The following is a 56,788-nucleotide window of genomic DNA, read 5'->3' as shown; positions in this document are numbered from 1 at the left end:
GCAGGCGGTCAGCGGCCTGTTCGTCAATCCGGCCGGGCAGCGCCGCAGCGCGTTCCAGCAAGCCTGCGCCCGCCTGTTCGAGTCCTTGCGCGTGGCCGATGGCGCCGAGCAGGCCCTTGCCATGCTGGCGCAGCAGCCGGCCGACGTGCTGGTGCTCGACCTCGAGTGCTTCGAGATCGACATCGACCTGCAGGCGCTCGGCCAGCTGGTGGCGCAGCGCGACGGCAGGCCCGTGCTGGTCCTGTGCCCCTTCGCCAATGCGCGCTGGCTGCCGGCCCTGCTGGCGCATGGCCCGCTGGCCTACGTGATCGGTCCCCTGGGCCCGGAGGAACTGTGCCGCGAAGTCGCCGCCCGCCTGCGCGCCGCGTTCCTGCCGCCCCCCGCGGCCGGTCCGGCCGAAGCGGAGCTGGCGGCGCTGCTGGCGGTGCGCAGCAGGGCGCAGGGGGCGCTGGCCGAGGCCGACGACAGCATCCGCTTCGGCGAACGCCTGTGCCTGGCCCTGCTGGACTGGCCCGGCGTGGTGCATGCCGCGATGTTCCAGCGCCACGAGGGCGGCGATTTGCGGCTGGAAGCGCAGCATGGGTGCGCTGGACTCGACCTGGCCGCCGTGCTGGGGCGCGGCGAGCGCCTGCTGCAGTCGCCGCTGCGCCATGCATTTCCGGGACTGCTGGCCGCTGCCAGCGGCGAGACCGTGCTGCTCGATGCCGTCGACAAGGCGGGCGAGCCGGTGCTCGCGCAGGCCCTGCGCGCCCAGGGCGTGCAGATGGTGCTCGGCGTGCCGGTTCCGGCATTGGGCCCGGGCGCGCCACGCGGCGCCCTCTGCCTGCTGTTCGGGGAGGCGCGCCCGCTCTCGGGCGCCCATTTGTCCGCCCTGGACGACCTGGCGCAGCTGGCCGCCTTCGGGCTGCGCATGGCGGAGCTGATGCGCGAGAGCGAGGAACTGCTCGGCCGGGTCACCCAGCTGGCGACCCTCGACGCCCTGACCGGCGTGGCGAATCGCCGCCATGGCGAATACCTGATGGAACAGGAGATCAAGCGCGCCCGCCGCTACCGCACGCCGCTGGCCCTGATCGCCTTCGACATCGACCGTTTCCGCAACGTCAACGACGCCTACGGCCACCCGGTGGGCGATATCGCGCTGCGCACCGTGGCCGACACCGCGCGCGCCCTGCTGCGCGCGAGCGACGTGCTGGTGCGTTCGGGCGGCGAGGAGTTCCAGGTGATCGCGCCGCACACCAGCGCCATCGACGGCCTGAAAATGGCCGAGAAGCTGCGCGCGGCGATCGAGGCTGCCGAGATCCCGGGCTGCGACCGCGTCACGGTCAGCCTGGGCGTGGCGCAGCTGGGCGAACTGGAAAACGGCGATTCGCTGGCGGTGCGCGTGAATGCCGCGCTGGCGCGCGCCAAGCGGGCAGGGCGCAACTGCGTCGAACTGGCGATGCAGTAAGCTGCATGATAGGCTAGCGGCTTTTCTGTCGGGCAATACCATATGCTTCAGTGGCTGCAGCACTACCGGCGTTCGATGCTGCCGGGCGACATCAGCGCCGGCATCGTCGTGGCGATGATGATGATCCCCCAGGGCATGGCCTATGCGCTGGTGGCCGGCCTGCCGCCGGTGGCCGGGATCTATGCCAGCATCGTGCCGCCGCTGCTGTACGCGCTGTTCGGCACCAGCAGCACCCAGTCGGTCGGCCCGATGGCGATCATTTCCTTGATGACCGCCTCCAGCCTGGCCCCGCTGGCGGCGCCCGGCAGCGCGCTGTACGGAGTGCTGGCCGCGCAATTGGCGCTGTTGTCCGGGGTCGTGCTGCTGGCCTGCGGCCTGCTGCGCATCGGCTTCCTGGCCAACTTCTTTTCCCGTCCCGTGATGAGCGGCTTCACGATCGGCTCGGCGCTCCTGATCGCCTGGGGCCAGGTGCGGCCGCTGCTGGGCGCCATGCCGCCCGCCGTAAACTGGCCGAGCGCGGCGCTGGGACTGGGCGCGCTGGCCGTGCTGGTCTGGGCGCGGCACTACATGGCCGGCAGCCTGCGCCGCACCGGGCTGTCGCCGGTGGCGGCCGACATCGGCGCCAAGCTGGCGCCCATGCTGGTGGTGATCGGGGCGACCGCGCTGGTGCCGCTGCTGAAGCTGGAGGCGCTCGGCGTGGCCACCACCGGCTCCGTGCCGGCCGGACTGCCGGGGCTGAACCTGGCGACGTCAAGCGGGCACTGGCAGGCCTTGCTGCAGCCGGCGCTCCTGATCGGCTTCATGATCTTCCTGATCAGCATGTCCGGCGCGCAGACGCTGGCGCTCAAGCGCGGCGAGAAGCTGGGCAGCAACCAGGAACTGGTGGGCCTGGGCGCGGCCAACATCGGCAGCGCCCTCAGCGGCGGCTTCCCGGTGACCGGCAGCATCTCGCGCTCGGCCGTGAACTTCGCGGCCGGCGCCAACACCCAGCTGGCCAGCATCATCACGGCCGCGCTGCTGGCGCTCGCCCTGGTGGCCCCGACCGGCTGGCTGGCGCTGCTGCCGCTGCCGGTGCTGGCCGCGACCATCATCGTCGCGGTGCTCGGCATGCTCGACCTGTCGACCTTGAGCACCTCCTGGCGCTACGACCGCGCCGACGCGGCGGCGCTGCTCGCCACCGGCGCCGGGGTGCTGGTGCTGGGCGTGGAAGCGGGCGTGGTGGTGGGCGTGGCCTTGTCGATGGGGGCGCTGATCTGGCGCGCCAGCCGTCCCCACATTGCCGTGCTGGGCCGTATCAATGGCACCGAGCACTTCCGCAACGTGGACCGCTATTCAGCCGAGACCGCACCGGGCCTCTTGATGCTGCGCGTGGACGCCGGACTGTTCTTCGGGAACGTCGAGGCGGTGAACGAACGCATCGAGGACGAACTGGCGGCGCGTCCCGACACGCGCCACCTGGTGCTGGTGCTGTCGGCGGTGAACGCCATCGACACCTCGGCCCTGTTCGGGCTCGGGGAGTTGAACACCTCGCTGCGCCAGCGCGGGGTGCTGCTGCACCTGGCCGAGGTGAAGGGGCCGGTGATGGACCGCCTCAAGCACAGCACGCTGCTGCAGGCGCTCAATGGGCGCCTGTTCCTGAGCGCCGCCATGGCCTGGGACGAACTGGCGCCCGGGCCGGTCTCATGACTAGTTCCTAAAAAGCAACGCTGTATTGACAGCGTGTCCACCGGTCATTAGGATTGATCAGGCGCAATATCAATCAGGGTGCGACAGGCTTGGGCCTGGATCGCACGCGCCGAACCGGATAAGGGCAGGGATGACCCGACATGAGACGCCGGCAACCAGCGTTGCCGTTCGCAGGACAGGCGCGGCGATTGCACTTGCCGCGCTGGCGGCCGGAGCGGTCCAGGCGGCCGAGGTCAAGGCCAGCGGCCGGCTCATGGCCGGCAACGTCTACCGGGTGCAGGACCGGAACCCTGATCTCCTCACGAATGTGAATGCCCCCGCCCTTGGCCTGATGGGCTACGGTAACGGGAGCAACGCCGACGACGGCAATACCAATTACGCCAAGGGCGAGGCCGCCTCGCGCGCGATCCATGCCTTGCTCGACATCGCGGCGGCGGACGGTAACTGGTCGGGGCTGGTGCGTATCAAGGCCTGGCACGACGCCGGGCTGGCGCGCGACGGCCGGCCCTGGGGCAACGTCGTCAACGGCTACGGCGCGGGCGCGCCGCTGTCGGACAGGGGCATGCCGCGGCGGTCGCGCTTTTCCGGTGTCGCGCTGCTCGACGCCTGGATCGAAGGCAGGGCTGTGCTGGCGGGGATGCCGGTACTGGGACGCATCGGACAACAATCGACGGCCTGGGGCGAGCGCTCGATGACGCCGGGCGGGCTCGAGGCGCTCAATCCGCGCGACCTGCCCGGGCTGCACCGCGCGGCTCCAATCGCGAACGAGGGCATCGTGCCGCGGCCGATGCTGTTCGGGCGCATCGAGCCAGGAGCGGGCCGCGGGTCCGGCCTTGCGCTGGAAGCCTATTACCAGAGCGCCTTCCGCCCGTCCGCGCTCGACGCCTGTGGCACGCTGTGGTCGATGAGCGACTACCTGGTGGAGGGGTGCGACCGTGTCATGAGCGGACAACCGCTGGTGAGCGACCGCGCTCGTACCGCGCTTGGCGTCTACCAGAAACGGCTGCCGACCTTGACGCCGAAAGCGAAGGAATTCGGTTTCGGCGCCATCTGGCGGCCCGACGAAGGGGTCGAACTCGGCCTGTACCATGCCCGCTATCATGCGCGCACCCCGCTGCCTGGCCTGCGCCGCAGCTCGCGCCCCGGTGGGCCGGCGCTGCGGCCCGGTGATCCGGACGGACGCAACATGGCGTATTTCACCGAGTATGCCGACGGCCTGCGCATCACGGCGGCGACCTTCTCGCGCAAGCGCGCCGGCACCAGCATCCACGGCGAAGTCTCGTACCGCCCCGCGCTGCCGTTCATGCTGGCGCCGGGCGACGTGCTGCCGCCTTTTCTGAGCGCCACGGCGCCAGCGCTGTTGCGGGCGCGCGCCGATGCGGTACCGCCGGGCGGCATCTTCCACGGTTACGACCTGTATGCGATGTGGCAGGCCCAGGCCGGCGTGCGCCGCGAATGGACCCTGGCCGCGATGGAACTGGCATTCGGCGCGGAGGTCGTGGGCAAGCGCGTGCGTGGTCTGCCCGATCCGTCGGTGCTGCGCTACGGGCGCGGGGACAGCTTCGGGGCCGGCGCCGTCAACGGCAGCTGCGCGGTGAGCACGCGGGATGCGGCGCGCCAGTGCAGCCTGCGCGGCTACGCGACGCCGCAGGCCTGGGGCTACCGGCTGCGCCTGGATGGGCGGCTGCCACGGCTGGCGCCCGGGCTGGCGGGCAGCGCCAGCCTGCTGTTCGTGCACGACGTGAAAGGATGGTCCGGCGACCTGCTGCTGAACGAGGGGCGCAAGTCCGCCAACCTCGCGCTGCGCTTCGAGTACCGGCAGCGCTATCTGGCGGAGCTGGGCTACCAGCCCTCGTGGGGCGGGGACTACAACGCGGCGGCGGACCGGGATACCGCCTCGGTGGCGCTCGGGCTGCGCTTTTAGGGATTCAAGCCCGGCGGCGTTGCGGCTCGGAGGGATCGCGCGGCGGCGCCAGCTTGATCGGCGCGGCCTGGTCGGGATAGAGCGCCTGGCGGCCCTCGTAGACGGCGGCGATGGCGGCCATGTCTTTCTCGGTGTCGCCGCTCAGCTTCAGGGTATGGACCACGCTGAGCACCTTGGCGCGGTAGTCGATGTAGACCAGCAGCAGGGGCACGTCGGCCGTCGTGGCCAGGTGGTAGAAACCGCTCTTCCAGTGCGGGCGGTAGCTGCGCGTGCCTTCCGGGGTGATGCCGATCCAGCACCAGGACGAGGCGAGCATGGTCTGGGCCAGCTGGCGGGTGGCGCCCATCGAGGCGCGCCGGTCGATGGCGATGCCGCCCCAGTAGCGCATGATGGCGCCCATCGGGCCGCGGAACAGCGAATCTTTGGCGACCCAGCGGAACTTCAGGCCGACCGCCCATTTTCCCAGCAGGCCGATAGGGAAATCCCAGTTCGAGGTGTGCGGATAGACCACGGCGATCCCGTGCGGTCCCGGCAGGGGCTTGAAGTGCACCTGCCAACCGGCCAGGTTCAGCAGGCGAAGCGCAGTGCGCTGGCCCCAGGTGGGAAGTGCTGCGGGGCGCAGCAGGTGTTCGCTCATCGATTCTCCGTCGCGGTTCAAACGCTTTTTTCCGAGCAGCTTTTGTGTTCTACCGGAAAAATAAGCGTCGAATTCTATAGCGAGCTGGAGCGAGGAACAAGCAAAAAAGCTGGTGGCAGACATGAGGTGTGGTTATGATGCCGCTAGTTTTTCGCCAATATTGAATTGTATTTAACAGATGGATATCACGATTTACCATAATCCGCGCTGTGGCACCTCGCGCAACACCCTGGCGGCGATCCGCGCAGCCGGCCATGAACCGCAGGTGGTCGAGTACCTGTCGGCGCCGCCCGCGCGCGAACAGTCGCGGCGATGATCGCCGCGGCCGGCCTGAGTCCGCGCGAGGCCGTGCGCAGCAAGGAAGCCCTGTTCGCTGAACTCGGCCTGGACCAGCCCGGCGTCGACGACGCCGCCTTGCTCGATGCGATGGCGGCGCATCCGGTCCTGATCAACCGTCCCTTCGTGGTCACGCCGAAGGGTGTGCGCCTGTGCCGCCCGTTCGACCTGGTGCAGGAGATTCTCTAAACCCGGACCTTACTGCGCCCCCGGCGCCGGCCCACCGGTCGGTTCCGAGTCGGTATACGGCACCGCGCCGATATCGATCGGCCGCCGCGGCCGCAGCGCGACCGCATCGCCGGCATCCGGCGGCAGGCCCTTGCCGATCGCAGGTGAGCCCGGCTGGAGCCGGAAGTCGGGCGTGGCGAGCGCCCGGCTGTAGTCGGCGAACAGCGGCGCCGCGGCCACGGTGCCGCTGTGCCGGCGTCCCGCCGAGAGCTTCCAGTCGCCGCCCGCGTTCTGGTACACCAGGTTGTTGCGGTAGCTGATGTTCTGGCCCGTCGCACCCTGTTCCATAATGCCGTGGCCGTTGTCGTAGACGATGTTGTTGGCCGTTTGCGTGTGGTCGTTGGGCCCCGTGCTGTGATAGAAGTCGCCGCCGCCGACCACGATGCCGGTGCCGCAGCCGACCACCGTGTTGCCGCGGATCGTCACGTTGCTGGCGTCGTGCCACAGGTGGATGCCGGCGCCCGATGTCCGGTAGATGATGTTGTCGCGCACGCTGGCCGTGGTGCTGACGTAGATGCCATGCATGTAGCGGCACTCGGGCGGGCCGATGTCGTGCACGTTGTTGCCGACCACTTCGGCGTCGCTGCCCTTGTAGTAGCTGTCGACGCCGATGCCGGCGCCGCCCTTGGCCTCGCAAGGCACGTCGTTGCCGATGTGGTGGATGTGGTTGTGGTGGATGCCGTTGTGCGAGCCGCCGTTGTAGATGCCGCTCAGCCACTTCATGCCGCTCTGGTACTGGCCGCCGTCGATTTCGAAGCCGATGATGTCGAGGTAGTTGGCGCGGTTGTCCCAGGCCGCAGGCTGGCGCGAGTCGAGCGGCGGCACCAGGCGCGCGCCGCCGCGCTCGCTTGATTCGAAAACGATGCGCGCTTCGGCCGTGCCATGGGTATTGGTGCGCACCCCGCCGAAGTAGGTGCCGGGCGCGACGTGGACCGTGGTGCCGGGGGTAACGGCCTGGGCGGCGCGGGTGAGCGTGCGGAAGGGTTCGTCGCGGGTGCCCGGGTTGCTGTCCGAGCCGGATGGCGCCACGTACAGGTGGGTGCGCACCAGTTCGGGAATTACGAGGTCTTCCTGGCCGGGCTCGCGCAGGCGACAACCGGACAGCACCGTGGCGCCGAACAGGATGAAGAGCAGGGCGGCCAGCAGCGGGCGTTTGGCGGGCCAGGCGGCGACGAACGGGTAGTGGCGCATCTCTCTCTCGTGGCAACGGACGTGACGGAGTCAGTTTGACCCAGCACAAGCGGGAGGGAGGCCGGTTGTCTCAAGGTCTACTTTGAGGACACTCAACACGCCGCATCGGCTCTTGGGCTGTCAAGAGGCCTGCGTGACCGCCGGCATGTAGGTGTCGAGGAACTCGGCCGGCATGCGGCGCGGGCGGCCGCTGCTGATCTCGATGCAGACCAGGTCCCAGCACCCGCGCAGGACGGTGGCGCCGTCGCTGTCGCGCACCAGCTGGAAGCGGCGCTGCATCGCAAGCTTGCCGTCGCCGGCGACCAGCCAGGTGGCCAGGGTCAGCGATTCGCCCAGCAGCGTGGGCAGCAGGTAGTCGTATTCTCCGCGCCGGATCGCCATCGCGCGGTCGAGGCGGCGGTAATCGTCCAGCGACAGGCCGAGCTGTTCGGAATGGGCCCAGCCGGCCTGCTCGCACCAGCGCACGTAGACGGCATTGTTGGTGTGGTTCAGGCCGTCGATGTCGCCGGCTTCGGGCGTGACGGGCAGGGTGTAGGGGCGCGGATAATCCCAGTCCAATGTGGCCTCGTGATGCAAGAACGGTTCGGGCGGCATGCGGCCGCGACACCGCCATTGTACGGCCCGGCGCGGTGCCGGGTGTCTTGACGGCTCACGCGTCCCAATCGAGCTCGACCAGCAGTGCCTGGTGATCCGAGCCCTGTTCGCTGGCGTCCACCCGCACGCGCCGCACGCGCTCGGCCAGGTCGGCGCTCGCGAACACGTAGTCGAAAGTAAAGGGAGCGCAGGCTTCCGGACTGGCGTCGTGCAGGCCGACGGTGGGCGCGTGGCGCCGTCCTGGCTGGGCCAGCTGCCAGCAGTCGCGCCAGGGATGGGCGCCGTCGCCGAACGGGGCCAGCAGGCGCTGGTGTTCGGGCGAGCCCGGCAGCATGTTGAAGTCGCCGGCCAGCAGGGCCGGCATGGCGCGCGGCGGCACCGCGAAGGGCCCGCGGCCCGGGGCCGGCGGATTGGCCGCATGCAGGCTGGCCTCGCGGTGCAGGTCGCGCAGGCGCTCGACCTGGGCCATGCGCTGGCGCTGCGAGAAGTATTCGAGGTGCACCGCGACGACGCGGAGCAGCCCGCCGGGCGCCGCCACCGTGAGCTCGAGCGCGGTGCGTGGCATGCTCATGACCTCGGGCTCGGAGGGCCAGGGCAGGGAGTGGCGCAGGGCCTGCAGGACCGGATGGCGCGAGAACACCATCATGCCGAAGCGGCGCCGCGCAGCATCGGCGGCGCCGACAGCGGCGGTGTCGCAGGCGATGGCCTCGAAGCCGGTATAGCCGGGCAGGCGCTCGCGCAGCATGGCGAACTGGTCTTCGGCGCCCGCGGTATAGCCACTCGAAACTTCTTGCACACAAAGCATGTCAAAACTGCAAAATCGGTCGAGGCATGCGATGATACGGTCGAGATCTGTCCTGCCGTCCGGGCTGCGGCCGGACTGGATATTCCAGGTGACGAGCTTGAACATGGTGGTCCTTTCTGTGGACCCACAGGCTAACTGTCGGGGCAGCGCGGGCGTTTGAAGAAGCGCAGGCGTGCGGGATACTGAAGGAGTGTGAATGTTTACGATGATCCTGCTGCTCTATCTGCAGCAGCACCGCGATGTGAGCCTGGAGAGCACCAGCCTGCGTGGAACTTTCCAGACGAAAAAGGCATGCGAGGCGGCCGCGGTGCGGGCGCGCGGGCCCTTGCCGACGCCGGATGGCTATGCGGCGGCCTGGCACGACGCGCTGTGCATCCCGATCAACCGCGGCGTCACCGTCAACGAGGGCAAGCCGGTCGACCTGGGCAAGCTGCTGCAGGGGCGCCCGCCCGTGGTGTGCGAAGGGACCGGGGCCTGGCGCCGGGTCCAGGAACTGTGCGCGCCCGCCGCGGGCGGCAACGGCGGCAAGCGCTGAGCGGGCAGGCCGGCGTCGTTTCAGTCGCGTTTCCAGTCGCCGTGGCTCGGACAGCGGATCAACCCCGCGGCGGCTCCGCCGCCGGCGCTGTCGAACTGGGTGGCGCCGCCGCCGTTCGCCCCGCCGATCTGCGGTCGTACGCTGCCGCCTGTGCGGCACCATACCTTGCCGCCCTGGCGGAAACGGTAGATGACCTGGCCGTCGGGCGCGGTATAGGTGTCGCTGACCAAGCCGCGACGGCTGTCCTTGTGGGCAGCTTCGAGCGCCTGCCTGAAGCGTCCCATCGGCGTGTCGGCGACTTCCGGCACGCCTGACTTCCCCTTGCGCATCTCGCGGTCGATGATGACGGCGTCGCGCTTCGCGCGCCCGAGCATCGCATCGAGTGCGGATTCCGATGGCGCGGATGGCGCGCTGATGGCGAAGGGATCGGCCACCGTTGCCGGTGTTTCCGGTGGCGGAGCAATGGGCTCCGGTTCGGGGGACGTGCCCGTCTCTGCAGCCCTGCTGCGCGCGCGGCGCTCCCTGGGCATGGCAGGGCTGGCAGGCGGCTCGGAACGCATCCGCGGCATCTCCGGTAATGGCGGCACGGTGATCAGGTCGATGACCCGATCCCGATGCAGCTCAGGCTGGCGCGGCGCCGGCGGATGCGCGATCCGCCAGCTCCAGGCCAGCAGCAGGTGGACGCCCAGCGTGGCCGCCAGGGGCCAGCCGGGCCTGCTGCGTGGGTAGGCCGTCACCAGCGCCGCTTACGCCTTCGGTGCGGTCAATGCCTTCTTGATCGCCACGCAGCGCTGGTCTTCCTGCAGCGTGTCGAGCAGCGAACGGCGGGTGCCGGCCGACAGGTCCTTCATGGTGTCGGCGGCGCGCTGCAGGCGCTCGACGCTTTGCGGCGTGCAGCCGGCCGGGATCATGGTGCCCGCGTAGGTGCGCATGAAGACCGGGCCGGCCGCCTTGTCGATCGCCGGCAGCTTGGCCAGGCGCTCGCTCGCGGTCTGTTCGGCCAGCTTGTGCTGCTCGACCGGATACATGGCGCCCATCGCGGTACGGATGCGCGAGAACGGCAGCTTGGTCTTCAGGTCTTCCACCGTGCCCAGCCACTCGCTCTTGACCTTCGGATCCGGACGCACCACGGTCGCGGCCAGCGCGGCGCCCTGGCCGGTGTCGGACTTGTCGCGCGCCTGCTCCGCTTCGACCAGGCCGGCCGCGCCCGGGACGTTGAAGCGGTTGAGGCGGTTGATGATGGCCCAGCGCTGGTCCTGGCTGATGTTCAGGCCTTCGGTGCCCTTACCTTCGAGCATGCCGGCCAGGCGCGCCAGTGCTTCCGGACTGCTCGCCAGGCCCATGTAGGTGCCGAACCAGCGGCGCTGGAAGGCGTCGTTGCCCTTGTTGGCCAGCACGCCCTGCCAGGCCATGTCTTCCAGCGCCTTGCCGGTCTTGTTCGCGTAGGCGCGCTGTGGACCATCCTTGAGGCCCATGGCGTCGAGGTAGTACTTCGAGTAGCCGACCTTGCCCAGCACGTCGCCCAGCAGCGTGTAATCCTTCTCTTGCGGCGCGTTGGCGAGCGCCACGTCGATGAATTCGTTGAGCGGCAGCTTGGCGTCGCGCACGCCGTCCCACAGGGCCTGCCACAGCATGGCGCGCAGCAGCGGGTCTTCCACGCCGCCCAGGGTGCTGCGGGCGGTCTCGAAGGAGCGCTTGTCGAGGTTGACCTTCACGAAGCCCCAGTCCTGGTAGTTCGGATACACCAGGTCGGGGCAGGCGCTGCCGACCATGCCGGCGACATTGGTCTTCGCGCTGGAGTACGTCACCGGCACGTTCTTGGCAAGCACCAGCTTGCCGTTCTCGCGCTTGAAGGCGCCTACCTGCACGCGCTGCTCGCGCAGGGTCGGCAGGGCGCGGCTTGCAGCGGTCTGGGCCAGCGAGAAGTTGCTGATTTTTCCGTTCGAGCAGCTGTAGTTGGCGGTGATGGTGTTCACGCCGGCCTGGTACAGCCATTCCTGGCTCCACTTGGACAGGTCGCGGCCGGCGGCTTCGCCCAGGCTCTTGATGAAGTCGTCGAGCGTGGCGTTCTGCCAGGAGTATTTCACCAGGTAGTTGTGCACGCCCTTGCGGAAGGTTTCCTCGCCCAGCATGTGGCGCAGCTGCTTCAGGGTCGAGGCGCCTTTCGAATAGGTGATGGCGTCGATGTTGTCGAAGGCGTTGGCCGAGGAGGGCACCGGCACCTCGATCGGATGGGTTGAGACCTTCTGGTCCATGGTGTAGGCGCCCTGCTTGTCTTCCTGGTAGAAGGCCTGCCAGGCATCCTTGAATTCCGTGGCTTCGGCGGTGGCCAGGGTCGCCATGAAGGAAGCGAAGCTCTCGTTCAGCCACAGGCCGTTCCACCACTTCATGGTGACCAGGTCGCCGAACCACTGGTGCGCCATCTCGTGCATGATGACTTCGGCCAGGCGCATCTTCTGCGCCGGGGTCATCTCGGCCTTGTACAGGAAGCCGGCTTCGGCGAAGGTGATCGCGGCGGCGTTCTCCATGGCGCCGTACAGGAAGTCGGGCACCAGCAGCTGGTCGTATTTCTCGAACTGGTAAGGGATGCCGTAGTAGTTGTCGAAGAACTCCAGGCCGGCCTTGGTGTAGCGGAACCAGTCGGCCGGGGTCACCTGCTTGGCCACCGACTGGCGCGCGAACAGGCGCATCGGGTACTTGCCGCTCTTGTCTTCCCACACCTGGTAGGGACCGGCGTGCAGCGAGAAGTTGTAGGGGCTGAGCTTCCTGGTCTTGGGGAAGGTCCAGCGCTTGCCGCCGGTCGCTTCCGCGATGTTGGATTCACGGGTGGTGGTGACCACGTGCCAGTCGGCCGGGGCATTCACGGTGACGGTGTAGGTGGCCTTCAGGTCCGGCTGGTCGAACACGGCGAACATCTGGTGCGCGGCGGCCGGCTCGAAGTGCGAATAAGTATAGACCCGGTTATCGACAGGGTCGACCATGCGGTGCAGGCCTTCGCCGTTGGTGCTGTGCGGACGCTCGTAGCTGATGGTGACGCTGTTGCGGCCCTTGGCCAGGTGTTCCGGCGCCAGGGTGACGAACCAGTTGTTGTAGCGGGTCGGGACCTGCTTGCCGTTGATGCTGACGGATTTGACGGTCGCCTTGTCGAGGTCGATGGTCAGGGCCGAGTCGGTATCCTTGAGGTCGAAGGTGACGGTGGTGGTGCCGGCGAAGTTTTCCTTGCCGGTGAGCGTGAAGTCGAGCACGTAGTCCACGTTCGACACGCGGCTTGACCTGGCCATGGCGTCGGCTTCCGACAGGTAGGCGTTCTCGGCGCGCGCAGGGGCTGGAGCAGCGTTGGCGGCGTTGAAGACGAAAGCGGAAGCGATGGCGAATGCCATGGCGCGGGGGGCGAAGTGTTTCACGTGGTCTCCTGGACAGCGCAGGCTCGGTGCGCGATAAGAATAATCGCGCAAGAATAGCATGAGCGGGGTGTCGTTTACACCACATACATATACGAAAATAGAACGTACGTACGGGCGCTGGGCGGAGTGTCCTGCACGTAGAACCGGGTTCCCGCGAAAGGGAACCCGGTTTGGCGGACTAGGGCGGGATCAGTTCAGCGCCGGGTAGTCGATGTAGCCTTCCGGTCCCGAGCCGTAGAACAGTTCCGGCCGCGGCTGGTTCAGCGGCGCATCCTGTTTCAGGCGCTTGGGCAGGTCCGGGTTGGCGATGAACCACACGCCAAAGGCCACCGCATCGGCCTCGCCCGACTTGATCAGCTCCTCCGCGCTCTCCTTGGTCAGCTTTTCGTTGGCGATGTAGACGCCCCCGAATTCCTTCTTGAGGTAGGCGCGCAGGCTGTCGTCGCCAACGGCTTCGCGGGCGCAGATGAAGGCAATGCCGCGCTTGCCGAGTTCGCGCGCCACATAGCCGAAGGTCTCGCGCGGATTCGAGTCGCCCATGTCGTGCGAGTCGCGGCGCGGCGCCAGGTGCATGCCGACGCGGTCCGCGCCCCACACCTCGATGCAGGCATCGGTCACTTCCAGCATCAGGCGGGCGCGGTTCTCGACCGAGCCGCCGTACTGGTCGCTGCGCTGGTTGGTGGAATCCTGCAGGAACTGGTCGAGCAGGTAGCCGTTGGCGCCGTGGATCTCGACGCCGTCGAAGCCGGCCCTCTTTGCGTTCTCGGCGCCCTTGCGGTAGGCGGCGACGATGGCCGGGATCTCATGCGTTTCCAGCGCGCGCGGGGTGGCGTAGTCGCGCATCGGACGCAGCAGGCTCACGTGGCCTTTCGGCTGGATCGCGGACGGCGCGACCGGGAGCTGGCCGTCGAGGAAGTGCGGGTCCGAGATGCGGCCCACGTGCCACAGCTGCAGGACGATGCGTCCGCCGGCCTTGTGCACGGCGTCGGTGACGATCTTCCAGCCTTCCACCTGTTCGTCCGACCAGATACCGGGGGTGTCGGCATAGCCCACGCCCATCGGGGTGACGGCGGTGGCTTCCGACAGGATCAGACCGGCGTCGGCGCGCTGCACGTAGTATTCGGCCATCATCGCGTTCGGCACGCGGCCCGCTCCGACGGCGCGCGCGCGGGTCAGCGGGGCCATGATGATGCGGTTCGGCAGTTCGAGTGCGCCTACCTTGATCGGGTCAAACATTGTTGCCATCGTTGGGGTACTCCTAAAGTCCGTCGTTCAGTTGATCGAGGAAGGCCTGAATGACTTCCTCGTTACGCTGGAAGAAGATGAACTGTCCGACGCGCCGCGTGCTCACCAGCCCTGCCTTGTGCAGGGTCGCCAGGTGCGCCGAGACCGTCGATTGCGACAGCTTGGCGCGCTGGTCGATCAGCTTGCAGCACACGCCCATGTCGAGCGGGTGCTCCTGCTCGGCGAAATGCTGCTGCGGATCCTTCAGCCAATGCAGGATCTGGCGCCGCACCGGATTGGCCAGGGCCTTGTGGATCGCGTCGATGTCCATGAGCTCTTCCTTGTATCGGGTTCTTTCGATCCGAATATCGTCATCTTACGATATATCGGAAAACCCTGCTGGCGGCGGCTTCAGCAGGGTCTTGCTTATTCTCGGCCGAAGCGCGGGTTCGGGCGGGTCAGGTAGTACCACTCGGAGTTGGCATTGGCCTTCGCATCCGGGAACAGGATGCGGCCGCTGAACTCGGCGACCACTTTGCTGCCGTCGGCGCGCACGCCGATCTCGTCGCCTTCGGCCACCGGGTCGAAACTCGCCCACTGGCGGCTGAAGGCGTCGCCGGCGTGCAGCTTGTCGTGCACCACGACCATCGACAGGGCTTCCATCTCGTCGAAGGGCACCGGCTCCGGATCGGGCGCCGCGATCAGCTTCAGGTGCGCCAGCGTGTTCATGATGGCGCGGTAGGCCACTTCCGGCGCGGCCGGATCGACATGCTGGCCGCATTCGAGCGTGAGCGCATAGCCGCCCGTGGTGCGCATGTACTCGGTGGTGCCGACGCCGTAGCGCAGCACGGTTTCCAGCTCGTCGGCATTGCGGCTGCGGCGCTTGACGCCGTCGCCGTAGGCGGCCAGCCAGCCGTCCACGAAGCGCTTCACGCCCAGGCGGCGCGCCCAGGCGCGTTCTTTCTCCGCGTGCTGGAAGGGCTGCAGCGTGCCGTCGTTGTTCAGCGGGCCGACCATCACGAAAGGCTGGCCGCCGGTCGCATTGAAGGAGTGCAGGTCGAGCAGCACGTCATGCCGGGCGAGCAGGGGGCACAGCCAGTTGGCGATCTGGTCCTCGAAGTCCTGTGGGTCTTCCTTGGGGAACAGGTTGCGGTTCAGGTTGCGGTCGCCGTTGCGGGTGTTCTGCTCGTAGGCTTTAGGATTCACGATCGGCACGAAGGTCACGCTGCCGGCCGCGATGTGCAGCTTGCCGGAATCGATTTCTTCCATCACGCGGCGGATGGCGATGGTGCCGCAGACTTCGTTGCCATGGGTGGCGCCCATGATGATGACGCGCGGGCCCGGCTGGAGGCCGGTGTAGTTGACGGACTTGAATTGATACTGGCTCTGGGGATTCATGCGGTGCTGATCCAGGGGAAAGGGTTGGAATGATTCGGGAGCCGACATTTTATCGGCAAACAGTGGCGGATGCCGAAGGGCCGTGGCATGATCCGCCACTTCCCAACCAGAACGGCCAGCATGTCCACCATCTCCACCCGCATCCACGGCCTCGACACGCTGCGCGCGCTCGCCGTGACGCTGGTCGTCCTGCACCATTACGTGCTGTTCGTGAGCGATGCGCCGACCTTCGGCTGGGTGGGCGAGATCGGCTGGGTCGGGGTCGACCTGTTCTTCGCGCTGTCCGGCTACCTGATCGGCAACCAGATCTTTGCAAGCTTGAAAAGCCCGGGCGGCTTCTCGCTGAAGCACTTCTATGCGCGCCGCCTGCTGCGCACCTTGCCGAACTACTGGCTGGTGCTGGCGCTGTACTTCCTGTGGCCGGCCTTCCGCGGCGGCGCGCCCTTGCTGCCGCTATGGGAATATGCCGCCTTCATCCAGAACTTCGCACTGGAGCCGGGCAGCGCCTTTTCGCACTCCTGGTCGCTGGCGATCGAGGAACAGTTTTATATGCTGCTGCCGGCCGTGGCCTTGCTGGGCATCCTGTTTGGCGGGTCACTGCGTCTGGCCTGGACGGGAATTGCGCTCGCCTTCATCGCCGGCATGCTGATCCGCGCCGAGCTGTGGCAGGAGATGGCGGGGCAGAACTATAAGCTTTACTTCTATTTCAAGTACATTTATTACTCAAGCTTATGCAGGTACGACGAGCTGCTGGCCGGCGTGGCGCTGGCGCTGCTGCGCAACCACCACGTCGGACTCTGGGCGCGCCTGACCCGGCACGGCAACCTGATGGGCGTGCTGGGCCTGCTTTCATGTGGGGTGGCGTTCTGGTTCTTCCTCGACGACCGCTACGGCTTCGGCATCACCGTGTTTGGTTTTCCATTGATGGCGCTCGGCTTCTCGCTGCTGATCGTCTCTGCGGTGTCGGAGCATTCGCTGCTGCGCAGCCTGCGCGTGCCAGGCGCCGGTGCGCTGGCGCTGTGGTCCTACGCGATCTACCTGCTGCACAAGCCGGCGTGCGTGATGGCGGCGAAGTGGATGAAGACACAAGGTTTCGGCGCGGAGCATCCGCTGACGATCATGGTGCTGCTGGTGCTGTCGGTCTTGAGCGGCTGGCTGCTCTACAAGCTGGTGGAGACGCCCTTCATGCTGCTGCGCGAGCGCTACGTGCCGAGCAATGCGGCACGGCCGGGCATGCTCAGCCCCGCGCCTCGATGACGCCAAACGCCGCCGGCGCATCCGCCAGGTAGGCCAGGATGGCATTGGCCTGCACCTGCGGCTCGTAGCCCGAGGTGTCGCGAATCGCCTGGCGCAGCCCCGGCACGGTCTCCACCGTATGCGGGCTGCGGTAGGCCGCCACCAGGAGCGCCGCCAGGTCGACGGGCGCCCCCTGGCCGCGGCGCAGGCGCCCCTCGATGATGCCCAGCAGGGTGCGCTGCATGCGCGGCGTGGGATTGAGGATTTCCCCGAACAGGGAAGGGGTGTTGACGATGGCCTCGCACATGCGCTGCTCGATCGCGTCGGGTTTCAGGTCCGAGGGGATGTCGAAGTAGGCCTTGTTCCAGCGGGTGCGCGCGTAGGCATGGCCGGGCGGGAAGGAATCGGCCGTCTCGAAGCCGAGCGCGCGGCTGGCGCGTGCGAGCAGGTCGGCAACGGTGTCGATCAGGGGCATAAAAAAACGGGATGAACGTGCGTCATCCCGTCAGTGTAGCAGGCGGCAATGGCGGGCTGCAAAGCCTCAGGCTGCAAACCGCCCCGCCCGGAAATCGTCGAAGGCCTGGTACAGCTCTTCGGTGGTGTTCATCACGAATGGGCCGTGCTGCGCGATCGGCTCGTTCAGCGGACGCCCCGCCAGCAGGATCAGCCGGGTCGGCTCGATCGCCTTGATGCGCACGCCGTCGGCGCCCGCGGCATTGTCCAGCACCGCCATGCGCGTCTTGCCCACGCCCTTGCCCTCGACCACCGCTTCGCCCCGGTACACGTAGAGAAAAGCGTTGTGCCCCTGCGGGATCGGCTGCTCGAAGATGACGCCGGCCGGGATCTCGATGTCGAGGTACAGCGGCAGGGTATGCTCGCGCTGCACCGCGCCCTTCACGCCGTGGGTCTCGCCGGCGATCACCTGCACGGTCACGCCGGCATCAACGGTGAAGCACGGCACTTCCTCGGTCGGGATGTCGCGATACCACGGGTCCATCATCTTGTCCTTGGCGGGCAGGTTGAGCCACAGCTGGAAGCCTTCCATCAGGCCCTCGTCCTGCTCCGGCATCTCGGAGTGGATCACGCCTCGGCCGGCCGTCATCCACTGCACGCCGCCATTGGTCACCAGGCCCTCGTTGCCGGCGCTGTCGCGGTGGCGCATGCGGCCGTTGAGCATGTAGGTGACGGTCTCGAAGCCGCGGTGCGGGTGCTCCGGAAAGCCGGCAATGTAGTCGCCCGCCTTGTCGCTGCCGAAGGCGTCCAGCATCAGGAAGGGGTCGAGGCGGCGCTGCAGGGAACCGGTCAGCACGCGGTTGATCTTCACGCCCGCGCCGTCCATCACGAACTGGCCCTGGATCAGGCGTTCGACCCCGCGCGATTTCACGATTGCTGCGGTGTTGGTCAACTCGGTCATGCTGTTCTCCTCGTGTGTCGATCGGTTGCGCGCCGCCTCCCGGCGGCGCGATTCTACGTCATGGGTTACGCCAGCGCCGCTTCCACAGCCTCGTTGGCTGCCTGCTGGCCCTTGGCCGCCGCCTCAGGACCCATGTTCAGGCCCGACGAGTAGATGAAGGTGTGGTCGGTCATGCCCAGGAAGTTCAGCAGCATGCGGATGTGCGGCACCTGCGGATCGGCTTCCACCGGGTACACGCCGCCCCTAGCGGTGGCCACGTAGACCTTCTTGTTCTTCAGCAGGCCTTCCGGACCGGTCTCGGTATAGCGGAAGGTCACGCCGGAGCGGGCGATCGCGTCGAACCAGTTCTTCAGCTGCACCGGCATGCCGAAGTTGTACATCGGGGCGCCGATCACGATCACGTCGGCGGCCTGGGCTTCGGCGATGAGGGCGTCGTCCAGGGCCACGCGGGCGGCCTGTTCGGCGCTGCGCTGGTCCGCCGGGGTGAACAGGGCGCCGACCGCGGCGCCGTCCAGCAGCGGGTGCGGCTGGGCGCCGACATCGCGGCGCACCACCTTGGCGTCCGGATTGCCGGAGACCAGCTTGTTCACGATGAGATCGGTAACGCGGGTCGATTCCGAATCGTTGCCGCGGACGCTGGAGGTGATTTGCAGGATGTTCATGTTATGTGTCCCTTCGTTCCAAGAAAGTTTGTCGATGGAGACACTTTAGCGGTTCCAAAATCGTTGCGGAAGACAGTAGAATGGATAACATTATCCTACTGGTGGAACAATCATGGAAGTCGAACCGAATGACCTTCTGCTCTTTGCCCGGATCGTCGAGGCCGGCAGCTTCAGCCGCGCCGCCGAGCGCGTGCAGCTGCCCAAATCGACCGTCTCGCGCCGCATTGCATTGCTGGAGCAGAAGCTGGGCGAGCGCCTCCTGCAGCGCACCACGCGCAAGCTGGTGGTGACGGAATTCGGCGCCAGCCTGCTCGAGCACGCGCGCAAGGTGGCGGAAGAGGTGGAGGCGGCCGGCGCGCTGGCCCAGCACCGCCAGCAGGAACCGAGCGGCAAGCTGCGCATGTCCCTGCCGGGCGACTTCGCCAATATCGGCCTGCAAGAGGTGATCGCGCGCTTCATCGCGCGCTATCCCGAGGTGTCGCTGGAGATGGACCTGTCGCCGCGCCGGGTCGACCTGATCGCCGAGGGTTACGACATCGCGATCCGCATGGGCGAGCTGCCGGACGACGCGTCGCTGAACGCGCGCCCGATCAACCTGGAACACTGGGGACTGTATGCCTCGCCCGCGTACGTGGCCCGGCACGGCTTGCCCGAGCATCCCGACGACCTGCTGCAGCACGACCTGCTGTGCATGCTGAGCCGCTACGGAGGTGCGACGCCCTGGGTGCTCACCCGCGGCAAGCTGCGCTGGGAACGGCAGGTGCCTGCGCGCCTCACCGCCAATTCGCCCGAGCTGCTGGCGCGGCTGGCGTCGCGCGGCGCCGGCATCGCGGCCAGCTCGCTGACCTTCGCCGGTCCTTACCTGCAGACGGGGGAGCTGGTGCGGGTGCTGCCGGAGTGGGAACCGCCGACCACCCAGGGCTGGGCGGTCTTTCCGGGCCGCCGCCTGATGCCGGCCAAGACCCGGGCCTTTCTGGACCTGATGGAAGAGAAATGTACGGAAGTCGGCGACCGAACGCCGATCGTGATCAGCGAGGATGGTTCCCCATCACCTCGCCCAGGCGCACCGAGCGCTCCGGCGCCCATTCGCCGTTGAAGGAGATCGTCCCCTTCTTGAAGAGCATGACGACGGTGGAGCCGAGCAGGAAGCGGCCCATCTCTTCGCCCTTCTTCAGCACCACCGGGTGCGAATCGTAATTCCATTCGCAGATGCGCGGCATGCGCGGCGGATTGACCACGCCGTGCCAGCTGGTGGCCATGCTGCCGACGATGGTGGCGCCCACCAGGGTCATCACGAAGGGGCCATGTTGTTCCGACTCGAAGACGCACACGACGCGCTCGTTGCGGGCGAACAGGCCCGGCACGCCGCGCGCCGTGGTCGGGTTCACCGAGAACAGCTTGCCCGGCACGTAGATCATGCGCGTCAGGCGGCCGTCGCAGGGCATGTGGATGCGGTGGTAGTCCTTCGGGCTCAGGTAGAGGTTGGCGAAGTGGCCGTGCTGGAAATGGGCTGCCAGCGTCTCGTCGCCGCCCACCAGCTCCGCGCTGGTGAATTTATGTCCCTTGGCCTGGAAGATGTGGTGGTCGTCGATGTCGCCGAACTGGCTGATCGCGCCGTCCACCGGGCACACGAAATCGGCATTCGCCAGCGGCCGCGCATCGCTGCGCAGCGGGCGGGTGAAGAACTCGTTGAAGCTGCTGTAGCTCGCGATGTCCGGGTTCGCCGCCTCGTCCATGTTGACGCCGTACTTGCCGACGAACCAGCGGATCAGGCGCGTGGTCATGGCGCCACCCTTGGCACCGGCGACGCGGCCGGCGAAGTTGGTCAGCGCCGTCTTCGGCATCACATATTGGGGCAGGACTTTTAGACGGGACACTTGGATGGGCCTCTCGGTTTGAAAACGATCGCGCATTATACGGGCTTCACATACGGGAATGCATGTTTATCGCCTGCCAACAGTGTACTCCAGTGCTCGTATGGACGGCGTATGCGAGAAAAATAGTTGCAGCATGCATATTCGATTCTTGGAGACAGGCTGAGTTGCTTCTGGGACAATTGCAGTTCCTATCACTTTCGAAGTATTCAATGTCCCCCGTATCCCGTCCCTTCCGTTTGACCGTGCTCGCCGCCGCGATCAGCCTGTGCCTCCCGGCCCTCGGCGTCTCCGCGCAAGATGCCAAGACCCCGGCGCCAGCCGCTGCGACCAAGGCGGAGCCGGCCAAGAAGATCACCCAGGTCGAGGTGAAGGGCACGGCCGACAGCTATGACCCGCGCCGCGACGACACCGCCACCAAGGTCGTGGTCAGCAGCGAAGAGATCACCAAGTACGGCGACACCAATGTGCTGGACGTGCTCAAGCGCGTGCCCGGCATTACCGTCAATTCTTCCAACGGCCGCGGCGGCGAGATCCGCATGCGCGGCCTGGGTGCGGGCTATACCCAGATCCTGGTCAACGGCGAACGCGCGCCGGCCGGCTTCTCGATGGACTCGCTGGCGCCGGACTCGATCGAGCGCATCGAGGTGCTGCGCGCCGCCAGCGCCGAGTTCTCGACCCAGTCGGTGGCCGGCACCATCAACATCATCCTGAAACGCTCGGTGAAGAACCGCCTGCGTGAACTGAAACTGGCGGCCCAGGGATCGAGCAATGGCTACGGGCCGAATGCCAACCTGCAGATGTCGGACCGCGAGGGCGGCTTCTCGTACTCGATCTCGGCCAACGCGATGAAGGACCGCTTCGAGTTCGAGTCCACCGGCGAGGAACGCGGCGTGGCGCCCAACGGCGAAGTCACCATGCTGCGCACCATGGTGCTGCCGCAGAAGGGCGAGATGAGCGTCATTAACCTGAGCCCGCGCCTGAACTGGACGCTCGGCCAGGACAATACCCTGACCTCGCAAACCTTCATCAACCAGCACCGCTTCAAGAACCGCTTCAGCCAGCCGACCACGACCCTCATCGGCCCGCCGCCGCCGTTCCCGACCCTGGCCAATGCCTTCGAGGCGAAGAACGGGTTCCTGCGCTCGGACCTCTCCTGGGCGCGCAAGTTCGAGTCCGGCGCCAAGCTCGACCTGAAGGTGGGGGCTCAGGCCATGGAGAACGACAGCATCTCGCACCGTACGGCCGCCACCAGCGCCGGCGTGCCGCTGCTGGACACCACCAGCCTGCTCGAAGGCCGTGATCGCGGCTTCAACTCTACCGGCAAGTACAGCCGCAGCATCGAGAAGGGCCACACCTTCGCCTTCGGCTGGGACGGCGGCGTCGACACCCGCGACGACGAGCGCAACGACATCAACCGCGTGCGCGTGAGCGGCAACGTGCCGGCCTACGAAGTCTCGGAAGCGCGCGTCAAGCGCCTGGCCATGTTCGCGCAGGACGAATGGAACATCACCCCGGCCTGGTCGATGTACCTGGGCGCGCGCTGGGAAGGCATCCGCACCCGCGTCACGGGCAATACCTTCGAGCGCGGCGAATCGAGCTCCAACGTGTGGAGCCCGATCATGCAGACGCTGTACAAGATTCCGGGCAAGAAGGGCGACCAGGTGCGCCTGGCCCTGACCCGCACCTATAAAGCGCCGGGCGTGGGCAGCCTGACCCCGCGCCGCCAGGTCAGCGAGAACAACAGCTCGACCGAACCGGATTACCGCGGCAACCCGAACCTGAAGCCGGAGCTGGCCTTCGGCATCGACGCGGCCTGGGAGCACTACTGGGCCGAAGGCGCGCTGCTGTCGGTGAGCGTGTCGCAGCGCCGCATCAGCGATTTCACCCGCAACCTGACCTATTTCGACGGCGAGCGCTGGATCCAGACCCCGAGTAACCAGGACAGCGCTACGACGCGCTCGCTGGAAATCGAGACCAAGTTCCCGCTCAAAGCGGTCATGAAGGACGCGCCGGCGGTCGACCTGCGCGCCAGCGTCAACCGCAACTGGTCGCGGGTGGAATCGGTGCCGGGCCCGAACAACCGCCTCGACCAGCAGACCCCGCTGACGGTCAACCTGGGCGCCGACTACAAGGTGGGCGCCCTGACCACCGGCGGCAGCTTTGCCTACCGCCGCGGCGGTCCGGTGCGGGTGTCGACCAACCAGCGCGCCTACGTGATCCCGCGCCGCGAGCTCGACATGTACGCGTTGTGGAAGTTCGACGCCCAGCGCCAGCTGCGCTTCGCGGTCAGCAACATGACGGGCCAGGACTTCATCAACGAGAATACCTACGAGGACGCACGCTTCGGTTCGCAGACCCGCAGGTTCGTGTTCCCGCAGGGCGTGCGCTACCGCTTGACCTATGAACTGAAGTTCTGACGAGCACTTGTTCTGTTCCAAACCCGGTCCCTGCGCCGGGTTTTTCTTTTCCATGGAAATTTGAAGTGCTATGTAATAGCAATCAAATGTTCTGTGTGTCGTTTACATGTTGCCACCCTATGGAATATAGTTCTTCACATTAATTGAACAACTATTTCTGGAGACTGGAATGACATTGCTGCGCCCCCGTTACCTGGTAGTCCTCGTCGCCGGGCTCTGTGCCCAGGCAGCCGCCCAAGAAAGCACTGCAGACGGCGCCATCCAGCAGGTTGAAGTGAAAGGAACCGGCTACGACGCCCGCCGCGACGACACCGCCGCCCGCATCGTCGTCAAGCGCGAGGAGGTGGTCCGCTACGGCGACACCAATGTCGCCGAGGTCCTCAAGCGCATTCCCGGCGTGACCGTGACCACCGGCGCCGGACGCAGCACGCAGATCAGGATGCGCGGGCTGGGCGGGGGCTATACCCAGATCCTGGTGAACGGCGAGCGCACGCCGAGCGGCTTCGCGCTCGACACCCTGTCGCCCGACATGATCGAGCGCATCGAGGTGCTGCGCGTGGCGACCGCCGAGTTTTCAAGCGAGTCGGTGGCCGGCACCATCAACATCGTGCTGCGCAAGCAGACCAACGGGCGCCAGCGCGAGGCCAAGCTGGGCTACCTGCTGTCGAACGACTTCCGCGGCCCGACCTTCAGCACCCAGCTGGGCGACCGGGGCGAGAAATCGTCCTGGTCGGTCTCGACCAGCGGCAACCACGACAGCCTGGATCGGGAGTGGGGCGGCTTCGAGGAAAACACGCGGCCTGACGGCAGGGTCGACATGTACCGTACGGTGCACGCGCCGGAACGAGGACACATGAACCGCCTGAACCTGAGTCCGCGCCTGAACTGGACCCTCGACAACGGTGACACGCTGGCGTGGGAAACCATTGCCACCAGCTCGAGCTTTCGCAACTGGGCCCATCCGGTCGTCACCACGCTGATCGGTCGGCCGCCGCAGACGCCGGACCTGCAGACCTTCGGCGAGATGGACGACCGGATGCTGAAGTCGGACCTGAGCTGGACCCGTAGCCTGGAATCCGGCCTGAAGCTCGACGCAAAGCTGGGCGCCGAATGGTCGTCGCGCAAGATGTTCTTCCGTCGCAGCGGCCTGGACGCCCGTGGCCTGCCCGAAACCGAGGGGAGCACGCTGTCCGACACCCATGCCCGCGGCCTGAACACCACCGGCAAGGCCAGCCGCACGATGGACGGCGGCCATCTGCTGGCGCTGGGCTGGGACCTGCGCGTCAACGAAAGCACCGATATCCGCGCCGAGCGCGACACGGTCCGGGTGTTCGCACCAGGGCAGCTGCTGGACGAGGACTTCCGCGCCCAGGTCAGCCGCGCCGCCTTCTACGTGCAGGACGAATGGACCATCGATCCGCGCTGGTCGGTCTACCTGGGCGCCCGCTGGGAAGGCGTGCGCACACGCGTGTCGGGCAATGCCGTCGAATCGACGCGCGTTCGTTCGAGCGTTCTGAGCCCGATCCTGCAAACCCTGTACAAGTTCCCGGCCAAGGAGGGCAAGGAGGCGGATCAGGTCCGTTTCGCGCTCAGCCGCACCTACAAGGCGCCCGACCTGGACAGCATCGTGCCGCGCCGCTCGGCATGGGAAAACAACAGCGCTACCGAGGCTGATTTCCAGGGCAACCCGAACCTGAAGCCGGAGCTGGCCTGGGGCCTGGATGCCGCCTGGGAGCACTACTGGGCCGAGGGCGCCATGCTGTCGGTGAGCGGCGCGCTGCGCCGCATCGACGACTACACCAGCAACCACATCTACTTCGACGGCCTGCGCTGGATCTTCACGCCCGTGAACGACGACCGCGCCACCCTGCGCAGCCTCGAGATCGAGACCAAGTTCCCGCTCAAGTTGCTGTACGCGGGCGCGCCTGCGATCGACCTGCGCGCCAGCGTCAGCCGCAACTGGTCGCGGGTCGACTCGGTGCCGGGGCCGCACAACCGGATGGAGCAGCAGACGCCGCTCACGGCCAACCTCGGCGTCGACTACAAGTCGGGCGCGCTGGCGCTCGGGGCCAGCGTGGCGCACCGGCGCGGCGGCTACGTGCAGGTTGCGGCGAACCGCGGCTTCTACCGGATCGGCCGCACCGACCTCGACACGTATGCGGCCTGGACCTTCAACCCGAAAACCGTGCTGCGCATTGCGCTGTCGAACCTGCTGGAAGAAGGCAACTCCTTCGAGCCGAGCTACGACGATCCGGTCGGCGGCCTGGAGAAGCGCCGCTGGAATTATCCGAACGGGATCAAGCTGCGCACCACGCTGGAACTGAAGTTCTGACCGATCAGGCCCGCATCTCTTCCTTGCCCTGGCGCTCGCCATGGCTGTCGTGCACGCGGTGGATGCGGAAGTAGCGCCAGGCCACCAGGATCGCCACCGTCTGCATGCCCGCGCACAGCAGGAAATGGCTGCCGATGCGCCAGTCGCCCGGCGGCAGGTGGCTGACGGTGGCCAGGATGGCGGTGCCGATGATCGGCGTGATGATCACCCCCAGGCTGCTGATCGACTGCAGCGAGCCCATGAGCTCACCCTGCTGGTTGGCGGGGGTGGCCTTGGAGACGATCGCCTGCAGCGCCGGCGTGGCGGCGAAGCCCAGCACGTTGCACAGGATGAGCGCATACATCATCCAGCCCTGGGTCGCCAGGCCATAGCCGAGCAGGGTCACGGCGCCCGAGGTGATCCCCATCAGCGACAGGCGCACCTCGCCGAAGCGCCGGATCAGGATCGCCAGCAGCCAGGCCTGGACCACGGCCGACACCAGGCCGACGCAGAACATGGCGATGCCGTTGTCGCGCGGGGTCCAGTCGAAGCGGAAGGTGGTGTACAGCACCCAGGTCGACTGCAGCATCATCTGGCCGAAGGTGACCAGGGTGATGGCGACGATCAGCCCGCGGATGTCGGTGCGCCGCCCCAGGCGCAGCAGGGCGGCCAGGGGATTCAGGCGCGCCCAGGAGAAGGGCGGGCGCTGGCCGGCGGGGAGCGACTCCGGCACCATGAAGTAGCCGTAGACGAGGTTGGCCGCGCCCAGCAGCGCCGCCACGTAGAAGGGCAGGCGCAGGTCGTTGTTGCCGAGCAGGCCGCCGAGCATGGGGCCGCAGATGAAGCCCAGGCCGAAGGCGGCGCCGATCTTGCCGAAGCTCTTCGCGCGGTTTTCCTTGGTCGAGATGTCCGAGGCGTAGGCTGCGGCCACCGACATGCTGGCCGAGGACATGCCGCCGATCATGCGCCCAACGAACAGCCAGAGCAGGCTCGGCGACCAGGCCGTGACCAGGAAGTTGACGCACATGCCCGCCATCGAATACAGCAGCACCGGGCGGCGCCCGATCCGGTCGCTCAGGGCGCCAAGTGCCGGCATGAACAGGAACTGCAGCACCCCGAAGGTCGCGGCCAGCACCCCGAACCACAGAGCCTGGTCGTCGCGCGCCGGAACAAACTGCCCGACCAGCAGCGGCATCACCGGGACGATCAGCCCGATGCCGAGCATGTCGATGAAGATGCAGACCAGGACGAAATTCAGCTTGCCCTTGCTGGATGTCTCAGGGTCGGATTGCGGCGCGGTCGAGCTGCTCATGAATGCCTCGGACGGGTGACGTGCCCTTATCTTAACATCGGGCAAGCCGCCTTCCGACGCGGCGACAGCGCGGTGTCGAAAAATTGACAGTCGAGCGCCAAACAGCCTCAACTTTCGGTAGATAGCCCCTCGGCAATATATTGGCACACATTTTGCATCCCCGTTCGCGCCACTTTCGGCAGCCAAAAAATAGGGAAAACATGAGCTACCTGAAAAAGATTGCCTGCGCCTGCGGCGTTGCGGCCTTGTTCGCCACGGGAAGCGTCGCTGCTGCGCCGATCGTCCTGGATTTCGAGGGTATCGGCGATTTCGCCGCTGTCAACGGCTTTTACAACGGCGGCACCGATTCGAGTGGCGCCAGCGGCATCAACTATGGAATCCAGTTTTCGCTCGACAGTATCGGCCTGGTCGACTCCGATACTGGCGGAAGTGGAACGATCAGCGGAATGCCATCCGGCACCACCGTCCTCGCATTCTTTTCTGGCGGCGGTGCCGTCATGAACGTGAGCGCCGGGTTCGATACCCGTCTGGCTTTTCACTACGCAGCGGGCGAAGCCGGATTCGTCAACGTGTATGACGGTCTGAACGGGACCGGCAACCTACTGGCCATGTTCAACCTTCCGGTGAATGTCGACCCGTGTCAGGACGGGAACAACCTGTTCTGCGTATTCAGTCCGGTCGAAATACTGTTCGCCGGCACCGCACGTTCGGTGATATTCGGCGGTCTCGATGGCTGGATCGGGTTCGACGACGTCGCTATCGGCGCCCTCGACGCAGGACCGGCGCCAGTGCCGGAACCCGCCTCGCTGGCCTTGGGCGCACTCGGTCTGGCTGGACTGGCCGCCAGCCGCCGCAAGGCGGGGAAGCCGCGCTGAGAAATCAGGAGAGGGCGCCGCTCTCGGCGGCGAACTCCTCGCGGAAGGCCATCAGCCGCGCCAGCCTTTCCTCGGCCAGGGCGCGTCCCGCCTCGGTCTGCATCATGCCCGGCAGCCTGGCCAGCTTGACCATGATGTGGTCGAGCGCGTAGCTGCGGTCGTCGAATTCGCGCGCGTTGCCGAGCGGGTCGCTGGGGTGGGCCAGGCTTGTCCCCATGCGGCCGGCGATGTAGAACATGCGCGCCAGGCCGACCGCGCCGAGGCCGTCCAGGCGGTCGGCATCCTGCACGATCTTCGCTTCCAGCGACTCGGCCGGGATGTTGGCCGAAAAACTGTGCGCTGCGATGGCGTGCGCCACCGCGTCGAGACGCTCGGGCGGAAAGTTCATCCACGCCAGCTGGTGGCGCGCCAGCTGGGCCGAGCGGGTCGAGGCCTGGGCGCGGTCCGGGTCGTTCTTGGGCAGGTTGACCAGGTCGTGCAGGTAGCAGGCGGCCATCACGACCAGGGCGTCGGCTTGCGGGTGCCCAGCTAGCAGGGCCTGGGCATTGCGCCAGACCCGTTCGAGATGGGCGCTGTCGTGGGCGCCGTCGCCGCCGCTGGCGCCTGCCGCCATCGCCGCCAGGCGCGGGCGCCAGGTGGCAAGGTCAGTCTTGGGTTCGTCGTTCGTCGGGCGCATGCGTTTCTTCGGTCGGGTGGGGAGGCACGGCGCGCTGCGACAGCGCGTCCGCTTGCTGGTTCTTGTGGCGCGGGATCCAGCGCAGCGTGCTGCCCGGCAGGCGCTCCAGCAGGGTGCGCACCCGCGCGCGGTAGGCGCGCAGCGCCGGGGCGCTGGCGCTGTCGGGCGCATGGACGTCGTCGATCACGACCTGGCTGTCGCCCTCGATGGCGAGCGCCGGCACGCCATGCTCGACGGCCGCTTCGAGGACGGCGGCCAGGGCCAGGTATTCGGCTTCGCTGCTGTTGCCATGGCCGGCCTCGCGCGACAGTTCGATGCGCACGCCGCCGGGCCCTTCGAGCACGGCGCCGATCCCGCAGCGTCCCGGGTTGGGCCGGGCCGACCCGTCGAACCAGGCGCGCCATGCGGGCGCGTCAGCATTCGCCCCGCCACGCCGGGACAGGGCCGCCGCGGCCAGGGCGCGCCGCGCCGTGGCGCCATGCTCGCTGCGCAGGCGCTCGGCGGCGCGCGCGGCCAGCAACTGGTCCAGCCCGGCCGCGCCGGCGCGCAGGCTCAGGGTGGCGCGCAGCGCCTCGGCGTCCGGCATTCCGGTGCGGGCGGCGAGCTTGCGGCTGGTGGCGAGTTCTTCCTTGAAGGCGGCGGCGAGCAGGGCGGCGTGGTCTGGAGGCGGGTAAGACATGGCGCAAGCATAGCAAAAAGGCAGCCGAAGCTGCCTGTTTCCGTTGCTGGACCGGTCGAATCAGCGGCGGTAGGGATTTTCCGGCCGCCCGTCGTAGCGGTTGGGCACGCCGTCCCCGTCGCGATCGCGGTCACGGCGGTTGCGGATGCCGTCGTTGTCGAGGTCGCGGTCGCGGTAGTTCGGCACGCCGTCGCGGTCGGTGTCGCGGCGGCCGCCACGCTCGTAGCGGTCGGGGATGCCGTCGCGGTCGCGGTCGCGGTGGTAGCCGTCCCTGCGGCCGTCGCGATAGTAGCCATCGCGGCCGTCGCGGTAGCCGCCGCCGGCATACACCGGGGCATAGCCGCGGCGCTCGTAACGGTCGGGGACGCCGTTGCGGTCGCGGTCCCAGCGCGCCGGTTCCATGTACCAGCCGCCCTGGCGCTGCTGCCAGCGCGGCGCGTAGTACACGTAACCCGGGCGGGCGACGACATAGCGGCCCGGCACCCAGGCATGGCGGTGGCCGCGCCACTCCCAGTAGCCCGGCGCCCAGACGTGGCCATGGCGCGGGCCGGGGGCGCGTTCATAGATGGGCGCGGGCGGGGCCGAGCCAATGTAAATTTGGAAATCGGTCTGCGCCATCGACGGCACCGGCGCAAGGGCGATCAGGGCAGCAAGGGTGAGGGTGCGTTTCATGTCGGGTCTCCAGGTCCAGGAACGGATGACCCACTATATCGCCGGGACTTGGCGGTAGGGAGCGCTGAAGCAGAAATTTACAACTGACACAGATTCGGAGCCGGGCTCCGCAGTAGCCTGATACAAATCGCGCCGCAATGGGCCGCCCGCTGTCGCGCCGCGGCGACAACGGGCAGGCCTGCGGCACTCATCCGCGTGCCCCTGCAGCCTGCTTTTCTTCGCTCGACAGGCGCTTGGCGCTGACCGTCACGACCGCCATCTTGGCGCCGCTGGCGACCATGGCTGCGTCGGCGCTGTAGTTGCGGGCCTGGGCTTCGGGGATGGTGTCCAGCAGGTAGCTGCCCGAGACGGCGAGGCTCATCGCGACGACGAAGACGGCTTCCATATGCTTCATGATGTTCATGGTGTTTCTCCTTGCGGGTGGGTTGTCGATGTGTGCACTGTAGGCCAAGCGATTCCAGGCCGCGAGGCGCTTGCGACGGGACGCGGAAAACGGGGAACAAGCTGTCGAAAAATGCGCGTGAACGTGCGCGCGGATCCTCGCGCCGATGGGTTTCATCGCCCCTCGGCTAGGGGTTCGCGAGGCGGCCACGACCAGGCCGCGCCTATCGCGACATACCGATGCCAGCCACGTTCAGCTCACTGATGGATTCCTTCGCCGCCGGCCACACGGCGCGGCGGCGCGCGCGCAACCTGCGCTTGGGCAGCAAGCCGGCGGCGCGGGCCCGGCTGCCGTTCACCCCGTGGCTGCTGCCGGCTTGCGGGGTGCTCGTGCTCGGCGCCGTGCTGCTGGCGCAGGCGGCGCGCTCGCTGGGCTCGTCCGGCGCGCACGCGGCGGCGGGCGAGTCGGCGGCGCTATCCGCATTCCAGCCGCTGCTGGGCGGCGTTACCGTGCGCGTGCCGCGCGCGCCCGGCATCGAGATCGTCCAGCACGGCGCCAACGCGCTGGTGGTGGCGTCAAGCATGCGCCTGGGAGCGCCGGTGCGGATCGACCTGTGCACGCGGCCGGTGCGGATCGGCTATCCCTTCGGCGAGGCGGCCGAACTGGCGCCGGCGCGCAACCTGCTGCTGGCGGCAACAGGCTCAGCCATGCCGCGCGTGGACCTGCGCGGCGACGCCGGCGGCGCCATGCGGCTGGCCTGGAATGCGGGCGGCGCCCGCGCCGCCTGGGTCGGCGACGCCGGCAATGGAGGGGTCGTGCGCGGCGCGCGCGGCCAGGCACTGTTGGGCACGGCGGGCTGGCTGGTGTGGCCCGGCGGCGCGCTCAGGCTGACCCGGCGCGCCAGCAGCACCTGTGCGCGGGCCGGTGAACTACTGGTGCAGCGCGCCGGCGTCGACCGGACCGCGGGTGGCGCTCTGGTACAGGCTTTCGGTCCCGGCGTGGCGCTGCCGGCGCTGCAGCTCGCCGCGGGCGACTACCGGGTGCCGGCGCGCGCGCCGCGTGCGCTGGAAGACGCCTTGCTGTTCGAACAACTGCAGGCACGTGGGCTGATCCGCCTGGGTCCCGGCGGCCTGGCCGAGGCCGCGCCGCGCGACCTGGCCACCTGGACGGCGGCAAGTCCAGAGGCGCGCGCGCCGCTGCCGGGCTGGGAAGCTGTGCGCCTCGACGAGGAAGGGCGCAAGCTGCTGGTGCGCCTGTACTACCGCGCCGATGGCGCCTTCGTGCGCGAGCAGCTGCGGGTGTTCAACAGCGAACGCCGGCTGCTGGCCTGGCGCGTGCGCCCGCACAGCCGGCAGTTGTGGCAGGCGAGCGTGGGCGGGGTGCCGGTCGCGCAGGACGCCGGGCTGCCGGTCGCCGCCATGCGCCTGTTCGCGCGCCTGCCAGAAGGCTGGGCGCCGTGGGCGCGGGTGGGCGCCTGGGACGGCGGCGGCGGGGCCGCGACCGCCCGCCTGAGCCTCGACCAGGCCGAACCAAGTGAGCTGCTGCTGGCCGGGCGCCTGCGCCGGGTGGAGGGAGCGACCGCCTCGGTGAGCGGCGTGTGCGACGGGCGCGCCTGCCGCGAGCGCGACGCAGTGCAGCGCGTGCTCCTGGCGCCCGTGCCGGGCGCACGGCGCATCGTACTCGAGATCGAACCGCTCGACCTGGCCCGGCTCTCCGGCAACGCCGACGCCGCCTACCGCCATGTGCGCGCTGAAGGGGGCCGCCTGGCCTGGCAGGCGCTGCCGGCGTCGAACGCCGCGGCGCGCCCGGCCCTGGCCGAGGTCCGGCTCAGCGGGCGCAACGGAGAGAGCTTGTGGACCGACGGCAGGGCCAGCGCCGCGGCGCAGGCGGCCGGGCTGGCCCCGCTGCTGGGCGTGCACCGCGAGCACGCGTCGAGCGTCGCCGGCATGCTGGCCCGGCTGCCGGGCAGCAGCCATGCGGCGCGCCTGAGCCTGGACCTGCGCCTGCAGGAAGCGGCACAGGCGGTGCTGGACTGCGTCGGCCTGCGCGCCGGGCAATGGGATGGCCGGCGCTGCCTGGGTGCGGGGGCAATCCCGGAAGGGCGCCAGGCCGGCCTGGTGCTGCTCGATGCCGGCAACGGCGACGTGCTGGCGGCGGCCGGCGGCGGCGTGGGCGCGGCCGACCCGGCGCGCTGGCCGGAAATCCGCGACTTCGACCGTGCCGATCCCGCGCGCAGCCCCTTGCGTCTGCCGGCCTTCCAGCACGACGGCGGAGCCAGGCGGGCGCCCGGCTCGACCTTCAAGGTGGTCACTGCCCTCGGCCTGGAGGCGGCGGCGCGCGGCGACGCCCGCCTGGAGCGCCTGCTGGCCGGCTTGCCGCTGACCGCGATCGACGCCATGGCGGGCGAAGCAGGCTACGGCTTTCGCACCGGCGCGCCCGCCTATCCGCAAGGAGGGGGCGCGCGCATCACCAACTTCCGCGAACAGCTGGCAGGCGCCCGCGCCGTCGAGGGCCGTTTCGGGCTGGCGCAGGCGCTGGCGCACAGCGTGAATACCTGGTTCGCCTGGACCACCGAGCTGGGCGACCGCAGCCTCGGCGGCGGGCCGAACGGCGGCGTGCCGGGCGTGCGCGAGATCGACCCCGGCGCCCTGGATGCGTTACGGCCGGTTGCCGGCATGGCGCGCCGGCTCGGTTTCGGTACCCCGCTGCGCCTCGACGGCGGCCTGCTGCCGCAAGACTTCCGCTGGTCCGGCTGGGACGCGCTGCAGGCCAGCCCGTCCCAACTGGACCCGATCCAGACCCGCCACGAGGTGCGCCAGATGGCGATCGGCCTGCGCATGCAGGCGACCCCGCTGCAGATGGCGCTGGTCGCCGCCGCGGTCGGGCAGGGCAGGCTGGTCGCGCCGCGCCTGCTGCTCGAACTCGACGGACGCGCGGCGCTCGCGCAGCCCGGACCCGAGCTGGGCGTGCGCCTCGACCGGGTGCGGGCCGGCATGAAGGGCGTGGTGCAGGGCGGCACTGCGGCCGGCGCCTTCCGCGGCAAGGAGTTCGACGCCTTGCGCGCCGGCCTGTTCGGCAAGACCGGCACTGCGCCCACCGGCGAGGACGGCATGGCGACGGTCTGGTTCATGGGCTGGCTGGAACCGGGCAGCCTGCCGGGCCAGACCCGCCGGCTCGCCTTCGCCGCCTTCGTCAGCGAGTCCAGCCTCACGGGTGGCGCGCATGCCGCGCCGCTCCTTGCGGGCTTGTTGCGTTTCATGCAAGGGCAATCCCTCGAACAGAAGGGGAATTGACCGCCATCTGCGCGCCCGGATTTTGTGTTTGTATGGCATCATCTGTTGACAATCCGCTCTTGTGCGGATGGCGACGAGGATGAGGAAGGTATGCGTTTGCCGGGAACCCGGTACCAGGAGCACGGTTGGGAGCAGGTCCGCAAGTTGCTGGGGCAATGCTCGCTGCAGGCGCTCGCCCGCATCGATCCGGTCCGCCTGCTCGAACCCGCGTGCGAAGAACTCCTGGCGGAGTATGTCGACACGGCGGCGCAGGCCCTCTACGGGAGCCGCCGCGGCGAGCAGCCCGGCAACAGCTACGGCGACAGCGTCCTCGAACTGGCCCTGAGCCTGGTCTATGAACTGCAGGCCCGGCCAGGCGACTGGGCCGCCTTGTGCGCGGCGGTGGCGGGCGAGCATGCGCGCATGGGCGCCTTCTGGGCCGCGCCGGGCGGCGACGCGCTGCTGCGCAAGAAATTCAACGACCTGTACGCGGTCCTGCGCGACAAGGTCGACAGCGACAACTACCAGGCGGCCTGCGGGCGGCCCTGCAGCCCGAACCGGATGTACGCCTACCGCATGCTCGACACCGCCTACGGCGACGTGGCGCGCCTGTTCGCGTCCTGGCGCGAGCACCGCGACCAAGTGGGCGCCATCCTCGGGCGCACGATCGAACTCCAGCCGATCGAGGCGCGCCAGCTGCGCAGCATCCTCGATTGCCGCCCCGAATGGATCCTGCGCTGGAGCGAGAGCCTGGAGCGTTTCACCGGCGCCGCCGGGCCGCTGCACACCCGTTCCAAGCGCTTCGCCAGCCTGAAGGACCAGCCGGACAAGATCGGCGCCATGCTGCGCGAGATCGGCGAGTACGAAGCCCTGTCCTCGAACCAGGACCGCGACTGGCTGCGGGACGGCAGCGACGCCAGCGCCTGGCTGGACGACTACTGGCGCGTGCTGGGCGAATCGGAGGCCGCCGTTACGCCGGGCCCGGACCTGGTGCTGGAGGCGCGCCAGGACGAGCTGGACCTGGCCGCCACCGAGGCCGGCGACGACGATCCGCCCGCGGGCGCGCCGCTCCTGGTGCTGGACGAGGCGCTGGCCGGGCGCGTTTCACTGTCCCCCCGCTACCTGCAGGTAGCGGCGGCGGCCCAGGAGCGCGGCAGCTGGGCGGCGCGCATGATGGAGGGCGACTCGCTGCCGGTGCGGCTGGCGGTCTATCTGAAGCTGCTCGGACCCTTCGACGACAGTTATCCGCTGGCGTGGCTCGATCCGGCCACCGGCGAACTGCCGACCATGCAGCAGCTTGCGCTGCTCGACGGGGTGTCGCTGCCGACCCTGCGCAAGCGGCGCGACGCCGCCATCGCCCGGCTCGGTGCGGCGGCCGGCAACAAGGAGGAAATGTAATGGGAATGACGATACTTGACCGCAAGCTGCAGGCGCAGCTGATCGCAGGCCGCCGGGTCGAAGGCGACCGCCTGGTGCTGGACGACGCGGTGCTGCTGGCCGCGCTCGACGGCAGCCGCCCGCTGACGGCGGGCGAACGCAGCGCGCTGCAGGCCTCGCCGCTCACGACACGCCGCCTGCGCACCCTGGCCGACGCCCACCCGGAACAATGCGCGTCGCGCCAATGGCGCGGCAGCGCCGGCATGCTGCGCGCCGCCGACGGCGGCGCGGCGCTCGACACCCTGGTCACCGACGATGGCGCCTGGCGCCTGCATTTCGTGGGGAAGCGGGTGATCCTGCAGCTCGACCCGCAAGCGCCGCTGGCCGCCACCCTGCTGCGCGCCGGCGGGCTGCTGCGCGTGCTCGATGGCGCAGGCGCCACGGTGCTCGAAGGAAGACTCGACAGCGACGGCGAGTGCGAAGGCTCCTGGCCGTTCGCGCAAGCGCCGGCGCAGCATCTGCAGCAGCACGGCGCACGGTTTACCGTGGAGCCGGCGGGAGCCTAGGATGCTGAACCTGTTCACACGGCCGTTCCGCCAGCCTGCCCCCAAGCTCGACGGCCTGGGCGCGGGCTTCATCGCGCTGCCGCTGGCCAAGGGCTGCACGGTGCCGGCCGGGAGCTTCGCCGTGCTGGCGAACAAGGACGGCCATACCCGGCGCCTGAGCGAAGGCGCGCGGGTCGCGATCCTGGACGGCGAAACCGCCTGGTGCGTGCACCCGGGCCCCTACGGCTGCGAGCTGACGCCCTTCGCCGCCGCGCCCGAGATCGGCTTGCGGGTGCGCTTTGCGATCGATGCGCCGGACCCGCGCGAAGCCCAGCAACGCTTTGACCTGTTCCTGGCCAGCGAAGCAGCGCAGCAGGTGGCGCTGGACGGCTTCGTGATGCTGCTCCAGTCCGCGCTGCAGCGCGAACTGGAGCAGGGCAACCTCAATCTGCCGCCCTGCACCAGCTTCGAAGAGTGGAATGCTTTTCGTACCGGCTTCAACCAGCTGCTGTACACGCGCTTCGGCGTGATGGTGGACGACTGCGTGCCGGTCGATCTCGGTGCGTCGCGCGACCTGGCGGCGCTGCTCATGGCCAGGCTGGCGTCGCAGCCCGCGCCGGCGGTCGCACCAGCGCTTCAACAGACGGCGTTCGATCCGGGGCTCGAGGATGCGAAGGCCTTGCGCCGCCTGTTCCTGGAATTGCCCGGCGTGATGTGCGGCCTGCGGCTGGCGCTGCTGCCGGCCGATTGCGCCGTGTTCCGCCGCCACCAGGAGCTGCTGCGCCGGCTCGACCTGGTCAGCCTGTCGGTCGGGACCATGCCGGCGCTCGAACTGGCGGCGCCGGGCCAGCCCCTTGCGCTGGACCAGCAGCGGCGCCGCGCCCGCCACAGCAAGCGCGCCGCCGCCGCGCTCGACGAGGCCTGGGCGCTGCTGGCGCGCATGAAGCTGGGCGACGCGGCGCTGGTGGCGGCGCTGCTGGACGAGGCCGACCGCATCGTCGCCAATCTCGAATGCGACTGCGCGGCGCGCCGCGACATCGCGGGAGAATCGGCATGAACGCACCCGTCACCGTGCGCAGCATCGCGCCAGATGGCGCGTACTTGACCGTGACGGCCAGCGTGCGCCCGCGCGGCAGCCGCGCCGACGTCAAGTGCAGCGTGCCGGATGCGCCGGCGCTGGCCCGGCGCATGCAGGAAGTGGTGCGCCTGGCGCGCCACACCGAGTCGCGTGTCGACAGCCGCGACCAGGTGGTGCTCAGCCTCGACCGCGCGCCAGCCGAGGGCAGCCGCGACTGGGAACTGGCCTGCGTGCTGGCCGACCGCATGGTGCGCGGCCTGTGGCAGTCGCCGCGCCCGGTGGTGGCCAACGGCTGGTCCGACGCCTGGCAGCTGGGCCGCATCGACGGCCACGCCCTGGGCCAGGCGCCGCTCGGCGTGCTGGCCGGGGGCGAGGGCGGCCTGCCGCACCTCGGCGCCCTGACCGGGCATCCCGATCCGGCCGCCGGCGTGTCGAGCGCGCGCGCCTGGTTCCCGCTGTATAGCGGCGGCGCCGGCGACAGCCTGTGCTGGGTCGAAGTCAGCGTGCGTCCCGCGCCGCACGAGGGCGAGGAGGAGGCAAGTATCACGGCCCCGGGCGTCGACGCCGCGTTGCAGGCGCGGGTAGGGGCGGTGCTGGCCGCTTCCCGCCACTTCGATGGCCGCGGCCTGGGGCAGTGGCGCACCACGGTGCGCTTCGGCGAAGAGCGCTTCCAGGGCGCTTCCTTCGAGCTGGCCCTGGTCATGGCCGACCGCATGGCGCGCGGGCGTGAATTCCTGGCGCGTGGCCGGGTTCTGGCCACCGGCCAGTCGTCAAGCTGGCATGCGGGGCGGGTCGAGACGGTCGAGGGCGTGCTGCCAAAGTGCGCGCTGCTGGGACGCGAAGCGGCGCCGGGCGACCGCATCCTGGTGCCGCGGGCCTGGGAAGCGCAGCTGCCGCCGGGCTGGCGTGCGGCGCTGCAGGAGCGCGGGGCCAGCCTGGCCTGCGTCGACAGGATCGGGATCATTTGAATCGCGCCCGGCTGCGCTAGAATCGCCGGGTGAGCTTGTGCAGGAAGAAACGGAAACGGAGTCGGATATGTTCCAGATGTTCGGAGTGAAAGGCGCCAGTTGCCCGCGCTGCGAGCGCAAGCAGGGCGGCGACGCGCGCTATTGCGCCGGCTGTGGCCTGATCCTGGGCGCGCCGCGCAATAGCCCGGTGCTGCGCGAGAACCGCTGGGTCGCCGGCCCGGACGAACTGGCCGTGTTCTTCGGCGTGCGCGAACTCTCGGGCGTGTTCGTGAAGACCCTGCGCGTGCCGGCCACGGCGCGCGCCTACATCCTGCAGGGCGACAAGGCCACCGAGGTGCCCCAGGGCGAGTACGAGATCGAGGGTTTCTTCACCCGCCTGAACCACCTGCTGCGCGACCAGCACGCCGAAATCCTGGTTACCCGCACCGGCGCGCTGCCGGTCGAGTTCCGCTTCGACGATGTCGCCACCTCCGAGCACCTGGCCGTCAGCGCGCGCCTCACCGTGAGCCTGCGGATCGAGAACGTGCCGGCCTTCGCGCGCCACTTCATGACGCTGCCGGGCACCATCGGCGCCGATCAGCTGCGCGAGCTCCTGACGGCGCCGGTGCGCCAGTTGGCCGAGGAATTCGTCGGCGCGCGCTCGATCCGCGAGATGGCCGGCAACCGGGAGCTGCGCGAGCAGTTCGACGAGCGCCTGCAGGGCGGCCTCAAGCTGCTGCTGCTTGAATACGGGTTGGCGGCGGTGAAGGTCGACACGGTCGAGCTGCGCCACGACAAGTACGACGCCCACCGCGCCCGGGTCGGCAGCCTGTGGCTGGCGGCCGACGAACGCCACGTGCAGATCGAGCATGCCAAGCACCTCGACGAGCTGTACGACGCCGAGGAATGGCAGCGCCTGCGCCGCGCCGAGCAGGCCGCCCGGGTGCGCCAGCGCGAGCGCGAACTGCGCCAGGACGACGCCATCGCGCGCGCCGAGCTGTCGCTGCAGGGCGCCGACCGCGCCCACGCCGTCCGTGCGCGCCAGATCGAACTGTATGCCCGCATCCTGGATGCCGGCTCGCGCAAGCAGGCGCTGGAACGGGGCGCGGGCGAGGTGCTGCTCGACCTCGAACACGAGCTGGCAAAGAAGGGGGCGCGCCGCTTTGATGAGGCCCAGGAGTGGCAGCACCTGCGCGCCCTGGCCCAGGTACGCATGCGCAGCGAACTCGAGGTGGCCCAGCAGGACGCCCGGCAGACCCTGGTAATCGCGCGCCAACGCTTCTCCCAACAACTGCTGCAACAGCAGATCCGCTACAAGCTTGATCAGGCCGCGCTCATCGAAGACGCCGCTCGCCGGCAGGCGGAACTCGTGCGCCTGCGCGCCAGCGAAGAGGACGCGGCGCGCCGTGCCCGCGAGATCGACGAGCAGGAACACCTTGCGCGTCACCAGAGCCTGGTGCTGGCGAATGCCGCGCATCGGCGCGAGGCCGAGCGCCTGCAGGAATGGGAAGACGAGCAGGCCCGCCAGCGCATCGAATCCACCCGCACCGGACAGCAGCAGGACAAGCTGGCGCGCACCATCGAGCTCGATGCGCGCCAGGCGCGCGCGCTGCAGGACGTGCAGCTGGATGCCGAAGAGCGCCGCCACGCGCTGGAGCTGCGCCGCCTCGAGGCCTTCGCCGCGATGGACGACACGGCCAAGCTGGCCCTGGCCGCGGCGCCCAACGCGGCGCTGCTGAACGACTTCATGAAGACCCGCGTCCACGCGAACATGGATGCGGAGCAGCTGGGCGCATTGGCCGGGCTGGCCGAGGCGGGCAAGCTGTCGACCGAGGAAGCGCTGCAGCTGGTGCGCGACGAGCAGGCCCGGCGCGAGCTGGAGGTCGACCGCGACCGCCGCCACCAGGTCGCCCTGCTGGCGACCGTGACGGGAGCAAGCCGCCAGTGCGCCCACGGCCACCCTGCGCGCGAGGGCGAGCGCTTCTGCGCCGCATGTGGCGCGGCGATCCCGCATTGATGGCAGCGTGACCGAAGCAATGCAGACTGCCATCGACAAGATCCGCGAGTTGCGTGCCCTGCACGAGGATGGCCTGTTGAGCCGTACCGAATTCGACCTGCGCAAGAACGCGATCCTCGACGCGGCCTATCTGCCCGCCCAGGCATCGGCAGAGGAAGCGGTTGCGCAAGCGGCGCGTCCCGGCACCGAGATCGGCCTGATGGCCGGCCAGGAAGTCGGCCCGCAGAACCGGCGCTACCGGCTCGAGCGTCTGATCGCGCACGGCGGCATGGGGCAGGTGTGGCAGGCGACCGACCTGGCCACCCATGCGGAGCTGGGCCACAGCGCCCAGGTGGCACTGAAGATCCTGCCGCCGCTGCTGACCCAATCGACCCTGCAGTCCAAACTGCTGATCCAGGAAGCTACCCGCGCGCGCCGCCTGGCGCACGAGCACATCGTGCGTGTCTACGAATGGGCGCAGGACCCGGCTACCGCCAGCTTCTTCCTGATCATGGAATGCCTGGAAGGCGAGGACCTCGACAGCCTGCTGGCGCGCGAGGGCAAGCTGCCGTTCGAGCGCGTGCTGGCCCTGCTCGAACCGGTGGCCGCCGCCCTCGACTACGCCTGGGACAAGCATGGCCTGGTGCACCGCGACATCAAGCCCGGCAACGTGTTCCTGACCAAGCGCGGCGAGGTCAAGCTGCTCGACTTCGGCATCGCGGCGCGCGCGCGCGGCAGTGGCGCGGCGCCGCTGGATGCTCCGGCCACCTCCGGCACCCCGGGTTACCGCGCTCCCGAAGCGGGCAGCCAGGGCCAGCCGGCCCCGAGCCTCGACGTCTACGCGGTGTCGATGATGATCTACCGGATGCTCGATGGGGCGCTGCCGCTGGACCCCGGCGTGGCGCCACAGGCCCTGCAGCGGCACCAGTGGGACGCCCTGCGCGCCGGCTTCGCGCAGGATCCGGCGGCGCGCCCGCCGACCGTGCGCGCATTGCTCGAGAACCTGCGCAATGCGGCGGGGCCATCGGCGGAGGAAATCGCAGCAAAGGAGGCGGCCGAGCGCGCCGAGCAGGAGCGGCGCGAACGCGAGCTGGCGGCGCGCCAGCAGGCTGAGGAACAGGCCAGGGCCGCGGCCCGCGCCCTGGTCGAGCGCCAGCGCCGCGAGCAGCAGCGGCGCGAGCGCGCCGAGCAGGAAGAGGCCCGCGCTGCGCGCAAGGAAGCGCTGCGCCAGCAACTGCTCGCCAAGCGGGAGGAAGAAGCCGCCAAGGCGCGCCTGGCGCAGGAAGAAGCCCAGCGCAAGGCGGCCCAGGCCAAGGCCGCCGCGGCCTACCTGGCGGAGCAGAAGCGCGCACGCAAACTGCAGGCGGCGCGCACGGCCAGCGAATTGCAGCAGCTGATGCCGACCCCCGCCAGCCCGGTGGCCGACGGCGACGGCGTACTGTGCGACCCTTTCCTGGAGGGCGCCGGCAGCGGGCCCTCGCTGGTCCTGGTCCCGACCGGCCGCTTCCAGATGGGTTCCCACGAACACGAGCGCAAGATCGCGATGGCGGCCGGTGCGCAGCAGCGCTGGCTGGAGCGCGAAACGCCGCAGCGCTGGGTCGGCATCGAACGGCCCTTCGCGCTGGGGCGCTATCCCGTCACGGTGGGCGAATGGCGCGTGTTCGTGCAGGCGACCGGCTGGGAGCCCCAGGGCGACGTGGACTGGCTGGCGCCGGGCTTTCCCCAGACCGATGCGCACCCGGTGGTCGGCGTCACCTGGCACGACGCCCAGCGTTACCTAGGGTGGCTGTCGCAAGCCACCGGCCAGCGCTACCGCCTGCCGAGCGAAGCGGAGTGGGAGTACGCCTGCCGCGCCGGCACCCGCACTGCCTTCAGCTTCGGCGACACCATCGGTCCCGACCAGGCCAACTACGACGGCAGCTTCACCTACAACGGCGGCGCGCGCGGTGCCTGCCGCCACGGCACCACCCCATGCGGCATGTTCCCCGCCAATCCCTGGGGCCTGTACGACATGCACGGCAACGTGTGGGAATGGGTGCAGGACGTCGTGCACGACAACTACATCGGTGCGCCGCTCGACGGCAGCGCATGGGAAACCGGTGGCGACGGGGCGCGCCGCATCCTGCGCGGCGGCTCCTGGCTGTACGCGCCGCGCTACCTGCGTTCGGCGCTGCGCAACGGTTTCTCCAGCGTGCTGTCGAACGACATCGTGGGTTTTCGCGTGCTGCGCGAGCTGGTCTAGACCCATCCTCCGGCCTGCCTGCAGGGGAGGGCGGATGGTGTACAGTAGGCGTATCGTTCACATCGGAGGAGTGTCATGGCCATTGCCCACCTGTTCAAATCGCATGACAAGGACCTCGGCGGCGGCTTCACGGTCCGGCGCATCCTGCCGGCGGCCGCGCGCCAGTCGATTGGGCCCTTCCTGTTCTTCGACCACATGGGGCCGGTGGAAGCGCAGCCCGGCGCGCGCCACGACGTGCGCCCACACCCGCACATCGGGCTCGCCACCGTGACTTACCTGTTCGAGGGCGCCATCATGCACCGCGACAGCCTGGGCACCGAGCAGCGCATCGAACCCGGCGCGATCAACTGGATGACGGCCGGCAGCGGCATCGTCCACTCCGAGCGCACTCCGGAGGATTTGCTGGACCGGGTGCGCCGCACCCACGGCCTGCAGCTGTGGGCGGCGCTGCCGCGCGAGCACGAGGAAGCACCGGCCGCCTTCTCGCACACCCCGGCGAACCAGATCCCCGAAGTCGAGTTCGAAGGCGCCACGGTGCGGGTGCTGGTGGGCACGGCTTTTGGGCGCACGTCGCCGGTGCCGACCTTCAGTACCACGCTGTACCTGGACGTGCAGCTGGCGCCGGGCGCGTCCATCGACCTCGGGGGCCTGCCGGAGGAGAGCGCCGTGTACGCCCCGATGGGCGCCATCGAGGTCGACGGCGAAGCGATCCCGGCCAACACCATGGCGATGGTGGAGCCGGGCATGCCGGTGCGGGTCTCGTCCAGCGCCGGCGCGCGCTTCGTGCTGATCGGCGGCGAGCCGCTGGACGGACGCCGCTACATCTTCTGGAATTTCGTGTCGTCCAGCCGCGAGCGCATCGAACAGGCGGCGCGCGACTGGGAAGCGAATGCCTTCGTGCCGGTGCCGGGGGACGAGGAGCGGATTCCGCTGCCGGCCTGGCCGGCGGCGTGGCGGCACGACGGGCCGCGCGATTGAACGCGCCTGACAACTGCCTTTATTTATCCTGAGAACAAGAGCACCGTAGACTGAGGTGTTTCGAGGTCCGCTATCGGCCCAGAGGCGGACCTTAAATAGTACTCAATGCAGTTCAGCGAAGTGCTAAAAAAATGTATGAACACTTAGCGCAATTACCAGCGCAGCACTACAGGGTGTCAGCAGCGATCGCGCGAGTGCTGTTTCGAAATCGTGTACTGGCAGCGTTGCTGTTAGTAAGTACATCGTCGGCTTTTGCCATTCCTCCGCCGCCAACAAAACCTCCTATGCTGCGCAAAGCCAGGATGACTGTTAAGGTTCAGTTGATCGAAGCAGCTAATGGAAGCGTATTCAGGATCACTGACCTATGTAAAGACAGCGGGACGATTCCTGTCTATGCCGATGAAGGCCACGCTGCGCCCGCTCACGGTGCGGAGGTTCAGGGCTGCAGCATGCTAAAGGATGGAGAGAAACTGCCGGTATCGATATCGGGAGCAAAGGCAGTGTCGACCAAGGGCGGTACTTTTGCGTACGCCTACGTAGGCATAGTGCCTCCAGACGCCGTCCCCGGCTGCCCGTATCTCTGCGGGCCACAAGCATTGGCCGATTCCCGCGCGGAAGTTCGAATAAGAGGTTCCGCGAGGTCAATTAGTTTCAGTCTGAACCCGAACCCTGTGTCTATATTAAATGCCAAGCCAACTGTTTGGCTGGATGCCGATGTCGAGATTGTCGACTGATCTGGATGCGCTTGCGGCTGTCCGTAACGGGTCGGAAGTGGTCGTCCATACTAAATTACGTCTTTGTAGACACCGCCATGCCAAGAAATCATTCTGGAGAAGTTGAGCACTACACGTCTTTCAACCAGCATTTGGGCTCACGCTTCCAGTCAGCAGGTTTGCGGGTGCAGTTCCATTAGATGCCAATTCGAGTCGCCTGCCTGGAGCATAAATTTAGGTTTGCAGCCTTAACACGAAGGTTCGCTTCGGGCCCGGAAGCCGACGCATGCGGCCCTTGTGAGGTACTGAGGCGTCTGTATTCGGAGGTGAATCGATGGCATGCGCCGTGCACCTGGACCTAGGCCGGGGCCTTTTGCCACTCGCCCTGCAGCTTCAGGTAACCGGCATGATTCGATAGGCACAACGCCGCGCCCCGGCCAGCTGGTGCTCGACCCTTTCGACCTGCACGTCCGGCCCCAGCACGCGCCGGAACACGTCCAGCTCCGAGCGGCAGAAGTTCTGGCAGGCGCGCGCCGCGGCGCAGATCGGGCAGTGGTTCTCGACCAGCAGCACGCTGCCGTCGTCGCCGACCTGTGCTTCGGCCATGTAGCCTTCCGCCTCGCGCAGCACGGCCAGCGAGGCGGCGCGCTGGGCCAGCGGCGCGGCCGGATCGACGGCGGCGCGGTAGGCGGCTTCGCTGGCGGCCTCGCGTGCATCGATCAGCCGGTCGATGGCGGCTTCGCCGAACAGGTTCCGCACCTGCCCGATGAGGTCGACCGTCAGCGCCGCGTGGCGGTCGGGAAAGCGCGCATGCCCCAGTTCGGTGAGCTGCCACAGCCGCACCGGGCGTCCCACCTTGCCCGGCTGGTCGACGTAGCCGACCAGGCCTTTTTCCTCGGCCGCTTCGAGCTGGCGGCGCACGCCCATCGAGGTCAGGTGCAGGATCGCGGCCAGTGCCTGGGCGGTCTGCGGCCCGCGGGTCTTCAGCAGCAGCAAGATTTGTTCGGACGTGTTCATGCGAATTCCTGGTGGGTTGGGATAGCGTGGCGGCTCCAGCGCCACATCGAGAACGCCGCCAGGGCCGCCAGCAGGCCGCCCGCGACCAGCACCAGGCGGGTGTCGATCAATGCGAGCAGCCAGCCGCCGAGCGCCATGACGATATGGGCCACGCAGAAGGTCGTCGACAGCAGGCCCATGACCGCGCCTTGTCCGTGCTGCGCGAAACTGTCGGCCGCCCAGGCCTGCAGCGTCGCATTATAAAAGGCGTGCGGCAAGCCGAACAGGATGATGGCCGCCATGCCGACCCACAGGTTTCCCAGGCCGACGCACAGCACCGCCAGCGCCACCGCGCCGGCCAGCCCGCCGACACGCAGGCGTGCGTCGCCCGGGTAGGCGCGGCCCGCGAACAGCGCCGCGCAGGTCATCACGCCGCACATCGCCATGTTCACAAGGGCGATGCCCTTCGCGTCGTAGCTCCCCGTTTCCACCAGCCAGAGCGGGAAGAACTCGTAGAAGCCGGCCACGCCGCAGCAATAGGCGAGGTGGATCAGGAACAGCGTGTGCAGCGGCGCGTGGCGCAGCAGGGTGAAGGCATCGCGCTCGCGCGCCAGCGACCACCAGCTGCTCCGGGCGGCTGGCGTCGCCTGCGGCGCCAGCACCAGCATCGACAGCGCCGCACCCAGCAGCAGGCCGGCGGCGGCGATGCAGAAAGGGAGCGTGATGCTGTAGCCGGCACTGAGTCCGGACAGCAGCGGGCCGGCGAGCCAGCCCAGGTGGAAGGCGCCGTTCCGCCAGGAGAGCGCATGGTTGCGCAACGGCCCGTCGAGGCGCTCGGCCAGCAGCGCGCGCAGGATTGCGCCGTTCCCCTCCAGCACGCCGGTGGCGAAGCGCGCCGCGATCAGCAAGGGATAGGATTGCGCCAGCAGCGCGTATGCCGTCAGCAGGTGTCCCGCGGCGGCGCCGAGCGTGGTCAGGAGCAGGATGCGGCGCCGGCCGAGCGCATCCGACAAGGATCCCAGCACGGCGCTTCCGATCAGCATGCCGAGCGGGTTGAGCATCAAGGCAAAGCCGAACAGCAGCGTGGGCGGCAGGCCGAGGAAGGCGTTCAGCGCGTTCGGCGCCGCGCCGGCAAATAGCGGCGGCAGCAAGGGATAGGCCAGCGAGGCGCCGACGGTCGACAACAGGGCAAGCAGGCAAGCGCTGCCGATGAGCAAGCGGTGATTCATACGGCTCCTGGCACGGGACGATGGCCAGGAGTGTAAGAGAGCTCAGCAGTTAAGTAAACTAAAACGTTTATTTATTCGCCGTCGGACTGGTCGGCGCCTGCGGTTCGGCGCGCCGGGTCGGGCGCATGTCGCTGTCGCCGCTGCGGGTCTTGCTGTCGCTGCTGCCGCCCTGGCCGGCGGCGCCGGCGGCCGTCCCGAGGTCGGCCAGCGCCGTGCGCAGCTCGACGGCGCGCGGGTTGGCGACCCGGCCCGCCACGACGTCGCGCGCGGTCACCGGCTTGCGGTAATAGGCAGTCGTCTCGGCGGCATCGAAGCGGATGTCGGTGAGGGCGATGACCGCGCCGCCGAACAGGCCCTCGGTATCGGACCAGGCGGTGATGTCGCCCCAGCCGAGCGAGCCTTCGCCGCGCTTCGACCATTCCACCACCGTGAGGCCGGCTTCGGCATTCAGCGAGAACTTATTGTCCTGCATGAAGCCGTTCAGCGCCTTCTGGTCGTTGAGGATGAAGGCCATGCCGCCGCCCTCGGCTCCAAGCTGGGCGCCCACAGTCAGCCCGGCCATGTTGTAGAAGGATGGCGTGCCCCAGCCGTCGGCACGGCGGACCAGCAGCACGCCGGCGCCGCCGCGCGCCCCGACGCCGACCGCGACGCGCACCGAATCCGGTATCACGAACACGCCCTTGGACTTGGCCAGTTGCGCCGCGACCTCGCGGTTGCGCTCCATCTGGTGCAGCACGGCGATGGCGCGGTTGAGGTGGGTGGTGGCATCCGCGGCGTCGCTGCCTTCCTGGACCACGCCGGGCTGGCCGCTCGTCGGGTTGGTGCGTTGCTGCACCGTGGACGGGCCGGTGCGTTTCTGCGCGGCCACCGGCTTGGCGGTCTGGCGCCCGCCTTGGGGGTTGTCCGTCTGCGAGGCGGTCTGGGCGCTGGCGCCAAGGGAAGTGGCGGCGGCCAGCAGGACGATGGCGGCGCCGCGGAGGTGGATCAGGGTATTGTTTTTCATGGGTATGCTCGCGAATCGATGGATGCCCCTAGCGTAGCCGGATGCCGCCTGTGGCGGCGCAGGCTTGCGGGCTGGAGGGAGATTGTCGCGCGGCTACAGGGCGCAGCACCGTTTGCGGCGGGCGTAAACTGCTGTTTCCGTACGGGTTTTTTCTGAAACGCCATTGAGGGACGCGTCATGAAAATTCCAGAACACCTGAAGATTCCGGTCATCGTCTTTGCGCTGCAGGCTGCCCTGCTGGCCGGTACTTCGCTGGTCTTCCTGCTCCTGCGCCCGCACGGCGCCTGAGCCGCGGCTCAGCTGCCGAGCCAGGCAGCGGGCTGTGCACGCCGGCGCTCGCCGGCGCGGACCGTCTGCGCCCGCATTTCCGGGGCGAGCTCAGGATAGGGGCGGGCCGTGAAGCGCAGCTGCCCGCCCATGCCGGAGGAGCGCTCCAGGCTGGCGCCAGGCGTCAGCGGCGTCTCCACGCCCGTGAGCTGGTCCCGGTGCCAGAAGCCGCCGTCGCGGTGGAACAGCAGCGGCATGCCAGCGGCGCGCGGCGCAGCCAGGACTTCGCGCCGGCCCGGATGGGTGTCGGGGGCGAGGATGCAGAAGGCTTCCGCCTGCGCGCCCGCATCGACGCGGTGCAGGATCACGCCGTGCGGCAGCAGGGCGCTCACTTCGAGTTCGACCACGCCACGGATGCTGGCAGTGAGGGCAATGCGCATGCCGAGCCGCAGCGGCACGGGCGCGTGCTTGCCCGGCCAGACGCCGTCGAGCAGCAGGCCGTAACGTGACACGTCTTCGATCTCGAAGCCATGGCGGCCCTGGCGGATGAGCGCATGGCGGCCGGACAGGCGGCGCGTCAGGCCGCCGCGCTCCTCGCCGTGTTCGCCGTAGTGCACCAAGAGCAGGTTGGCTTCCGGATCGATCGATTCGAAACGCCCCAGCACGCACTCGTCGAGCGCGAACAGGCGCAGGTGGCGCTGCGCGCTCGAATCCGGTTCCGCGTGCACCAGGCAGGCCATGCTGGCCGGGCAAGGATGGCCGGCCGCTTGCATTGGAACGTCGATCTCGATCAGGTCCTCGTCCCAGGCGATGGTGGACAAGCCCAGGTCGACCTTGCCGCCGCCGTCGCGCGGGTCGCGGATGTCGAGCTGGGCGATCGAGCCGTCGCGGGCCGTGACGTCGATGTCGAGGCTGCCCCCGCCCGGCGCGTGCACCCGTGCGATGCCGGCGTCGTCGGCGGTCACGCGCACGTTCTTGTGGGTGGCCAGGAAGGTCTGGTGGATCTCGCCCAGGCTGGCATCCATGCGCGGGACCAGGATCACGGGCGAGCAGGTCCAGGTGCGGGCCGCTCCGGGGAGCGAGGGGTGGCGGCTGTGCAGCTCGATGTCGATGCGGTACTGGCCGTGCTCGAGGCCGCGCGAGGAGAATTCCAGGAAGACCGGGCGCCAGTCGCCGCGTGAAGTGCGCTGGAAGACATAGCTTTCGCCTTCGCGCAGGCGCAGGCCGGAGCGCACCAGCATGCGCAGCTCGGCCGCGCAATCCATCGGCATGCCGCGCAGTTCCAGCTTGATGGCCTGGCGCCCGCCGGCCGCGCGCGGGTCGAAGCCGCTGATGTGCAGTTGCGGGCGGCCAAAGCCGGCGCTAACGCGCGTTGCGCTCGCGTCAGGGACGCGCTGGGCACGCAGCGCGCTGATCGCCTCGAAGCTCGACGGCAGGCCGCCGCTGGAGGCGGCGCTCGACAGGACTTCATCGGAAGCCGGCTGGGCGTGCCCGTGCGCGCACAGCTGCTCGCCGGGCATGACCCAGACGGTGCAGTGCGGATGCTCGGGATTGCGGCAGCGGTTCATGGGGCGATGGCGGACTCGATCGTAATCGACAACATGGCAAGCTTACGCCCTTTTACTGCCCAGCGGCGCGCCGCATTCATTGATTAGCAACATTATTTTCTGTTGGGAATTTTTCAATCCCGTGCATCGTCCGGCAGGGCGGTCTCGTCCGCGTGGACGCCGGCCTGAACCGGCAGGGGACGCAGGACCAGCGCGGTCAGGTTGTCGGGGTGCAGGCCGTCGGGCGGGGCGCTCTCCAGCGCGCCGAACAGGCGGCCGACCATGGCCGCGGCGTCCGGCGCGCCGGCCAGCAGGTCCGGCCATTGGTCCACGAAACGGTCGGGCGCGGCGCAGGACCAGAAGCCGTCGGTGGCCAGCAGGTAGCAGGCGTCCTCGCGCAGGCGCAGCACGCGGCGGTCCGGCAGGGCGCACAGCCAGGACGGCAGGTTCAGCGGCGTCAGCTCGAACAGCGGGTTCGAGAGTTGCGACGGTGTGCTGAAGGCATTGCCGAGGATGAAGGCTTGTGCGATTTGCGGCGCATGCGCGCCATGCACCTGGCGGCGCCAGGCACCTTCGTCGATGCGGCCGGCCAGGGCCGCAGCGGTGGCGGGCACGTGGTCGACGGTGAGCGGCACGGCGCGCTCCGGGCCGATCTCGTACAGGCGCGAGTCGCCCACATGGTAGAGCAGGGGCTCTCTCCCGGGCGGCAGTTCCAGCATCGTCAGGGTGGTGCCGGGGCGGGCGCCGCTGGCGACGGCGAAATGGCGCTGCAGTTCGGCGTGCAAGGCGTCGAGGTGGCGCGCCAGTTCGGCCGGCGTGTGGCAGGGCGGAATCGCGAGCAGGCCGGCGGCGACCGCCTCCGCGGCTTCGCGCCCATGGCCGTGCCCGCCCATCCCGTCCAGCACCCCCACCCGGCCGTGGCCCGCGGGCCAATCCCTTACCCGCGCCTGTTGCGGCTCCTGGCCGAGCAGGTAATGGGCCTGGCCGGCGCCATCGATGACGACGAAATTGTCCTGGTTCTCGGGGCGCTGCACCGGGCCGCTGCCGCGGCGGCTGGCCACGGCCACGTCGTAGCGCGGCGCAAAATCGAAGGCGGACAGGATGTCGAATGAGGGCATGAGGCGGATCGGCTGGACAATTGCGCTACTTTACACCCGAACAAGGTCCTTTCATGCCGCGATTAGAGCGGGTTTTTCCGGCTTCCCGTGACGAGGACCAGCGCATTGGCCAGCACGCAGGCCCCGGCGGCGGCCAGGGCCGCGCGCACGCCCCAGCGTTCGGCCACCTGGCCCCAGAACAGGCTGCCCGCCACGTAGCCGCCCGACATGACAAACAGGTAGATTGACAGGGTGCGGGCGCGGATCTCGGCCGGGAAGGATAGCTGGGCCGCGGCGTTCAGGGTCGATACCGTGGCCGACCAGGCCATGCCGCCGCACAGGATCAATGGCACCAGCAGCGACAGCGAGCGGCTCGCGGCCATGGCCAGCAGCATGCCCCCGTAGACCAGCATGGCGCCGGCCAGCACGCCGGTCTTGTCGACCCGGGCGCGCAGCTGTGGCAGGAAGAAGGCGGCCAGCACCGCGCCGCCGCCCAGGCAGCCCATCAGGGTGCCGTAGGTGCTGGACTGCATGCGCAGCACCTCGCGCACGTAGACCGGCAGCAGGCTGGCAAAAGCGATGGTCGAGAAGAACACGGTGCAGACGTTGCGCAGGATGCGGCGGTAGCGCGCGCAGCCGAAGGCGGTACTGACGCCCGACACGAAGCGCGCGCGGAAGCCCTCGGCCGCCTGCGGCTGCGGCCCGCCTTCGCGCCACCAGCTCCAGTACACGCCGAGCAGGCCGGCGAAGGACAGGGCATTGGCCAGGAACAGCGCGCCCGGTCCGATCCAGCCAAACAGCAGGCCGCCGAGGGCCGGGCCGATGATGGCCGACAGGTTGTAGGATAGGTTGTTGAGGGTGGCTGCGGCCTCCACTTCATCCGGCTCGACCAGGCCGGACATGGCGGCCTGCCAGGCCGGCCAGATGAAGGCGGTGCCGATGCCGATGCAAAAGGTCAGCAGCAGCACCGGCGTGGCGGCCACCAGCCCGGTGCCCGCCAGGAGCGCCATGATGGCGGCGCACAGCGCCATATACAGGTTGCAGTAGAACAGGAACTTGGGCCGGTGCACGGCATCCGCGACTACCCCCGCCAGCAGGGCGAACACGAACACCGGCACATAGGTCGCGGTCTGTACCAGCGAGGTGATCGAGGCCGAACTGGAGATCGAGGCCACCAGCCAGGCCGAGGCGAAGGTCTGGATCCAGGTGCCCATGTTCGAGACCATGTTGGCGAACCAGAGATTGCGGTAGCGTGGGTGGCGCAGCGGCCGGGTCAAGGGCAGCTTGCGGCGGCCGGCCGGGGCGGGCGACAGGCCGTGGGCGAGGCTCGAACCAACAGGGGAAGAAGACGGGGAGCTCGGGTCTGGCATGGTCTGGCCAGTGTAGGAGGCTTCGCTACCCACAGTCAATTAAATTGCCGTACGGAAAGTGTTTTCTATGTTATTGTGGCATTCCCAAAACACCTTTGCCGCGAAACCCATGTTGATCCGACCGCTAGTGGCCACGGACATCCCCGCCGTGGCGGCGTTGTTGCGCGAGCTGGCGCGCGAATACATCGTGCACGAATCGCCGCCCGAGGGCGCAGCGACCTTCCTCGCCGAGAACGACGAAATGGGTGTGCGCGGCTTCCTGGCGCGCGGCCATGTCTATCACGTGGCGCTCGTCGACGGCCAGCTGGCCGGCTTTGTCGCGGTGCGCGACCGCAGCCATTTGTTCCACCTGTTCGTCGGCAAGCGCTGGCACCGGCGCGGCGTGGCGCGCGCCTTGTGGGAGGCGTCGCGCGAGGCGGCGATCGCCGCGGGCGGCGACGGCAGCTTCACGGTGAACTCCTCGAACTTCGCGGTGCCTGTGTACGAAGCTTTCGGCTTCGTGCGCGTCGGACCGACCCAGTGCGCCAAGGGCCTGTATTACAACCCGATGCGCCTTGGCGGCTCAGAAGACAACTGAATTCTCGTCGGCGCGGCGCAGCCACAGGCTGCTGGCCCAGCCATCGTGGTGGCGGCCATCCACCACGGCGCTGACCTGCCACCAGTCGCCCCGGCGCTGGCCGGTCGCCGTCACGCGCGCGCCGGCCGGCACCACGGCCAGGCGGCGCGCGTTGATCCCGGTATGCTCGCGCAGGTTGAGGTGGTCGCGCACGCGGTACTGCGCACCCGCCACCGGCGCCTCGGACACCGGCAGCGCCGCCAGCGTGGCCGCGCGCGGCCGCGCGTCCGGCTTGACGAGGGCATGCAGCAACCCCCCCAGCAGCGCGGTGCCGCACACCAGCACCGCCAGGGCGCGCGCGTTCGCACGGCGCCACCAGGCGCGCGGGGTCAGCCAGGCGGCCAGGCACAAAGTCAGCAGCAGGCCGGCGCAATAGGCAGCGATGATGGTCGCGGAAGGCATGGCTGGATTCAGGCGTCGAAGCGCAGCACGTAATGGCCGGCGACCAGGTGGTGGCCGGAGGGCAGCAGGTAGGGCTGCTCCTGCGTGGCCTGCGTGATGGGCGCCACCAGCTTCAGCTCCGCATCGAGGTGGAACAGGGCCTGGGTCTCGGACAGGCGCACGATGCGCAAGCCTTCGCCGGTGGCTTCCCAGCTGAAGGCATTGCGCGACAGGCCGAGGCGGTCGGCGCTGGCGGCCGCGCTGCCATCGAGGTGGCGCAGGAAGGCCGGGCCATCGAGCACCCGCAGCCCGGCCAGCGCGGGCATGCCGCGCCCGAACACCAGGCGGGTGCCGGCCGCCGCCGGCTGCTCGGGACCTTGCGGCAGCGCGAGCAGGGCCGCGTAGCGGTCCGCCATGCCGGGCGCCACCGCGTGCAGTCGCAGGCTGGCGCCGTCGAGCGGTGCGAACTGCGAGGGCACCTTGACGCGCTGGCGTCCGGCCGCGGTGATCGCGTGCACCTCGTCGGCGTCGTCCACCAGGAAGCGGATCAGGCTGTCCTTGCCGGGCGCGACCGGCGCCAGGCTGCTGCCCAGGCCGATCTCGAGCGCGGTGGCGCCGGTGTCGCGGTAGCGGCTCAGGCGTGGCAGCGCCAGCGCGGCCAGCGTGATGCGGTGGCGCGCGACCGGTGCGTAGGTCGCGTCGTTTTCCAGCGCCGGCGGGGCGGCGGCAGGCAGGACGGCGAGCGGCATGGCGGTCATCTCGCTCTCGGCAATGCCTGCGTCGCGCGGCTTCCATACCGAGGGCGCGCGCGCCGGCGCGGCGCTCGGCGCCTTTGCCGGGTTGGCCCGTGCTGGCGCGCCGGCACGGCTGATTTTCAGGAGCAGGCGCTGGCCGGCGCCGTCGCCATTTGCCTTCCTGCGGACGACGTAGTAGCCGCCCGCTGCGTCGAACCGGCAGTCGAGCGTGTCCTTGGGACGCACCTGCACTTCCATCTCGCTGTCGGCGCCGTCGTTGATCAGGAGGATGCCACCCTCTGCGCCGAAGGGCCAGCCCGGCACCGCGAAAGTGGCATTGGCCTCGTCCTGGCCGACCACGGTCAGGCGCTGGTTCGGATACACCGCGCACACCGGCTGCCAGATGGCGCTGTCGCGCGAGGCGGTGACCGTGTACAGCAGCTGTTCGCCCGGGGCCGGCAGGTAGACCGCATGGCCGAACTTCACCTTGACCTCGCCGGTGGCGACGGCATCGTTGCCGACCACGTGGTAGCGCACCTCGTCGCCCCCGAGCAGGTCGCCGAAGTCCTTCTGGTGCAGGGCGGCCAGCGATTGCGCCAGGTCGCGCACGCGCGCGCCGCGGGTCAGGTGGCGGTCGTCGTCGACCTCGTCCTGCGGCAGCATCAGGGTGACGTGGGAGAAGCAGCGGGTGGCGGCGCGCCCGCGCTGTTCGCGCGGCGAGCGCTCCAGCAGGTCGCGCAGCAGCGGGCGGCGCGAGAACAGGGCCAGGCCAGGGGCCTGCCACAGCGCCTCGGCATTGAAGACATCGTCGACCCTGGCTAGGACTTCGTGTTGGACGTAGACCGGCATGTTGGATTCTCCTCGAAAGATTGAACGCTCGCCACGCCGAACGCTAGCAGGGGGCAGATGAAAAACAGCAGGTGCGAGCCGCCGCTCGAGAGAAAGCTCATCGGCTGGCCCATGATGGGAAACAGCGCCAGGTTGGTGCCCCAGGACAGCAGGAAGTGTCCGCCCAGGAAGGCCGCGCCGCCGGCCAGCAGGAAGCACTGGAAGCGCCCGAGCCAGGCGCGGCGGAAGTCGCCGGCCCCCAGGGCGCCCTGCCACGCGGCGACCGCCGCGTGCAGCAGGCAGCCGAGCAGCGTGGCCTGCAGCGCCCACAGCAGCAGGCCGCCCATCAGGCCGTGGCGGTTGAGCAGGAAGGAGGGGGCGAAGTCGTCCTGTACCGCCGGGATGCGCAGCGCGTCGCCGCCGGCCTGGCCGAGCGAAGCCAGGCCGAGCAGTCCGTCCGCACCGAGCCAGCCGCCGCCGGCGACGGCGCGGGCGCCGAGCAGCATCTGCTGGCCGGTGTGCGGGTGGGCCGCCGGGTCGGCCCAGACCTGGAAGCGTTCGGCATAAAAGTCGCCGCTCAAGCCGGGACCGACCGACTGCAGGACCAGCGCGGCGCCCAGCAGCGCGCAGCACAGCCCGCCCGCGAGCGCCGCCTGCAGCCGGCGGCCGGTGGCGAGGCACCAGGCCAGGAAAGTGACCGCCCCCCACACCAGCAGCAGGATCAGCGGAGAATAGTCGTCCACCTGGACCAGCGCCACCGCCACGAGCAGCACGAACAGCAGGATCGGCGCCAGCATGCGCAGCCAGCCGCGCCAGCTGCGATACTCGCTTCCCGCACCGGTTGCCAGCGCCAGGCAATGGGCGCTCAGTGCGGCCAGGGCCAGCTTGGCGAATTCGACCGGCTGCACCTCGAACACGCCGGTCTCGTTGCCGAAGGCGACCTGCAGCACCAGCCCGGCCAGCGCCCCGAGCGCCAGCGCGAACAGCAGCCATTCGGTCGCCACGCGCGACAGCGTGCCGCGCGCCACGCCGTCCAGCAGCAGGCCGAGCGGCAGGCCGGCGCCGAGCAGCACGCAACTGGTTTCCACATGGCGCAGCCAGGCGCTGTCGCGCGCGCCCAGTCCCAGTTCCAGTTGCACCAGCAGGCCGGCGCCGAGCAGCAGCACCGCCACCGCCGCGAGCAGCGGCAGGCGCCGCGGCCACAGCAGCGCGTGCCACAGCGTGGCCCAGGCCAGCAGCAGCGCCCAGCCGGTGCCAGGCGCCGCCCCGAGGCGCTGCATCGCCAGCAGCAGCACCGCAGCGGCGGGGATGGCGCAGGACAAGGCGAGCTTCGCCCACGCCGCGGGCGTGCGCGCCGGGTTGACTGTGCGCAGGCCGGCGGCAGCGGCCAGCAGGAACACGCCGAACCCGGCGCACCACGCCAGCGCGGAGGGCGGCGCGAAGCGCCACAGCGAGCGCTCGCTCCAGCTCCATGCGACGCCGGCCGGCAGGATCGTCTTCGGCTCGGCGAACAGCTCGACTTCGCGCGCGGGCTGCAGCTGCAGGCTGTCCCCGCGCGCCGACAGGGCGAAGCGGGTGCGGCCGACCGCGATCGCCTCCACGCCGTCCAGCAGGTGCTCGCGCCGGGCGACGTCGAGCCAGCGCCCGCCGTCCTGCAGCAGGACCGGCTGCGCACCGTGCACGTTCAGCACCTGCCTGCGCGTGGCGTCGCGCGCCAGCGTGAGCCTGCCGCTGTCCAGGCCGGGCACGGCCAGGCGGTTGCCGCAATACAGATGGCCGCCGAAGGCGAGCGGGCGGTGCAGCGCGAGCAATCCAGGCGCGACCCGGTTCCACAGTCCGGCCAGGCGCGCCGCCGGGCTGGCGTCCGGGCAGGCCGGCTGGGCTTGTCCGTTGCGAAGCAGGAGGGCGCCGTCGTAGTCCCAGGTATGGCGGCCGTCGCGCAGGACGGTGCGGTCCGCGTTCGCCGCGACGACATCGAAGAGCGCCGCGCCGGCCTGCAGGCGCTGGCCGGCGGCCAGCGGGAGGCTGCCGCCATGCAGGCGTCGTGCGCCGCGCACCAGCACCGCGGCCTGCGCCGGGTCGTCGTTGCGCAGCCACCAGCGCCCGCCCGCATCGCGCCGCACCGAGAACTGCCGGTTCGCGGCGCGCGGCGCGGCCAGTTCGGCGCGGCCGAGCGCGAGCGATTCGCCGGGCGCAAGGCGCAGCGTCACCGTGTGCGGCAGGTAGCGCGGCGGCGCCAGCAGCATCGCGAGCAGCTGCAGGGCGCATACGCCGGCCAGGGCGAGCGCGGCGAGCGCCAGGCGCGGGCTCATGCCGCCCTCGCCAAGGCCGGCTGCGCCATGGCGCAGCGTAGCTCATGCAGCATTCGGCTGATCGCCAGCGCGTGGCAGGGGCGCTCGCCAGGGGCGGGGGCAAGCAGGGTGCGCAGGAGGGCGTCGGCCTGCGCCTGCGCCGGGCCGAAGGCGTGGGCGAAGCCGGCCGCTTCGTCCGGCAGCAGGGTCGGGGGAATGCCCGCGTGCGCGCGGCGCAGCATGGCGGCGCCGTCGCGTCCATGCGCCGCGTAGGCCTGGGCGCAGGCGGTGCCGTAACGCAGCATGCGGCCGCACACCAGCCAGTAGAGCAGGGCGCCCAGCGCGAAATAGTCGCTGCGCGGATCGGTCAGGTACCCGTCGCCGGCCTGCGGGAAGAACTGTTCCGGCGCCTGCCAGCTGGCGGTGCCCAGGTAGGCCTGGGTGGGCGCTGCGCACAGCGCGCGGCAGGTGCCGAAGTCGGCCAGCTTCAGGTTCCCGCTGCGGCGTTCCAGCAGCAGGTTGCCGGGCTTGAGGTCGAGGTAGCGAAAACCGGCCGCGTGCACCTTGGCCAGCGCCTGGTTGACCTGGCCGAGCCAGTCGAGCGCCTGCAGGGGGGCGGGCATGCGTCCGGTGGAGCGCAGCAGCTTGAGGTGGGTGGCCAGGTCGCCGTCCAGCAGTTCGAGCGCCATCGCCGGCAGGCCTTCGACGCTGCCGCTGTCGAGCAGGCGCACGACGTGGCGCCCGTCCCAGGGCGCCAGCCGGGACAGGAAGGCCTGCTCGGCACGGGCCGCGTCGATCCAGTGGTGGCGCAATTCGACTGGCGCGCGCGCCATCTGCGCGCTGTTGACCAGCTTGAGGGCGACGCTGCCGCCCGGCGCATCGGCGCGCCACACCACGCCGTAGGCCGAGCCGCCGAGCGCCTCGGCCAGGCGGTACTGGCCCTGCGCCAGTTGAACGATTGTGCCTTGCTGGATCATGCCCCCGCCTTTCGCGACCGGCGCCGTGCGCCCTCACGGTGCTCAAGCGGGGGGAGTGGGAAAGACGAAGGAAGGGATGGGCGAAAAAGGCAATGGGATGGACGCCCCCTCCCGAAACGGCATCGATGTGCCAAAGTGGAAGTGTCAACTGACCACGACATCGAGGGGGGCGTCATCATGAAGATTACGACAATTGGCATCGACCTGGCAAAGGATGCGTTCCAGGTCCACGGCATAGGTGAGCAAGGTGAGGTTCGAGTAAAACGGCAGCTCAAGCGTAGGGAAATGATGGAGTTCTTCACGCGTATCGAGCCCTGCCTGATCGGCATGGAGAGCTGTGGTGGTGCCCACTATTGGGCACGGCGGCTTCGCGACGTGGGCC

The 56,788-nt window shown here is 69.1% G+C and carries 47 protein-coding genes and 2 pseudogenes (1 of these 49 cut by a window edge); 21 read left to right on the top strand and 28 right to left on the bottom strand.

Going from position 1 to position 56,788, the window contains the following annotated elements; translation table 11 throughout:
• The 3 genes from YWC_RS0127155 to YWC_RS0127140 all read left to right on the top strand — a co-directional run.
• On the top strand, positions 1–1,447 hold the 3' portion of the coding sequence (locus YWC_RS0127155; RefSeq protein WP_027868146.1) for a diguanylate cyclase. 23 nt of this gene lie to the left of the window's left edge; the window shows 1,447 of its 1,470 coding nt (coding positions 24–1,470); the start codon falls outside the window, past its left edge; the stop codon is at positions 1,445–1,447.
• 42 nt (positions 1,448–1,489) lie between these two features.
• Positions 1,490–3,133, top strand: coding sequence for a SulP family inorganic anion transporter (locus YWC_RS0127150; protein ID WP_027868145.1), 1,644 nt, complete (start codon positions 1,490–1,492; stop codon positions 3,131–3,133).
• Between the two features lie 130 nt (positions 3,134–3,263).
• On the top strand, positions 3,264–5,057 hold the full coding sequence (locus YWC_RS0127140) for a DUF1302 domain-containing protein (RefSeq protein WP_084416639.1): 1,794 nt from the start codon (positions 3,264–3,266) through the stop codon (positions 5,055–5,057).
• Between the two features lie 4 nt (positions 5,058–5,061).
• Here the strand turns inward: YWC_RS0127140 and YWC_RS0127135 are convergent, their stop codons facing one another.
• Positions 5,062–5,694 (bottom strand): 1-acyl-sn-glycerol-3-phosphate acyltransferase, encoded by a 633-nt coding sequence (locus tag YWC_RS0127135; RefSeq protein WP_027868143.1) that lies wholly within the window; start codon positions 5,692–5,694, stop codon positions 5,062–5,064.
• A gap of 178 nt (positions 5,695–5,872) precedes the next feature.
• Here YWC_RS0127135 and arsC point away from each other — a divergent pair.
• Positions 5,873–6,216, top strand: a pseudogene (gene arsC / locus YWC_RS31225) (arsenate reductase (glutaredoxin)); the annotation flags it as partial.
• Between the two features lie 12 nt (positions 6,217–6,228).
• Here the strand turns inward: arsC and YWC_RS31220 are convergent.
• The 3 genes from YWC_RS31220 to YWC_RS0127115 form a co-directional block, all read right to left on the bottom strand.
• Entirely contained in the window at positions 6,229–7,449 is a 1,221-nt protein-coding gene (locus YWC_RS31220) for a right-handed parallel beta-helix repeat-containing protein (protein ID WP_084416638.1), read from the bottom strand.
• A gap of 120 nt (positions 7,450–7,569) precedes the next feature.
• Complete coding sequence (locus tag YWC_RS0127120; RefSeq protein WP_027868142.1) at positions 7,570–8,007, bottom strand: acyl-CoA thioesterase; 438 nt, start codon at positions 8,005–8,007, stop codon at positions 7,570–7,572.
• 91 nt (positions 8,008–8,098) lie between these two features.
• Positions 8,099–8,953 (bottom strand): endonuclease/exonuclease/phosphatase family protein, encoded by an 855-nt coding sequence (locus YWC_RS0127115; protein WP_027868141.1) that lies wholly within the window; start codon positions 8,951–8,953, stop codon positions 8,099–8,101.
• A gap of 91 nt (positions 8,954–9,044) precedes the next feature.
• On the opposite strand from YWC_RS0127115, the gene YWC_RS0127110 reads away from it, so the two are divergent.
• Complete coding sequence (locus YWC_RS0127110; protein WP_027868140.1) at positions 9,045–9,383, top strand: hypothetical protein; 339 nt, start codon at positions 9,045–9,047, stop codon at positions 9,381–9,383.
• A gap of 20 nt (positions 9,384–9,403) precedes the next feature.
• On the opposite strand, the gene YWC_RS0127105 is transcribed toward YWC_RS0127110, so the two are convergent.
• From YWC_RS0127105 to YWC_RS0127085, 5 genes are all read right to left on the bottom strand, one after another.
• Entirely contained in the window at positions 9,404–10,120 is a 717-nt protein-coding gene (locus YWC_RS0127105) for a hypothetical protein (RefSeq protein WP_027868139.1), read from the bottom strand.
• A gap of 9 nt (positions 10,121–10,129) precedes the next feature.
• On the bottom strand, positions 10,130–12,787 hold the full coding sequence (gene pepN, locus YWC_RS0127100; protein ID WP_229413217.1) for an aminopeptidase N: 2,658 nt from the start codon (positions 12,785–12,787) through the stop codon (positions 10,130–10,132).
• A 189-nt stretch (positions 12,788–12,976) separates the two neighbouring features.
• Positions 12,977–14,032 carry an alkene reductase gene (locus YWC_RS0127095; RefSeq protein WP_027868137.1) on the bottom strand — a complete coding sequence of 352 codons (1,056 nt, stop codon included), beginning with the start codon at positions 14,030–14,032 and terminating at the stop codon, positions 12,977–12,979.
• Between the two features lie 13 nt (positions 14,033–14,045).
• Positions 14,046–14,342, bottom strand: a complete 297-nt coding sequence (locus YWC_RS0127090) for an ArsR/SmtB family transcription factor (RefSeq protein WP_027868136.1) — start codon at positions 14,340–14,342, stop codon at positions 14,046–14,048.
• Between the two features lie 95 nt (positions 14,343–14,437).
• Positions 14,438–15,409: a succinylglutamate desuccinylase/aspartoacylase family protein gene (locus tag YWC_RS0127085; protein ID WP_027868135.1), complete on the bottom strand. Its 972-nt coding sequence runs from the start codon at positions 15,407–15,409 to the stop codon at positions 14,438–14,440.
• A gap of 120 nt (positions 15,410–15,529) precedes the next feature.
• Between YWC_RS0127085 and YWC_RS0127080 the strand changes: the two genes are divergently transcribed.
• Positions 15,530–16,666 (top strand): acyltransferase family protein, encoded by a 1,137-nt coding sequence (locus YWC_RS0127080; RefSeq protein WP_027868134.1) that lies wholly within the window; start codon positions 15,530–15,532, stop codon positions 16,664–16,666.
• Here the strand turns inward: YWC_RS0127080 and YWC_RS0127075 are convergent.
• From YWC_RS0127075 to YWC_RS0127065, 3 genes are all read right to left on the bottom strand, one after another.
• Complete coding sequence (locus YWC_RS0127075; protein WP_027868133.1) at positions 16,647–17,120, bottom strand: hypothetical protein; 474 nt, start codon at positions 17,118–17,120, stop codon at positions 16,647–16,649. The two genes, YWC_RS0127080 and YWC_RS0127075, sit on opposite strands and share 20 nt — an antisense overlap.
• 66 nt (positions 17,121–17,186) lie before the next feature.
• Positions 17,187–18,059 carry a pirin family protein gene (locus YWC_RS0127070; protein ID WP_027868132.1) on the bottom strand — a complete coding sequence of 291 codons (873 nt, stop codon included), beginning with the start codon at positions 18,057–18,059 and terminating at the stop codon, positions 17,187–17,189.
• Between the two features lie 65 nt (positions 18,060–18,124).
• Positions 18,125–18,721 (bottom strand): FMN-dependent NADH-azoreductase, encoded by a 597-nt coding sequence (locus tag YWC_RS0127065; RefSeq protein ID WP_027868131.1) that lies wholly within the window; start codon positions 18,719–18,721, stop codon positions 18,125–18,127.
• Between the two features lie 112 nt (positions 18,722–18,833).
• Here YWC_RS0127065 and YWC_RS0127060 point away from each other — a divergent pair, with 112 nt between their 5' ends.
• Positions 18,834–19,817 (top strand): LysR family transcriptional regulator, encoded by a 984-nt coding sequence (locus YWC_RS0127060; RefSeq protein WP_027868130.1) that lies wholly within the window; start codon positions 18,834–18,836, stop codon positions 19,815–19,817.
• Here YWC_RS0127060 and asd read toward each other — a convergent pair.
• Positions 19,750–20,634, bottom strand: coding sequence for an archaetidylserine decarboxylase (asd, locus tag YWC_RS0127055; RefSeq protein WP_084416637.1), 885 nt, complete (start codon positions 20,632–20,634; stop codon positions 19,750–19,752). The two genes, YWC_RS0127060 and asd, sit on opposite strands and share 68 nt — an antisense overlap.
• 173 nt (positions 20,635–20,807) lie before the next feature.
• Here asd and YWC_RS0127050 point away from each other — a divergent pair, with 173 nt between their 5' ends.
• Both YWC_RS0127050 and YWC_RS0127045 read left to right on the top strand, forming a co-directional pair.
• Complete coding sequence (locus YWC_RS0127050; RefSeq protein ID WP_051306798.1) at positions 20,808–23,015, top strand: TonB-dependent receptor plug domain-containing protein; 2,208 nt, start codon at positions 20,808–20,810, stop codon at positions 23,013–23,015.
• Between the two features lie 169 nt (positions 23,016–23,184).
• Positions 23,185–25,347 (top strand): TonB-dependent receptor plug domain-containing protein, encoded by a 2,163-nt coding sequence (locus tag YWC_RS0127045; RefSeq protein ID WP_036216457.1) that lies wholly within the window; start codon positions 23,185–23,187, stop codon positions 25,345–25,347.
• A 4-nt stretch (positions 25,348–25,351) separates the two neighbouring features.
• Here the strand turns inward: YWC_RS0127045 and YWC_RS31215 are convergent, their stop codons facing one another.
• Complete coding sequence (locus YWC_RS31215) at positions 25,352–26,638, bottom strand: TCR/Tet family MFS transporter (RefSeq protein ID WP_051306797.1); 1,287 nt, start codon at positions 26,636–26,638, stop codon at positions 25,352–25,354.
• Between the two features lie 200 nt (positions 26,639–26,838).
• Here YWC_RS31215 and YWC_RS0127035 point away from each other — a divergent pair, with 200 nt between their 5' ends.
• A complete protein-coding gene (locus tag YWC_RS0127035) occupies positions 26,839–27,513 on the top strand; it encodes a PEP-CTERM sorting domain-containing protein (protein WP_051306796.1) in 675 nt (224 codons plus the stop codon).
• A 4-nt stretch (positions 27,514–27,517) separates the two neighbouring features.
• On the opposite strand, the gene YWC_RS0127030 is transcribed toward YWC_RS0127035, so the two are convergent.
• From YWC_RS0127030 to YWC_RS0127015, 4 genes are all read right to left on the bottom strand, one after another.
• Positions 27,518–28,189 (bottom strand): HD domain-containing protein, encoded by a 672-nt coding sequence (locus YWC_RS0127030; RefSeq protein WP_027868125.1) that lies wholly within the window; start codon positions 28,187–28,189, stop codon positions 27,518–27,520.
• Entirely contained in the window at positions 28,158–28,868 is a 711-nt protein-coding gene (locus YWC_RS31210; RefSeq protein WP_051306795.1) for a ribonuclease HI family protein, read from the bottom strand. The genes YWC_RS0127030 and YWC_RS31210 overlap by 32 nt, the downstream gene beginning before the upstream one ends.
• Before the next feature lie 60 nt (positions 28,869–28,928).
• Positions 28,929–29,540, bottom strand: coding sequence for a chromosomal replication initiator protein DnaA (locus tag YWC_RS0127020; protein ID WP_027868124.1), 612 nt, complete (start codon positions 29,538–29,540; stop codon positions 28,929–28,931).
• 187 nt (positions 29,541–29,727) lie between these two features.
• Positions 29,728–29,943 (bottom strand): hypothetical protein, encoded by a 216-nt coding sequence (locus YWC_RS0127015; protein WP_027868123.1) that lies wholly within the window; start codon positions 29,941–29,943, stop codon positions 29,728–29,730.
• A 242-nt stretch (positions 29,944–30,185) separates the two neighbouring features.
• Between YWC_RS0127015 and YWC_RS0127010 the strand changes: the two genes are divergently transcribed.
• From YWC_RS0127010 to YWC_RS33255, 9 genes are all read left to right on the top strand, one after another.
• Positions 30,186–33,215: a penicillin-binding transpeptidase domain-containing protein gene (locus tag YWC_RS0127010; RefSeq protein ID WP_229413216.1), complete on the top strand. Its 3,030-nt coding sequence runs from the start codon at positions 30,186–30,188 to the stop codon at positions 33,213–33,215.
• Between the two features lie 90 nt (positions 33,216–33,305).
• Positions 33,306–34,592, top strand: coding sequence for a hypothetical protein (locus YWC_RS0127005; protein WP_027868121.1), 1,287 nt, complete (start codon positions 33,306–33,308; stop codon positions 34,590–34,592).
• A gap of 5 nt (positions 34,593–34,597) precedes the next feature.
• A complete protein-coding gene (locus YWC_RS0127000; protein WP_307177257.1) occupies positions 34,598–35,137 on the top strand; it encodes a hypothetical protein in 540 nt (179 codons plus the stop codon).
• 1 nt (position 35,138) lies between these two features.
• On the top strand, positions 35,139–36,173 hold the full coding sequence (locus tag YWC_RS0126995; protein ID WP_036216454.1) for a hypothetical protein: 1,035 nt from the start codon (positions 35,139–35,141) through the stop codon (positions 36,171–36,173).
• Entirely contained in the window at positions 36,170–37,162 is a 993-nt protein-coding gene (locus YWC_RS0126990; protein WP_027868118.1) for a hypothetical protein, read from the top strand. The genes YWC_RS0126995 and YWC_RS0126990 overlap by 4 nt, the downstream gene beginning before the upstream one ends.
• Positions 37,163–37,229: 67 nt before the next feature.
• On the top strand, positions 37,230–39,158 hold the full coding sequence (locus tag YWC_RS0126985) for a coiled-coil domain-containing protein (protein ID WP_027868117.1): 1,929 nt from the start codon (positions 37,230–37,232) through the stop codon (positions 39,156–39,158).
• Positions 39,159–39,177: 19 nt separating this feature from the next.
• Positions 39,178–41,379: a bifunctional serine/threonine-protein kinase/formylglycine-generating enzyme family protein gene (locus YWC_RS0126980; RefSeq protein ID WP_027868116.1), complete on the top strand. Its 2,202-nt coding sequence runs from the start codon at positions 39,178–39,180 to the stop codon at positions 41,377–41,379.
• Positions 41,380–41,454: 75 nt separating this feature from the next.
• A complete protein-coding gene (locus YWC_RS0126975; protein WP_027868115.1) occupies positions 41,455–42,357 on the top strand; it encodes a pirin family protein in 903 nt (300 codons plus the stop codon).
• Between the two features lie 284 nt (positions 42,358–42,641).
• A complete protein-coding gene (locus YWC_RS33255) occupies positions 42,642–43,091 on the top strand; it encodes a hypothetical protein (protein ID WP_156923923.1) in 450 nt (149 codons plus the stop codon).
• Between the two features lie 372 nt (positions 43,092–43,463).
• Here the strand turns inward: YWC_RS33255 and YWC_RS0126970 are convergent, their stop codons facing one another.
• From YWC_RS0126970 to YWC_RS0126940, 6 genes are all read right to left on the bottom strand, one after another.
• Positions 43,464–44,087, bottom strand: a complete 624-nt coding sequence (locus YWC_RS0126970) for a helix-turn-helix transcriptional regulator (RefSeq protein WP_027868114.1) — start codon at positions 44,085–44,087, stop codon at positions 43,464–43,466.
• Positions 44,084–45,295, bottom strand: a complete 1,212-nt coding sequence (locus YWC_RS0126965) for an MFS transporter (protein ID WP_027868113.1) — start codon at positions 45,293–45,295, stop codon at positions 44,084–44,086. The genes YWC_RS0126970 and YWC_RS0126965 overlap by 4 nt, the downstream gene beginning before the upstream one ends.
• A gap of 67 nt (positions 45,296–45,362) precedes the next feature.
• Positions 45,363–46,298, bottom strand: coding sequence for a lipid-binding SYLF domain-containing protein (locus tag YWC_RS0126960; protein WP_027868112.1), 936 nt, complete (start codon positions 46,296–46,298; stop codon positions 45,363–45,365).
• 296 nt (positions 46,299–46,594) lie between these two features.
• On the bottom strand, positions 46,595–48,133 hold the full coding sequence (locus tag YWC_RS31205) for an FHA domain-containing protein (protein ID WP_229413215.1): 1,539 nt from the start codon (positions 48,131–48,133) through the stop codon (positions 46,595–46,597).
• 113 nt (positions 48,134–48,246) lie between these two features.
• The gene (locus YWC_RS0126945) at positions 48,247–49,230 is read right to left on the bottom strand and encodes a PP2C family protein-serine/threonine phosphatase (RefSeq protein WP_027868111.1); all 984 of its coding nucleotides are present in this window, start codon (positions 49,228–49,230) and stop codon (positions 48,247–48,249) included.
• Between the two features lie 62 nt (positions 49,231–49,292).
• Positions 49,293–50,579 carry an MFS transporter gene (locus tag YWC_RS0126940; RefSeq protein WP_084416647.1) on the bottom strand — a complete coding sequence of 429 codons (1,287 nt, stop codon included), beginning with the start codon at positions 50,577–50,579 and terminating at the stop codon, positions 49,293–49,295.
• 109 nt (positions 50,580–50,688) lie between these two features.
• Here YWC_RS0126940 and YWC_RS0126935 point away from each other — a divergent pair, with 109 nt between their 5' ends.
• Positions 50,689–51,156 carry a GNAT family N-acetyltransferase gene (locus YWC_RS0126935; RefSeq protein WP_027868109.1) on the top strand — a complete coding sequence of 156 codons (468 nt, stop codon included), beginning with the start codon at positions 50,689–50,691 and terminating at the stop codon, positions 51,154–51,156.
• On the opposite strand, the gene YWC_RS0126930 is transcribed toward YWC_RS0126935, so the two are convergent.
• From YWC_RS0126930 to YWC_RS0126915, 4 genes are read right to left on the bottom strand one after another with little or no spacing between them, the layout of a single operon-like run.
• Complete coding sequence (locus tag YWC_RS0126930) at positions 51,142–51,597, bottom strand: SH3 domain-containing protein (protein ID WP_027868108.1); 456 nt, start codon at positions 51,595–51,597, stop codon at positions 51,142–51,144. The genes YWC_RS0126935 and YWC_RS0126930 overlap by 15 nt on opposite strands.
• A gap of 8 nt (positions 51,598–51,605) precedes the next feature.
• A complete protein-coding gene (locus YWC_RS0126925) occupies positions 51,606–53,159 on the bottom strand; it encodes a hypothetical protein (protein WP_027868107.1) in 1,554 nt (517 codons plus the stop codon).
• Positions 53,129–55,450: an FtsW/RodA/SpoVE family cell cycle protein gene (locus YWC_RS0126920; RefSeq protein WP_027868106.1), complete on the bottom strand. Its 2,322-nt coding sequence runs from the start codon at positions 55,448–55,450 to the stop codon at positions 53,129–53,131. Before YWC_RS0126920 ends, YWC_RS0126925 begins: the two co-directional genes overlap by 31 nt.
• The gene (locus YWC_RS0126915; protein ID WP_027868105.1) at positions 55,447–56,406 is read right to left on the bottom strand and encodes a serine/threonine-protein kinase; all 960 of its coding nucleotides are present in this window, start codon (positions 56,404–56,406) and stop codon (positions 55,447–55,449) included. Before YWC_RS0126915 ends, YWC_RS0126920 begins: the two co-directional genes overlap by 4 nt.
• A 177-nt stretch (positions 56,407–56,583) precedes the next feature.
• Between YWC_RS0126915 and YWC_RS33635 the strand changes: the two are divergent.
• Positions 56,584–56,788, top strand: a pseudogene (locus tag YWC_RS33635) (IS110 family transposase); the annotation flags it as partial.

It is taken from the genome of Massilia alkalitolerans DSM 17462, assembly GCF_000427785.1.
Classification (GTDB): Bacteria; Pseudomonadota; Gammaproteobacteria; order Burkholderiales; family Burkholderiaceae_D; genus Telluria; species Telluria alkalitolerans.
The sequence above is the reverse complement of the archived record's forward strand: the minus strand, read 5'-3'. Positions and strand labels throughout refer to the sequence as shown.

Bases quoted from the DNA above. Each gene is read 5' to 3' on its own strand.
- YWC_RS0127010 (WP_229413216.1), top strand. From the start codon at position 30,186: ATGGATTCCTTCGCCGCCGGCCACACGGCGCGGCGGCGCGCGCGCAAC.
- YWC_RS0126995 (WP_036216454.1), top strand. From the start codon at position 35,139: ATGCTGAACCTGTTCACACGGCCGTTCCGCCAGCCTGCCCCCAAGCTC.
- YWC_RS0126960 (WP_027868112.1), bottom strand. From the start codon at position 46,298: ATGAAAAACAATACCCTGATCCACCTCCGCGGCGCCGCCATCGTCCTG.
- YWC_RS0127030 (WP_027868125.1), bottom strand. From the start codon at position 28,189: ATGCGCCCGACGAACGACGAACCCAAGACTGACCTTGCCACCTGGCGC.
- YWC_RS0127050 (WP_051306798.1), top strand. From the start codon at position 20,808: ATGTCCCCCGTATCCCGTCCCTTCCGTTTGACCGTGCTCGCCGCCGCG.
- YWC_RS0127135 (WP_027868143.1), bottom strand. From the start codon at position 5,694: ATGAGCGAACACCTGCTGCGCCCCGCAGCACTTCCCACCTGGGGCCAG.
- YWC_RS0126915 (WP_027868105.1), bottom strand. From the start codon at position 56,406: ATGATCCAGCAAGGCACAATCGTTCAACTGGCGCAGGGCCAGTACCGC.
- YWC_RS0127045 (WP_036216457.1), top strand. From the start codon at position 23,185: ATGACATTGCTGCGCCCCCGTTACCTGGTAGTCCTCGTCGCCGGGCTC.
- YWC_RS0127000 (WP_307177257.1), top strand. From the start codon at position 34,598: ATGACGATACTTGACCGCAAGCTGCAGGCGCAGCTGATCGCAGGCCGC.
- YWC_RS0127065 (WP_027868131.1), bottom strand. From the start codon at position 18,721: ATGAACATCCTGCAAATCACCTCCAGCGTCCGCGGCAACGATTCGGAA.
- YWC_RS0127070 (WP_027868132.1), bottom strand. From the start codon at position 18,059: ATGACCGAGTTGACCAACACCGCAGCAATCGTGAAATCGCGCGGGGTC.
- asd (WP_084416637.1), bottom strand. From the start codon at position 20,634: ATGCGCGATCGTTTTCAAACCGAGAGGCCCATCCAAGTGTCCCGTCTA.
- YWC_RS0127080 (WP_027868134.1), top strand. From the start codon at position 15,530: ATGTCCACCATCTCCACCCGCATCCACGGCCTCGACACGCTGCGCGCG.
- YWC_RS0127115 (WP_027868141.1), bottom strand. From the start codon at position 8,953: ATGTTCAAGCTCGTCACCTGGAATATCCAGTCCGGCCGCAGCCCGGAC.
- YWC_RS0126985 (WP_027868117.1), top strand. From the start codon at position 37,230: ATGTTCCAGATGTTCGGAGTGAAAGGCGCCAGTTGCCCGCGCTGCGAG.
- YWC_RS0127060 (WP_027868130.1), top strand. From the start codon at position 18,834: ATGGAAGTCGAACCGAATGACCTTCTGCTCTTTGCCCGGATCGTCGAG.
- YWC_RS0127140 (WP_084416639.1), top strand. From the start codon at position 3,264: ATGACCCGACATGAGACGCCGGCAACCAGCGTTGCCGTTCGCAGGACA.
- YWC_RS0127085 (WP_027868135.1), bottom strand. From the start codon at position 15,409: ATGAATCCCCAGAGCCAGTATCAATTCAAGTCCGTCAACTACACCGGC.
- YWC_RS0127015 (WP_027868123.1), bottom strand. From the start codon at position 29,943: ATGAACATCATGAAGCATATGGAAGCCGTCTTCGTCGTCGCGATGAGC.
- YWC_RS0126980 (WP_027868116.1), top strand. From the start codon at position 39,178: ATGCAGACTGCCATCGACAAGATCCGCGAGTTGCGTGCCCTGCACGAG.
- YWC_RS0126965 (WP_027868113.1), bottom strand. From the start codon at position 45,295: ATGAATCACCGCTTGCTCATCGGCAGCGCTTGCCTGCTTGCCCTGTTG.
- YWC_RS0127095 (WP_027868137.1), bottom strand. From the start codon at position 14,032: ATGGCAACAATGTTTGACCCGATCAAGGTAGGCGCACTCGAACTGCCG.
- YWC_RS31220 (WP_084416638.1), bottom strand. From the start codon at position 7,449: ATGCGCCACTACCCGTTCGTCGCCGCCTGGCCCGCCAAACGCCCGCTG.
- YWC_RS31210 (WP_051306795.1), bottom strand. From the start codon at position 28,868: ATGTCTTACCCGCCTCCAGACCACGCCGCCCTGCTCGCCGCCGCCTTC.
- YWC_RS31205 (WP_229413215.1), bottom strand. From the start codon at position 48,133: ATGAACCGCTGCCGCAATCCCGAGCATCCGCACTGCACCGTCTGGGTC.
- YWC_RS0127075 (WP_027868133.1), bottom strand. From the start codon at position 17,120: ATGCCCCTGATCGACACCGTTGCCGACCTGCTCGCACGCGCCAGCCGC.
- YWC_RS0126920 (WP_027868106.1), bottom strand. From the start codon at position 55,450: ATGAGCCCGCGCCTGGCGCTCGCCGCGCTCGCCCTGGCCGGCGTATGC.
- YWC_RS0126975 (WP_027868115.1), top strand. From the start codon at position 41,455: ATGGCCATTGCCCACCTGTTCAAATCGCATGACAAGGACCTCGGCGGC.
- YWC_RS33255 (WP_156923923.1), top strand. From the start codon at position 42,642: ATGCTGCGCAAAGCCAGGATGACTGTTAAGGTTCAGTTGATCGAAGCA.
- YWC_RS0127110 (WP_027868140.1), top strand. From the start codon at position 9,045: ATGTTTACGATGATCCTGCTGCTCTATCTGCAGCAGCACCGCGATGTG.
- YWC_RS31215 (WP_051306797.1), bottom strand. From the start codon at position 26,638: ATGAGCAGCTCGACCGCGCCGCAATCCGACCCTGAGACATCCAGCAAG.
- YWC_RS0126935 (WP_027868109.1), top strand. From the start codon at position 50,689: ATGTTGATCCGACCGCTAGTGGCCACGGACATCCCCGCCGTGGCGGCG.
- YWC_RS0126925 (WP_027868107.1), bottom strand. From the start codon at position 53,159: ATGCCGGTCTACGTCCAACACGAAGTCCTAGCCAGGGTCGACGATGTC.
- YWC_RS0127005 (WP_027868121.1), top strand. From the start codon at position 33,306: ATGCGTTTGCCGGGAACCCGGTACCAGGAGCACGGTTGGGAGCAGGTC.
- YWC_RS0127090 (WP_027868136.1), bottom strand. From the start codon at position 14,342: ATGGACATCGACGCGATCCACAAGGCCCTGGCCAATCCGGTGCGGCGC.
- YWC_RS0127020 (WP_027868124.1), bottom strand. From the start codon at position 29,540: ATGAAACGCACCCTCACCCTTGCTGCCCTGATCGCCCTTGCGCCGGTG.
- YWC_RS0126945 (WP_027868111.1), bottom strand. From the start codon at position 49,230: ATGCCCTCATTCGACATCCTGTCCGCCTTCGATTTTGCGCCGCGCTAC.
- YWC_RS0126940 (WP_084416647.1), bottom strand. From the start codon at position 50,579: ATGCCAGACCCGAGCTCCCCGTCTTCTTCCCCTGTTGGTTCGAGCCTC.
- YWC_RS0127035 (WP_051306796.1), top strand. From the start codon at position 26,839: ATGAGCTACCTGAAAAAGATTGCCTGCGCCTGCGGCGTTGCGGCCTTG.
- YWC_RS0126930 (WP_027868108.1), bottom strand. From the start codon at position 51,597: ATGCCTTCCGCGACCATCATCGCTGCCTATTGCGCCGGCCTGCTGCTG.
- YWC_RS0126970 (WP_027868114.1), bottom strand. From the start codon at position 44,087: ATGAACACGTCCGAACAAATCTTGCTGCTGCTGAAGACCCGCGGGCCG.
- YWC_RS0126990 (WP_027868118.1), top strand. From the start codon at position 36,170: ATGAACGCACCCGTCACCGTGCGCAGCATCGCGCCAGATGGCGCGTAC.
- YWC_RS0127150 (WP_027868145.1), top strand. From the start codon at position 1,490: ATGCTTCAGTGGCTGCAGCACTACCGGCGTTCGATGCTGCCGGGCGAC.